Below are 54,858 nucleotides of genomic sequence, written 5' to 3' on the forward strand. Positions count from 1 at the left end.
ACCCGATGATCACCCACACCATGCCGCTCGACGAGATCAACAAGGGCTTCGAGCTGATGCATTCGGGCGAGAGCATCAGAAGCGTGGTCGTCTACTGAGCCAGACGATTGCCGGCGGCAATGAATTCGCCCGTTGCCGCTGGCAAGATAAGGTGGAGACCGCCACCATTTCCTCACACAAAAATCTGATGCTCAGCCGTCACCAGTTCCTGCAGGAATGAGACGACCGTGCGCACACGCACCAATTCGCGTGCGCTCTCGTGATAGGTCGTCCAGTAGGCGCGCCTGATCGTCGTCTCGGGCAGGACGCGCGTGAGTTCCGGATATTGCCGGGCGATATAGTTGTGCAGGATGCCGATGCCGGCGCTGGAGCGAACCGCCTCGGTCTGGCCGGTGGCGCTGGAAATTTCGAAGGAAGCGTCCCAGCTTCGCATGATCTCTGCGGAGAAATTCAGCGACGGCGTGAAGATCAGGTCCTCCACATAGCCGATCCGTCGGTGGTTCTTGAGGTCGTCGACCGTTGACGGAGTGCCGTGGCGGGCAAGATAGTCTGCCGATGCATAGAGGCCGAGTGTATAGTCGGTGAGCCTGGAGGAAACGAGCCGCCCCTGTTCGGGCCGTTCGATGGTGATGGCAATGTCGGCCTCGCGCTGCGACAGCGAGAAGGAGCGCGCCACCGGCACGAGCTGCAGCTTGAGTTCCGGATGGCGCGCCGTCAGCCGTCCGAGCCGCGGCGCCAGGAAGGAGACGCCGAAGCCGTCGGGGGCGCCGATGCGCACCGTGCCGGCGATTGCCGTGTCGATCCGGCCGATCTGCGACTGCGCCGCGAGCATTTCGGTTTCCATGCGCTCGGCGGCGGAAAGGAAGATCTCGCCCTCGGCGGTCAGTTCGCAGCCGTTCGGACGGCGGACGAGCAGCCGCGTCTTCAGCGTTTCTTCGAGCGCAGTGACGCGCCGGCTGAGCGTCGCGTGATTGATGCCGAGCCTCTTAGACGCGGCAAGGATCTGGCCCGTTCGCGCCACCGCGAGAAACACCCTGACGTCGTCCCAGTCCATGTAGCTGCTCCAGTGAACTTCAATTTTCGCACAACGGTTACTGAATTTCGGAAATTGATTTGTTGAAATCGTAGTGCGATCATGCGCCTAAGATCAAGACCAACCAGGATCAAGACAGGAGGAACACCGATGTATGAAGTAGGACATTTCATCGACGGCAAGCGCGTCGCCGGCAAGAGCGGCCGCGTCAGCAACATCTTCAACCCGGCAACGGGCGAAGTTCAGGGCACCGTGGCGCTGGCGAGCGACGCGGAGCTTGCAGCCGCCGTCGAGAGCGCCAAGGCCGCGCAGGTCAAGTGGGCCGCCACCAACCCGCAGCGCCGCGCCCGCGTCTTCATCAAGTTCGTTCAGCTCCTGAACGAGAACATGAACGAACTGGCCGAGATGCTCTCCCGCGAGCACGGCAAGACCATTGACGATGCCAAGGGCGATGTCGTCCGCGGTCTTGAAGTCTGCGAATTCGTCATCGGCATTCCGCACCTGCAGAAGAGCGAGTTCACCGAAGGTGCCGGCCCTGGCATCGACATGTACTCGATCCGCCAGCCGGTCGGCGTCGGCGCCGGCATCACGCCCTTCAACTTCCCGGCAATGATCCCGATGTGGATGTTCGCGCCGGCGATCGCCTGCGGCAACGCCTTCATCCTGAAGCCCTCCGAGCGCGATCCGTCCGTGCCGATTCGCCTTGCCGAACTGATGATCGAGGCCGGCCTGCCGGCCGGTGTCCTGAACGTCGTCAACGGCGACAAGGGCGCGGTCGACGCGATCCTGACTCATCCCGACATCGCCGCCGTCTCCTTCGTCGGCTCGACCCCGATCGCCCGTTACGTCTACGGAACCGCGGCGATGAACGGCAAGCGCGCCCAGTGCTTCGGCGGCGCCAAGAACCACATGATCATCATGCCCGATGCCGATCTCGACCAGGCCGCCAACGCGCTGATCGGCGCCGGTTACGGCTCTGCCGGCGAGCGCTGCATGGCGATCTCGGTCGCGGTTCCGGTCGGCGAGGAAACCGCCAACCGCCTGATCGACAAGCTGACGCCGATGGTCGAGAGCCTGCGCATCGGCCCCTATACGGACGAAAAGGCCGATATGGGCCCGGTCGTCACCAAGGAGGCCGAACAGCGCATCCGCAGCCTCATCGACAGCGGTATCGAACAGGGTGCGAAGCTCGTCGTCGACGGCCGCGATTTCAAGCTGCAGGGCTATGAGGACGGCCATTTCATCGGCGGCTGCCTGTTCGACCACGTCACGCCGGACATGGACATCTACAAGACGGAGATCTTCGGCCCGGTTCTCTCGGTCGTGCGCGCCAAGAACTACGAGGAAGCCCTGTCGCTCCCGATGAAGCATGAATACGGCAACGGCGTCGCGATCTACACCCGCGACGGCGACGCGGCCCGCGACTTCGCCTCCCGCATCAATATCGGCATGGTCGGCGTCAACGTGCCGATCCCGGTTCCGCTTGCCTACCACTCCTTCGGCGGCTGGAAATCCTCGTCCTTCGGCGATCTCAACCAGCACGGCCCGGACTCGATCAAATTCTGGACCCGGACCAAGACCATCACCGAGCGGTGGCCCTCGGGCATCAAGGATGGCGCGGAGTTCTCGATCCCGACGATGCGCTGACAAAGAAAATATCCTCCCCCATTGAGAGCCTCCTCCGGGAGGCTCTTTTTTGTTGCATTCCGCGCAGCGGCACAACTAACGTCGGGCTTGACGGTGCAGTCGACGGGTGATTCGCGCATGCGTTGCGTTAGATGCTTCCGGCTGCAATCGGAATGGCGGAGTCGGCGCAAGCGGCGTATGGTTTTGTCGAGGGGATGGATCATGGTTTTGGCTGAGCCGTTGGCGGCACAGAGTGTCGGGCAGGGCAGTTTCGGGCGCGCCGGTCACGGCGATTTTCAGCGCCTGTCATTTACCGGCAGCGGCAGCGAGTATTTCGGCATCTGGATCGTCAACATACTGCTGACGATCGTCACGCTCGGCATCTATTCCGCCTGGGCCAAGGTGCGCCGCAATCGCTATTTCTACGGCAACACAGTGCTCCTCGGGCGCGGGTTCGAATATCATGCCAGGGGTGGGCAGATCCTGATCGGCCGGATCATCGTCTTCGCCTATCTGGTGCTCTACAACGTGCTCCTGACCTTCGCACCGTTCGCCGGCATCGCGCTCGTTCTATTGTTTCTCTGTTTCGTCCCGTGGCTCGTCGCCCGGGGCTTGCGCTTCAGCGCGCGGGTGACGAGCTACCGCAATGTCCGCTTCGATTTCGTCGGCCGCGCCGGCGGCGCCTTTCTCGCCTTCATCGTCGGCCCGTTCCTTGCGGCGGTGACGCTCGGGATCCTTGCACCGCTCGCCAGCCGCTGGACCTATCGCTACATCGGCAGCAATCTGCGTTACGGGCAAAGAGCCTTTTCCACCGAACCCTCGGTCGGGGTAATTTATAAGTCCTGGGGTATTTCGGCGGCGATCATTGTTCTCGGGCTGTTGATCGTCGGCTTCATCGCCTTCCTCAACATTGCGCTTTTTGCGACGGCGATCGAGAGCCCCGACTTGCTTCCGGCCGAGATGCAGATGTCGCTCGTCACGCTGATGGTGCTCGGCTACATCCTGTTTTTTGCGATCTTCGGTGTGGCGGCGCTGGTCTACCGTGCCGGCGTGCGCAATGTCGCCTGGTCCGCCACCACCTTCGACGGCAAGCACCGGCTCTTGAGCGATCTCTCGCGCCTGCGCTACACTTGGATCGCCATCTCGAACGTCGTCGTGACGCTTCTAACGCTCGGCCTGATGCGGCCCTGGGCCGCCGTCCGGATGGCGCGCTACGTCAACGAACACACCGGCGTCCGATTCGAGGGCAATGTCGGCGAGATCTTCTCGGCGATCGCCCAGGAAGGTTCGGCGGTCGGTGCCGAATTCATGGATATCGAAGGCTTCGACTTTGGCTTCTGACAATTCGGCCTTTGCGCATGGCGAGTGGCATCCCCCGGGGTCGAGCCGCTCAGTGACCTCCGGCCTCGCTGAGGCCGGGGAGCGGCTGGTCGCCAGTGACGAAACCGGTGCGGAACTCGCTGGGGGCAGCCTTTCGGCCATCGAAATCTCCGCGCGGGTCGGCCGCATCCCGCGCCGGGTCACCTTCCCCGATGGTTCTCTTTTCGAGACCGACGACAACGACGCGATCGACCGCTTCCTGTCGCGCAAGGGCCGGAGCGGGGCAGGGCTTGTCCACTGGCTGGAGCGCTTCCACCCGCGGCTGATCGCCTTCGTCGCGGCGACCATCCTGCTCGGTGCGTTGATCTACCGCTACGCGCTGCCGGCCCTCGTCGAAGTCGCCATCGCCGTCACGCCGCCGATCGTGCCCCAGATCATGTCGGCGAGCACGCTCGAGACCATGGATCGGACGCTGCTTGGCGAAACGAAGCTGGATGGGGCGCGGCGCGGCAGGATCGTTGACGGGTTCCGGCGTATCGCGGCGCTCTCGGCCGCGGGTGAGGCGGCCTATACGCTGAACTTCCGCGAAGGTGGTCCGATGGGTCCCAACGCCTTCGCCCTGCCCGATGGTACTCTCATCGTGACGGATGAGCTCGTCGAACTTGCCGGTAATGACACGGAGATGATCGTCGGCGTGCTGGCGCACGAAATCGGCCATGTCGAGCACAAGCACAGCCTCAGGCAGATCTATCGCGCGGCCGGGGTTGCCGCACTCATCATGCTGATCGCTGGCGATATCGGATCGGGAGCCGAAGATGTTCTGGTGGAGGGAGGCGGCCTGCTCGCGCTCTCCTATTCGCGCGCCGCGGAAGCGGAAGCGGACCGGCATTCCGTCGAGCTGATGATGAAGGCTGGCCGCGATCCGACGGCGATCGCCCGCTTCTTCGAGCTGCTGGAGACGAAGCTCGACGATCATTCCGACACGAGCATCTTCTCGACCCATCCCGGGACGCCGGAGCGCCGCAAGGCGATCCTCGAGCTGATTGCCGAACTGCGGAAGGGCTAAACTCCGCCGGAAACGGCCGTGGAGCCGGCAGACCGGAACCGTTCCTCGAACTCCCGGCGCAGTTCCCGCCGGACCTCGGCGGCGCGGTAGCGGCGTTCCGTTATGCCGGGCTCGGGGCGGTAGGGCGGCACGCTCGTCGGCCGGCCTTCCGCGTCGACGGCCACCATGGTGAAATAGCAGGAGTTGGTGTGCCTCCGTTCGCCGGTGCGGATGTTCTCCGCTTCGACCCGGATTCCGACCTCCATCGAGGTTCGGCCGGCATAGTTGATGGAAGCCCGAAAGTGCACCAGTTCGCCGACATGGATCGGCTGGCGGAAAACCACCTGGTCGACGGAGAGTGTCACCGCATATTGCTTTGAGTAGCGCGAGGCGCAGGAGAAGGCGACCCGATCGAGGAGGTTGAGGAGCGCGCCGCCATGCACCTTGCCGCTGAAATTCGCCATGTCGGGGGTCATCAGCACGACCATTTCCAACTGGCTCTTGTCATTCGTCTCTTCCAATTTCCCCTCCGATAAGGCCGTTCCAGCCGAGCGCGACTTTCGAGGGGTCGAGAATCCTATGGTTGGATCGGTCCGTCAATGCGTCTGCGAAAGCGTCGGTCGGCGGAAATTTGCCTGTCGAGTGCCCCAAACGAAAACAGCGGGCCTTGTGCCCGCTGCTTCCTCTCAATGGCAATGACCGCCTTACAGTGCCGTGCGTCCTTAGGACGCACAAAGGACGCTGTAAGCCTTTGAATCTACGCATCGTGCTTTCCGAAAATCGGGTCCGATTTTCGGGCCGATGCGCTAGTCTTGCGGCCCATCGTTGTAGCCGACCTTGTCGACCAGTTCCGACGCCTTCTTCCGGTTTGCGGCAATCTCGGCAAGCGGCAGGGTGTCCGGCTTGATCGTCCCGAAGGACTTGACGACGTCAGACGGCTCGGCACCCGGAAGCACCGGGTATTCGAAGACCTGCTCGGCATAGATCTTCTGCGCTTCGCCGGCCGAAAGGAATTCCATCAGCTTGATGGCGTTGTCCTTGTTCGGGGCGTTCTTCGCGAGCGCCATGCCGGAGATGTTGACATGCGTGCCGCGGTCCTTCGCGTTCGGGAAGAGGACCTTGATGGCCGAAGCCCATTCCTTCTGCTCGGGCTCCTTCTCGTTGGTCAGCATGAGACCGACATAGTAGCTGTTGCCGAGCGCGATATCGCATTCGCCGGCAAAGATCGCCTTTGCCTGGTCACGGTCGCCGCCATCGGGCTTTTTCGACAGATTGTCCCTGAGCCCCGTCAGCCACTTTTCCGTCTCGGCCTCGCCGTGGTGGGCGATCATCGAGGCGAACAGGCCGACATTGTAGGAATGCTGGCCGTCGCGGGTGCAGAACTTGCCCTTCCATTTCGGGTCGGCGAGCTCCTCATAAGTGATGTCGTTCTGCGGCACGCGTTCCTTCGACGCATAGATGACGCGGCCGCGGGTCGTCAGGCCGAACCAGTTGCCGTCCGGGTCACGGAAATGCGCCGGAATGTCCTTGTTGATCGTCTCGTTGACGAGCGGCTGGGTCACGCCGGCGTCCCTCGCCTCGGTCAGGCGGCTGATGTCGACGGTCAGGATCACATCGGCCGGAGAGTTCGCGCCCTCCGCCTGGATGCGCTCGACGAGGCCCTTGTCGAGGAAGAGCACATTGGCGGTGATGCCGGTCTCCTTGGTGAAGGCGTCGAGCAGCGGCTTGATAAGATCGGGCTGGCGGTACGAATAGATGTTGACCTCGCCATCGGCGCGGGCAGGCGCCGTCAAGGCAAGGAACGCCGCCGCGACCGACAGGGTGCCGATCAGCGTTTTAGAGGCAAGCATGGTGTTCTCTCCGTTTGGTGGTGCTTATAAGTTAACCAGGCGGGTCATATTTCTACCGCGCGACAGCGACAGTCAACGGCGAAACGGCGAAGTAAAGCCTTCGTGAATTTTTCATGTTTTGGAATTGTTCCAAACTACGTTCCGTCCTATATGAGAGGGACGAATTTCTCGATCCCGGAGTGAATGATGCGTCTGACGAAGCAAACAAACTACGCAGTTCGCATGCTGATGTACTGTGCTGCGAATGGCGAGAAGCTCAGCCGCATTCCTGAAATCGCCAAAGCGTACGGTGTTTCCGAGCTGTTTCTGTTCAAGATCTTGCAGCCCTTGACCAAGGCGGGTCTGGTGGAAACCGTGCGCGGCCGCAATGGCGGCGTTCGGCTGCCGAAGCCGGCCTCGGAGATCAGCCTCTTTGACGTGGTCAAGGTGACGGAGGACAGCTTCGCCATGGCCGAATGCTTCGAGGCGGGGGAGGTCGACTGTCCTCTGGTCGACAGTTGCGGCCTCAATGCCGCGTTGCGCAAAGCGTTGAACGCCTTCTTCGAGGTACTCGAGGGCTATACGATCGACGATCTCGTTAAGGCGCGACCGCAGATCAACTTCCTTCTGGGTTTGGACACCGGTTCGCAGCCGCAGCCCTCTGCCGCCTGAAAAAAACCGGTTCGACATGTGAAGCGCGGAGCCCCTTCTCCGCGCTTTTCTGCGTCTTCTCCTCGCTTCTTCCGCCGCATCCCCGTCTTACTGCATGTGTCCTCGAGTCGTGCCGATTTGAGGACAAAACATGCAGCAATTCAAAGTGCTACAGGGTCCTTTGTGCGTCTGATAAGACGCGCGGGCCTGTAGGGGAGGGCTCATCGACACGCGACAGGCGCAGCCGGAAGACCGATTCGCTGACGGGGCCGAGCCTCTACCTGTGGAAGAATTTTTCGCATAGACAAATTTCTTAAGCGAGTTATTGCAATGCGACGCCAAATGTCGTTCCATCCGTTCTTGACCGGATGGAAAAACTCTCGCCGCGGTCGAAAACAATACGAGAACAAAAAACAAATCTGGGAAGCAAGCTCATGAAAAAGCTCACGACTCTCTTCGCAGCGACGGCGCTCGCCACGCTGATGGCCGGCACTGCCTGGTCGAAAACGTTCGTCTTTTGCTCGGAAGGCTCGCCGGAGGGTTTTGACCCCGGCCTCTACACGGCCGGTACAACGTTCGACGCTTCCGCGCATACCGTCTATAACCGCCTGCTCGAGTTCAAGAAGGGCACGACGGAAACCGAGCCGGGGCTCGCCGAGAGCTGGACGATCTCCGACGACGGCCTCGAATACACCTTCAAGCTTCGTCCCGGCGTCAAGTTCCAGACGACCGAGTTCTTCACCCCGACCCGCGAACTGAACGCCGACGACGTCGTCTTCTCGCTCGAGCGCCAGTGGAAGTCCGACAATCCGTGGCACGGCTATGTAACCGGCGGTTCCTGGGAATACTTCGCCGGCATGGGGCTGCCCGAGCTGCTCGAGTCGATCGAGAAGGTCGACGACATGACCGTCAAGATCAAGCTGAAGCGGAAAGAAGCTCCCTTCCTCGCCAACCTGGCCATGCCCTTCGCTTCGATCATGTCGAAGGAATATGCCGACAAGCTGCAGGCCGAAGGCAAGATGAACCAGCTGAACCAGATGCCGCTCGGCACCGGTCCCTTCTCCTTCGTCGCCTATCAGCAGGATGCCGTCATCCGTTACAAGGCTCACCCGGACTACTGGGGCGGAAAGCAGAAGATCGACGACCTGGTCTTTTCGATCACGACCGATGCGGCCGTCCGCTTCCAGAAGCTTCAGGCCGGCGAATGCCACCTGATGCCGTATCCGAACGCGGCTGACGTCGAGGCGATGAAGGCTGATCCGAACCTCAAGGTGATGGAACAGGCCGGCCTCAACGTCGCCTATCTCGCCTACAACACCACGCAGGCGCCTTTCGACAAGGTCGAAGTGCGCAAGGCGCTGAACAAGGCGATCAACAAGCAGGCGATCGTCGACGCCGTCTTCCAGGGGCAGGCTACGCCGGCGACGAACCCGATCCCGCCGACGATGTGGTCCTATAACGAACATCTCGAAGAGGACACCTACGAGCCGGAAGTGGCAAAGAAGATGCTTGAGGACGCCGGCGTCAAGGACCTGTCGATGAAGGTCTGGGCGATGCCCGTCGCGCGGCCCTACATGCTGAACGCGCGTCGCGCTGCCGAGATGATGCAGGCAGACTTCGCCAAGATCGGCGTCAAGGTCGAGATCGTCACCTACGAGTGGGCCGAATATCTCGAGAAGTCCAAGGCGAAGGACCGCGACGGTGCGGTGATCCTCGGCTGGACGGGTGACAACGGCGACCCGGACAACTTCCTTGACACGCTGCTCGGCTGCGACGCCGTCGGCGGCAACAACCGCGCTCAGTGGTGCAACAAGGAGTTCGACGATCTGGTCACCAAGGCCAAGGAAGCGTCCGACGTCGCAGAGCGCACCAAGCTCTACGAAGAGGCGCAAGTCGTCTTCAAGCGCGAAGCGCCGTGGGCGACGCTCGACCACTCGCTCTCCATCGTCCCGATGCGCAAGAACGTCGAAGGCTTCGTCCAGAGCCCGCTCGGCGACTTTGCTTTCGACGGCGTTGATATTGTAGAGTAATCTTACCGACTGACCCGAAGGGGGCGTTTGCCGTTGGCGAACGCCCCTCTTCCTTTTTGCCGGTGCCGCAGCAACGAGGCCGCGGTTACGATGGCATGAGGTTTGACTATGTTTCGATTCTTGCTGGGGCGCTTGGCAGTGCTGGTCCCGACCTTCATCGGGGTGTCGATCATTGCCTTCTCCTTCATCCGCCTGCTTCCGGGCGATCCCGTGGCGCTGCTTTCCGGCGAACGGGTGATGTCGCCGGAGCGGCACGCCGAGATTTCTCACCAGCTCGGCTTCGACCGCCCTATCGTCGTGCAGTACCTGGATTATCTCTGGGGTGTCGTCCGCGGCGACTTCGGCACCTCGATCGTCACCAAAAAGCCGGTGATCGACCAATTCATGGAGCTCTTTCCCGCAACCGTCGAGCTGTCGCTGTGCGCCATCATCTTTGCCGTCGTCGTCGGTATCCCGGCCGGCGTGATTGCGGCGATCAAGCGCGGTTCCATCCTCGACCAGCTGATCATGGGCACGGCGCTCGTCGGCTTCTCGATGCCGATCTTCTGGTGGGGGCTGCTGCTGATCATCGTCGTCTCCGGCATGCTGCAATGGACGCCGGTGTCCGGGCGCATCTCGCTGATGTTCTTCTTTCCGTCGGTCACGGGCTTCATGCTGATCGACTCGCTCCTGTCGGGGCAGGAGGGGGCGTTCCAATCGGCCTTCAGTCATCTGATCCTGCCGACGATCGTGCTCGGCACCATTCCGCTCGCCGTCATCGCGCGGCAGACCCGTTCGGCGATGCTCGAAGTGCTCTCGGAGGATTATGTCCGCACCGCGCGCGCCAAGGGGCTTCCGACCTTTCGAGTGGTAGGCATCCATGCCTTGCGCAATGCGATGATCCCGGTCGTGACCACGATCGGCCTGCAGATCGGCGTGATGCTGGCGGGCGCAATTCTGACCGAATCGATCTTCTCCTGGCCGGGCATCGGCAAGTGGATGGTAGATTCGGTGTTCCGGCGCGATTACGCCGTCATCCAGGGCGGGCTGCTGATCATCGCCGGCGTCATCATGCTGGTAAACCTCGCCGTCGATATGCTCTACGGGTTGATCAACCCGCGCATCCGGCATTGAGGAGGGCGATATGACCGAAGTTACCGCAACAACCGCCATATCGACCGACCCGTCCCGTCGGGCGCGGCTCGCCGAATTCTGGTACTATTTCTCGGAGAACCGCGGCGCCGTCATCGGCCTCTTCTTCTTTCTTTTCCTGGTAGTGCTGGCGATTTGCGCTCCGCTGGTGGCACCGCATGATCCGACCGTCCAGTTCCGCGACGCGGTACTGCTGCCGCCCTTCTGGCAGGAGGGGGGGCGCGTCGAGTTCCTTCTCGGAACCGACGCCGTTGGACGCGACATGCTTTCGCGCCTCATCTACGGCACGCGCTTCTCGCTGTTCGTCGGCGTCATCGTGACCACATTGTCGCTGAGCGGCGGCATTCTGGTCGGCGTCATCGCCGGCTATTTCCGTGGATGGGTCGACACCGTCATCATGCGGATCATGGACATCATCCTGGCCTTCCCGTCGCTGCTCCTGGCGCTCGTCCTGGTGGCGGTACTGGGGCCGGGTCTCACCAATGCGATGATCGCCATCGCCATCGTCTTCCAGCCCCATTTCGTCCGGCTGACGCGCGCCGCGGTGATGTCGGAGAAGACCCGCGACTACGTCGTCGCCGCAAAGGTCGCCGGGGCGGGGCACCTGAGGCTGATGTTCAGGACCATCCTGCCGAATTGCATGGCACCGCTGATCGTTCAGGCGACGCTCTCCTTTTCGAGCGCGATCCTCGACGCAGCGGCGCTCGGCTTCCTCGGCATGGGCGCGCAGCCGCCGACGCCGGAATGGGGAACGATGCTTGCAGAAGCCCGCGAATTCATTCTGCGGGCCTGGTGGGTCGTGACGCTTCCGGGTCTCGCGATCCTCCTGACCGTTCTGGCAATCAACCTGATGGGCGATGGACTGCGTGATGCTCTCGACCCCAAGCTGAAGAGGTCCTGACATGGCGCTTCTTGAAATCGAAAATCTCGTCGTCGAATTCCAGACGGCTACCGGGCCGTTCCGAGCCGTCGACGGCGTTTCGCTCAAGGTTCATGAGGGCGAGGTCCTGGCGATTGTCGGGGAGTCCGGTTCGGGCAAGTCCGTGTCGATGCTCGCGGCGATGGGGCTTCTGCCCTGGACCGCGAAGGTGACGGCCGACAAGCTCGCCTTCAACGGGCGGGATCTCCTGAAAATGCCGTCGGCCGAGCGCCGCAAGATCGTCGGCAAGGACATCGCGATGATCTTCCAGGAGCCGATTGCGAGCCTCAATCCCTGCTTCACCGTCGGTTTCCAGATCGAGGAAGTGCTGCGCATCCATATGGGCCTCGACCGGACGGCGCGGCGCAGGCGCGCCATCGAGCTCTTCGAGGCCGTCGGCATTCCCGATCCGGGCGAGCGCCTCGGGCATTTTCCGCATCAGATGTCGGGCGGCCAGTGCCAGCGCGTGATGATCGCGATTGCCCTTGCCTGCAATCCGAAGCTCCTGATCGCCGATGAGCCGACGACGGCGCTCGACGTGACGATCCAGAAGCAGATCCTCGACCTGCTGATGAAACTGCAGCAGGAATACCGCATGGGCCTGATCATGATCACCCACAACATGGGTGTCGTCGCCGAAACGGCCGATCGCGTCGTCGTCCAGTACAAGGGGCGTAAGATCGAGGAGGCGGATGTGCTGTCGCTGTTCGAATCGCCGAAGAGCAATTACACGCGGGCGCTTCTCGCCGCCCTTCCGGAAAACGCGACGGGGGACCGGTTGCCGACGATTTCCGAACTTTTCAATGAGCAGCAGACGCTCGAGGGAGCCGCTCGATGACCCACGTTCTCGAAGCCCGCAACCTGGTGCGCGACTATCACATCCCCGGCAGCCTGTTCCGCAAGGCGCGGACCGTCCATGCGCTGAAGGGCGTCAGCTTCACCGTCGACGAGGGCAAGACCCTCGCGATCGTCGGCGAAAGCGGCTGCGGCAAGTCGACGCTCGGCCGCATCATCACCCTGATCGACCCGGCGACGGCCGGAGAGCTGCTGATCGATGGCAATAAGGTGGACATCGCACGCGATGGCCTGACCACGGAAATGCGCCGCAAGGTGCAGATCGTCTTTCAAAATCCTTACGGATCGCTCAATCCGCGCCAGAAGATCGGCGACATCCTTGCGGAACCGCTGGTGATCAACACCAAAGTTCCCGCAGCCGAGCGGCGCGAGCGGGCGATGACGATGCTGAAGAAGGTCGGCCTGGAGGAGAAGCACTACAACCGCTATCCGCACATGTTCTCCGGCGGTCAGCGGCAGCGCATCGCCATCGCCCGCGCTCTGATGCTCAATCCCAAGTTCCTGGTGCTGGACGAGCCCGTTTCGGCGCTCGACCTATCCGTCCAGGCCCAGGTCCTGAACCTGCTTGCCGATCTGCAGGACGAGTTCAAGCTCACCTATGTCTTCATCAGCCACGACCTCTCGGTGGTGCGCTACATCGCCGACGACGTGATGGTGATGTATTACGGCGAGGCAGTCGAATACGGCAGCCGGGACGAGGTGTTTTCCAATCCGCAGCACAGCTATACCAAGACGCTGTTCGCGGCCACGCCGCGTGCCGATGTTGCGAGCATCAAGGCGCGGCTCGCCCGCAAGAGCGCCGCCTGAGCGGCTCCGAGCGAGCCGAGTAAAAAACCCAGAAAGCCGCGTCTCGCACGGAAGCGCGGCTTGTTGGCGTTCTCATTCCGATCGTGTAGAGCTTCGGCGCCGCCACTTGAATTCCGGCCCTGGCGGCGGGCAGCCGAATTGGCCGGCAATCCCTTGTTCGGCCCAACACCAGGATGACGAATATGGAAATCAAGCGCTTTGAAACCGGCCCGCGGATGAGTCAGGCCGTGGTCTACAACAACACGGTCTATCTGGCCGGCCAGGTTGGCAACGCTGGAGACGATGTCGTCACCCAGACCAAGCAGGCGCTCGCCGAAGTGGATCGTCTGCTAGCGCTCGCCGGCACCGACAAGACGCGCATCCTCTCGGCCACCGTCTGGCTCGCCGACATGGCGGATTTCGCCAAGATGAATTCCGTCTGGGATGCCTGGGTGCCGCAGGGCCACACGCCTGCCCGCGCCACCGGTGAAGCCAAGCTCGCAACGCCGGAATACCTCGTCGAGGTTATCGTGACGGCAGCGCTCTGAGGCGTCGCGTCACACCGCTTCATGTCTCTATTTTGAACGCCGCCGGCTGAACGGCCCGGCGGCGTTTTGCTGTGCGCTGCCGATACCCACAGCCGGAACGATTCTCCTCCTCGAAGCGTTTTTGTGGATCAAACCGCATGTGGAGGAATCGCCCATGGTCTACTGGCTGCCGCGGCTGTGTTTGCTGCTGATCGCCGGGGTGATTCTGGGCTTCGGCCTTTTCCCGCGGACGTCGGAGGAGGTCGCCTACACATTGCTGATAATCCTTGTGGGGCTGGGGCTGCTTTCCGTGACGCTCCACATCTTCCCTCCCGAAAAGCATTGACCGCGCGGCCGTCGAGATCGAGAGGCGGCGAACTGCCCATGATTTCCTCTTGCCGCACTCAGGAAAGAAGCGAGGCAGCGGCAGAGCAGGTTGAAGAGGCGTGTCGATGGACGCCAAAAGTGTAGCGGCTGTCCGGAACCGCAAGCGCAATGCCGACAAGGAAATCGCCTTGGCGGAGGCGACGAAGGCGGCTGCCCAGAAGCGCGACGGCATGGATCTCGTGGTTGCCGGGAGCATCGTCGGGTTGTTCGTCCTGGCTTGCTCTGCAGCCGTTTATACGATGGCGGCGATCCTGATGCCGATTGCCTTCGCCATCGTCGTCGGCATCGTGCTCGGCCGGGCAGCCGATGAGCTGGCGCGTTTCGGTCTTCCGCCGATGCTTGGCGGCCTCCTGCTGGCGCTGTTCTTCGTGCTCGGCTTATCCTCGCTCGTCAATGCGCTGCTGGGGCCGATCACCGAAGTCGCGCGCGAGGCGCCGAGATTGGCCGAAGGCGTAGTGGAACGGGTGCTGCCCTTCATCGAGCGCTTCGAGTGGGGACGGATTGCGCTTGAGCGAAGCATCGGCGCCGCCGCCTTCGCGGACGTCATCGTCAAGAATGCCGGCCCGATCCTCGGCGCCGCCGCGGCGAGCGTCACGCCGGCGCTGATCCAGACGCTGATCTTCCTGGCCGCCCTCGTGCTGTTCCTGCTCGGCCGCGTCCACTTGCGCAGCACCATCATCCTCGCATTTCCGAGTCGCGAGGGGCGCTTGAGCGCGATCCGCATCATGAATGCCATCGAAGACGGGCTGGCGCGCTATTTTTCCACGGCGAGCCTGATTTACCTGGCGCTGGGCGGCTTCACGATGATGATCGCGCTGATCGGCAGTTTGCCGATGCCGCCGCTCTGGGGACTTTTCGCCTTCGTTTCGAGCTTCATACCCTATCTCGGGGTCACGTTCATGACGCTGTCGCTGCTCGTGGGCGGCCTGATGATCCATGATGCCCTGGTCGCAGCGCTCGCGCCGGCCGCCGGCTTCTTCCTCATTCATCTCGCCATGGAGAATCTGGTCGTGCCGGCGATTCTGGGGCGACGCTTTGAAATTAATCCATTCCTGATCTTCGTCGCGATTCTGTTCTGGACCTGGATGTGGGGCGCGGTCGGGGCGATCCTCGCCATGCCGCTCTCGCTGATCGCCATGACCATTTTCGAGCAGCTGCGCGAGGCGACGCCCGAACCGCAACTGCCGGGCTGAAGGTCAGCGCGCGCGTGCGTGCGCTTGTTCGTCGAAGAACAGCGCCTGGCTGATCAGCGCCTTGACCATTTCCGGATTGAAGGGCTTCGTTACGAGGAAGGCAGGCTCCGGCTTGTTGCCCGTCAGCAACCGCTCGGGGAAGGCGGTAATGAAGATCACCGGAACGGCCGCCTGCGTCAGGATGTCGTTGACCGCGTCGATACCGGAGCTCCCGTCGGCCAGCTGTATATCCGCGAGAACCATCTTGGGCGACGTCTGGCGATAGATGTCGATCGCCTCGCGATGCGTGCGGGCGATGCCCGTCACCCGGTGCCCGAGGCTCGTCACCATGTCCTCGATGTCCATGGCGATAAGCGGCTCGTCTTCGATGATCATGATGTCGGTGGCCACCTGGCGGGAAATCTCTTCCGACGCACTGGCGAGGAGCTTGGCGAAGGCGCCCTGGTCGACGGACATGATTTCCGCCGCTTCGGCGCTCGAAAAGCCTTCGACGGAGACGAGCAGGAATGCCTGTCGCGGCGCGGGCGCGATCAGCGACAGATTGGCGGCGGCCTTCTGTTCCCAGGCAAAGGGAGAGGTCAAATTGGCCCGGTCGACCTCCAGCTTGTCGAACAGCGAGCAGAAGAGCTTGTAGAGGCTGATTCGGTCGTTGGACGCCGAAGGGAAAAGGCTGATGTCTTCGATCAATGCCTCCAATGTGGCTGCGACATAGGCATCGCCTGCCGCTTGCGAGCCGGTAGCGGCGCGCGCGTAGCGCCTGAGATAAGGAAGATGTGGCGCAATCCTGGTGGAAAGTGACATTTAGGCCTTCCTAAACTATTGTGCATAAAGTCGCACTAATGGGGTGGCATGACGCAGGATACGTCAATGTTGTGCGCGCGTCTTGCGAATTCAAGAAACGGATTGCAGACGACGAGATACGAATGGAAAACCGCCGGAGGATTTGAGTCTTCGGTATCCGGGACTGAAAAATGAACGATCAATCCAACCGTCGTCCGGGAGGCAAATCGGCCACCGGAGCCACGAAAAGCGATGTCAATGGCATCGTGGTGTCCCGCCTGAGAGCGCTCTATCAGGCTGTCGAGTCCGAGGCTGTGCCACAGCAATTTATCGATCTTCTCCGGCGCCTCGACGAGGCCGAGAGGGCGCAGTCGGACGATTGACGAAGGATCCGGCAGGCCCTCGCTTTCGAGAGGGCCTGTGCCTCGACGGAAATGGCGAAGCTGTCGACGCGAAATCGATCCGCTTCGCGGCGGCCGCATCAGCAACGCGCGGTATAGCGGCGGCCGTAGCGGTCGCGATAGACGCAATAGCCGGGCTCGCTCGCGCGCCCGATCAGCGCGCCAGCTACGCCGCCGACCGCCGCGCCGACCGCGGCGCCGCGGACATCGTTCGAAATGGCCCCGCCGATGATGCCGCCTGAAGCGGCGCCGATCGCTGCACCCCTTTCCGTTTGCGTGCACGAAGCAGCAAGGGGAAGAATTACGCTGGCGACAAGAAGGATCTTCTTCATGGTGCTTTCCTATCCGAGGTTGGTTGAACGAAAAATGGGCGCGGGGCGGTCGAAACGGCGCGGAATGAAGCTCTCAAGGAATAAATTCGAGATGGTCGGCAGCCACCATAAGGCGGGAGAATCGGCTTCTGCCGGAACCATCAGGACAGGCGCGGCGAAGGCTTGCAATTCGCGACTCCCTTGTACTGCCGCCGTTGCGGCGCGCGTTATCGTTGTCAGAACGCCGTCTGACGCCTTTTGTTCCGCGTGGCCGGGACGTGCTACGCTCGGTTGTTGCCGCCGTCCTGCCTGGGGCCGGAATCTGAGCTGCGTCACAACGTTTCTTGAGGAGAATGGTCGCGCCTAGCTGTGGCGCTTGCCCTCACACTGCTCCAGGTTTTCAAGCAGCGCCTGAAGCCGCTCGTTGCCCTTTTCTTCCGTGTGCATTTCGAGATCGCGCAAAGTCCTGCCGATGTGCAGATTATGAACACTCATATCCGTCTCGGGCCGGGTGATCTCTGTCACCGTCTTGAGTATATGTCGCGAAGGTATCTTCATATCTTGCCTGAGGAACTCTGTTTTCCGGAGAACGCCAAGTCCTGGCGAAGGTTCCGGTCGTAATGACCCGCGACGCAATTGCGGATTGTTTTTCCTGTCCCTGGCTAAACATATGGTTTCCGGCTGGTTAACGGGCGCTGGCGCGAAACCGGAACAAAGCCGAGCGGCAGAGCGTTTGGATTCCAATTCCAAGGCAAGGAGATAACAAATGCTCTACTATGCCCTCATCTTTCTTGTGGTCGCCATCATAGCCGGCGTTCTCGGCTTCGGCGGCATCGCCGGCACCTCGGCGGGAATCGCCCAGATCCTGTTCTTCCTGTTCCTGATCTTCCTGGTGGTCTCGCTTGTCATGGGACTCTTCCGACGAACCTGACGAGAGCCTTTACGGAGCGGATCGTTTGCGCTCCGCGCCAGATCCCAAGACATATCTTGCTTTAAAGGGTGAGGCTTCAAGCCTCACCCTTTTCCTTGGCAGCTTTGCCGTCCCTTGCCCCGCCTGGCGCGCTTGGCTATTCATGCGTGTATCATCGGGGGCGACGCTCATGAAATCACTTGAACTTTGTCGACGAGCCCGGGGCGCCCTCTGTCTCGGGTCCTGCTGCCAAGGTTTCCCGAGATAGGGAAAGCTAAATGCGTGACGCATGGATCGAACGGGGCGAAGGAACGGGCATCGTCTATGAAGACTGACATAGTGGTATTGGGCGCCGGGATCGTCGGCATTTCGACCGCCATTCACCTGGCGCGGCGCGGCAAATCGGTGGTGCTTCTCGATCGTCGCGGAGCGGGCGAGGAGACTTCCTACGGCAATGCCGGCCTGATCCAGCGGGAGGGGGTTTTTCCCTATGGCTTCCCGCATGATTTCGGTGCGCTTTTCCGCTACGCGCTGAACAACACCATCGATGCCAGCTATCACTTTCGCGCGCTGCCGAGCCTGGTGCCTTTCCTGGCGCGGTATTGGTGGCACTCGGGCTTCACCCAGCATCAGCGGATCGCCCATCTCTACGCTCCGCTGATCGAGAATTCGATCGCCGAGCACAGCGATCTGATCGACGCATCCGGCGCCGGCGACCTCATCCGCAAGGACGGCTGGATGAAGGTGTTCCGCACCGAGAAGGAGCGCGACGCCGCCTACAAGGATGCTGAACGGCTCTCGGCCGGGTTCGGCGTCAATCACCAGAAGCTCTCGACAAGCGAGCTGAAGACCATGGAGCCCTCGATCCAGGTGGAACTGGCCGGCGGGCTGCGCTGGACGGATCCCTGGTCGATCCGCGACCCGCACAGCCTGAACAAGGCCTATCTCGGTTATTTCCAGTCGCTCGGCGGCCGGCTCCTCTCGGGCGATGCCGCTACGCTTGAACATGTTCTCGAGGGGCCCGGCTGGCGCGTCGCGACGCCGGAAGGTCCGCTCGAAGCCCGCCAGGTGGTTGTTGCCCTCGGCCCCTGGGCCGACACGGTGACGCGCAAGCTCGGTTATCATTTCCCGCTTGCGGTCAAGCGCGGCTATCATATGCACTATGGCACCAAGGACGGTGCACAATTGAACAATTGGGTGCTGGACGAGGAAATGGGCTATTTCCTGGCGCCGATGCTCCGCGGCATCCGCCTGACGACAGGGGCGGAATTCGCGCTCCGCGACGCACCGAAGACGCCCGTGCAGCTGACCCGCGCGGAGCGCGTCGCCCGCGAATTCTTCCCGCTCGCCGAACGGCGCGACGAGGAGCCATGGATCGGCGCTCGACCCTGCACGCCCGACATGATGCCGATCATCGGCAAGGCCCCCAGGCACGAGGGGTTGTGGTTCGCTTTCGGGCATGCCCATCACGGAATGACCCTCGGCCCGGTCACCGGTCGCGCGCTTGCAGAAGCGATCACGGGCCAGAAGACGGTGATCGACCTTGCGCCCTACAGGCCAGACCGCTTCCTCGCGTAAATTTCTCGGCCTTCCGGAGCGATTTTTTTGCTCCAGTGGAACTTAAGCGGCGGAGGCGTGTTTCTCCCGCGGCTGAAAGGAAAGGTTCGGTGCGTCCGTTCTCTGCCTTGCAGCCAGCCGCCCCAGCCGGCGGGCGAGGGAGGGCCGCTTCAATGAAAAAGCAGACGATCGAATTCGCCGGCGAGGCCGTGGGCGCGCTGATCCCAGACAATGGGCAATTGCGTTTCGTCGCGGTTAAGTACAGCGTGTGGTCTCTCGATGGTCGGATCTTTGCGACCTCCGAGGAGGCGCTTCGAGCGGTCGCCTCGCTGCATGTCTTGCGGCAGAGGGAGCCGGTCGGGGCAGGGCCAGTGCCGACTGGGGGCAGTGAAACGATGGTCAGCGCCTGCTAGGTTTGACAGGCCGAAGCGCTCATCTCGCTCGGCCACGTAGGCCACAGACTATTCTCTCATCGACTTCGTTCGCCCGATCCCGAAGGTGCCCCGGCAGCGTCTTTCCGGCGAGGTTCCCTGGCGCCGTCCTCTTCACCTTCGGGCGCCTTCCATTGCAGCGCCACCTCCATGCGGCCGAGGATGAAAAGGACGATGAGGCTGGCCACCGCGGCGAAGGCAGCAATCAACCAGAAGCCGAAGCCGATCGACAGGCCGACGGCGCCGGCAAGCCACATGCCGGCGCCCGTCGTCAGGCCTTTGACCTCGCCCTTCGAGAACACGATCATGCCGGCAGCCAGGAAGGCGACGCCTGCGGTTACCGCTTCGACGACGCGGATCGGATCGATGCGGACCTCCGGGCCCGACAAGCTCGTCATGTGCACGCTTTCTACCGCGACTACAGCGAATATCGCCGAAGCGAGACTTACGAGGATATGCGTCCTGAGACCCGCGGGGCGCTGGCGTTTCTCCCGTTCGATGCCAATGAGGGCGCCAAGCAAGATTGCTCCGCCCAACCGTGCGAATATGACCGGATAGGGGGTGCGAGTCCCAACGAGGATGTCGGCAAGGATCTGGTCCATGAATGTGCGGATCGCGGTAGTGGATTGCAAAGCCAAGGCGACACTGCGCCGGAGCGGCGGAACTCAGATCAGGGGGGCGGAGAGCCTCCTCTCCGCCCGAAATCGTCGCGTTCCGGTCACTGGGCCGGAGGCGTCTGCGTCTGCGGCTGCGGTGCCGTTCCTTCAGGTGCCGTTCCTTCAGGTGCCGGTGCCGGCGCCGGGGTAGTCGGCTGAGGTTGCGTTTCAGCGGGTGTCGTTCCCCCTGGCGTTGCCGCGGGCGGTGTTGCCTCTCCGCTTGTGGCGGGTTGGTCGGTCGCGGGCTCCGTCGTGGTCGTCGTCGAGGAGGTGGGAGTATCCTCCGCATCCCTGGTCAGTTCGGCCGGCAACCAAGCAATCAGCGCAAGCACGAGACCGGCAAGCAGTATGACGAGCAACGGCCAGGTGCTTCGGGCGGCGCGCTCCTCATGCACTTCGGGACGCGGCGCTGGCTGTCCTGTAACCGGATCGACCGGAGGCCTATCCTTCAACTGGTCGTTTGGGTCCATGGCAGTATCATCCTTTCTGGCCATCGTCCCTTCGGCGCCAGCATCTGGCGGCTATGATTCCCCAAATCAGCGAGGACTTAAGGAGGGGCGTTCGACCATCGCAAGTATAATTTAGAGCCTCACCATCGTGGATGGAGAGGCGCTGCAATATTAAACGCGCGAAATATTGCAAGGTTCCGTTGCGGTCCTTTTGAAACACACACCTGTGCTGGTAGAAGGTCCTTTACAGAGCGCGCGTTCGACTGCAAGAACTGAAACGGGAATGCACCGGACGGGCAAGCACGGGAGGCATACGAATGACCACGAGCTATGAAAATGGAACCTTCGTCGGACGTGCGTGGCGCCCGGACGTCGAAGGGCCGAGCCTTGTGACCGTCCGAGCGGGAGAATTGATCGACATCACCTCGAAGGCGGTGCCAACGATGCGCGACCTCCTCGAGCTTTCCGATCCCGTCGCCCATGTCCGTTCGGCCTCCGGAGAGGCCATCGGCTCCGTCGACGCCGTCATGGCCAAGACGGAGCCGGGCCGGGACAAGGTCCATCTTCTTGCCCCTTGCGATCTTCAGGCGGTCAAGGCCTGCGGCGTCACCTTCGCCCGCTCGATGATCGAGCGTGTCATCGAGGAGCGCGCTGCAGGCGACGCCGCACGGGCCGAGACGATCCGCACGCGGATGACGGCGATCATCGGCAACAGCCTGAGAAACCTGAAGGCCGGCTCGCCGGAGGCAGCCGATGTCAAATCCGCGCTGATCGAGGAGGGCGTCTGGTCGCAATATCTTGAGGTCGGCATCGGCCCCGATGCCGAGGTCTTCACCAAGGCCCAGCCGCTCTCGGCGGTCGGCTTTGGCGCCGCGGTCGGCCTGCATCCGATTTCGCGCTGGAACAACCCGGAGCCGGAGATTGTCCTTGCTGTTTCCGGCGACGGGCGCGCCAAGGGTGCGACGCTTGGCAACGATGTCAATCTGCGCGACGTCGAGGGACGCTCGGCGCTGCTTCTCGGCAAGGCCAAGGACAACAACGCCTCCTGTTCGGTCGGCCCCTTCATCCGCCTCTTCGACGAGACCTATGCGATTGACGACGTGCGCAGCGCCGATCTCGATCTGCTGATCGAGGGCCCGGACGGCTTCCGCCTTAAGGGCGCCAGCACGATGCGCGAGATCAGCCGCGACCCGCTCGATCTCGTCACCCAGACGATCGGCCCGCACCACCAGTATCCGGATGGGCTTATGCTGTTCATGGGGACGCTCTTCGCTCCGGTCGAGGATCGCGGCGAGCCGGGCCAGGGTTTCACGCACAAAATCGGCGACGTCGTTACGATCTCGAGCCCCGCCCTCGGCAGCCTCGTCAACACGGTTCGCCTTTCCACCGATTGCCCGCCCTGGACCTTCGGAGCTGCATCGCTGATGCGCAATCTTGCGAAACGCGGCTTGCTTTAGCGCGAGGAGATGGGCGATTGCATCCGGGCGCCGTCCGTCGCAATCTCTGGCGGCTGGATTGATCGTTCATTCAGGGCTGGGGGTCGAAATGAAAGTCGCCTTCGGGTTGGCCGCGGTTAGCCTGTTCGTCGCAGTCGCGGCGCATCCGCTGCGCGCCGAACCGTTGCGGACCATCGAGGAGGTAAGCAATGCGCTCGGCAAATGCTGGACTCCTCCCGCCGGCATCAGGGATTCCTTCGTCACGCTCAAATTCGGCTTCCGCGGCAACGGCACGCTGATGGGCCCGCCCCAGCCGACGGCGATCCGCGTCACCGGAGACGCAGACCAGCGCAAGGCCTTCGTCGCCGCCGCGACGGCGGCGCTCGAGAACTGCATGCCGCTGGAGTTCTCCCGGGAACTCGCCGACGAAATCTCGGGCAACGTGTTTACGCTGCAGTTCTATTCGGCGGACTGACGGAGCGGACTTGCGGGCTGAGGCGGCTCCGCCAAGCCCAAGCACTGAACCGTCGCTGCCAAGTGCACTCCGCCATGGCCGACGCTGCTGCAGACTATCTCTACGGCCATTCCGGCAATGACAACATCAAGGGCGAGAGCGGCACCGATACCATCTCCGGCGGCTCCGGCCGGGATGTCATAGACGGCGGTTCGGAGGACGATTATCTCGCCGGCGACGGCGATGACGACACGGTTCTGGGTTGGCGCAGGCAACGATACGATCCGGCACAGCATGGAAAGCTGGGCAAGCGACGGCAAGGACATGCTCGACGGCGGCGTCGGCTACGACGAGGTCGAGCTGAGCGGTCTCTCCGGAACCTTCACCGCCAAGTCCTCCTCGATCAAGCAGACGCTTTCCAACGGCACCACCATAATCAATTTTGAAAGCCTACACGATTTACGGCTCGGACACGGCCGACAGGTTCACCGGCTGGACCGGCGCCGATACGCTTTCAGGGAAATCAGGCAACGACACGCTCGTCGGCCTCCGCGGCAATGATCATCTCGATGGCGGCCTCGGCAGCGACAGTCTCGATGGCGGCGAGGGAAACGACCTCCTGATCGTCGGCAGCGGCGGCAAGGACACGGTAAAGGCCGGCAGCGGCAACGATTCGGTCTGGATTGATCGTGCCGACATCCACAGCGGACTGACCTTCACCGTTTCCGGTACAACCGCAAAGCTTTCCGATGGAACGGTCGTCACCGACGGCGAGAGCTTCACCATCGACACCGGCAACGGCAGCGACGTCATATCGGCGGGCACCGCGGCATATCTCAACGTCGACGCCGGCAGCGGCAACAACAGGCTGACCGGCGGCAAGGGCGGCGACAGCTTCTACAGCACCAGCGGCAGCGACACCGTCTCGGGCGGAGACGGCGACGACCGCATCATCGACAACGGCGGCGGCACCAATAGGCTCGATGGCGGCAACGGCAACGACTACATTTCCGCAGAGGCGGAGACGGGGACGGCATTGACGATCATGCTCGGCGCCGCGGGCGGCGACCAACTGAGCGTCAACTACGCGGGCGGCTCGACGGCGGGTCGGTTCTCCGTCGACGGCGGATCGGGAACCGATACGCTGTGGATCAGCCGATATGAAAGCACGAAGAACCTGTTCTTCGTGCTTTCCGCAAACGCGACGCTGGTCAACGGCGACGTCACGGTAAAAAACGTCGAAGTGGTCAACTTCATTTCCGGTCAGGGTCACGACACGCTGACGGCCGGCAACCTTGACGACGATCTCAACGGCATGGGCGGCAACGACACGCTCAAAGGTCTTGGCGGCAATGATGAGCTGACCGGCTGGACCGGCGCCGACAAGCTCTATGGCGGCGATGGCAACGACGTGTTTTGGGGCAGCGGCGGCATCAAGGACAGCAATGCCGACAGCCTTTATGGCGAGAAGGGCAATGACATTCTCAACATGAATGCCGGCGACTATGCCTCCGGTGGCGATGGCTTCGACCGAGCTGTCATCGAGTTCGGCGAAGAGACGCTCGACGTGTCCTTCGTCTTCGGCAGCGGCCTCGTCAAGGTGAACGCCAACACCTCCTTCACCGGTATGGAGGCGCTCGAATATGTGGGCGGTTCGGGCAAGGACACTGTGACCGGCAGCACGCAAATCGACTATCTCGACGGTGGGCTCGGAAACGACGCGCTCAGGGGAGGCGGCGGCAATGACTATCTGATCGACGGGAAGGGCAATGACAGGCTCTATGGCGATGCGGGCAACGACACCTTCGACCGCTTCAGTGATGAGACCGGCACCGACTATTTCGATGGCGGCTCCGGTGTCGACACGCTGGAATTCGACATCGTGTCCGACCGCGCGGTCATCATTGACCTGGAGAATAATGCGAAGAACGGCGGCGTGGCGACGGGGCTGACGCTAGTGAGCATAGAAAACGTGGTCGGGCAGAATAAAGACGACACAATCCTCGGCAACGGCGTCGCCAATACACTGAAGGGTGGAATGGGTGACGACCGGCTCGACGGCCGCGCCGGTAACGACAAGCTCGAAGGCGGCGCCCACGGCGACCTGCTGACGGGCGGATCGGGCGCGGACCATTTCATCTATGTCACCGGGGATGCGATCGGCTCCGGCGACCAGATCACCGACTTCAAGCGCGGCGAGGACAAGATTGTCATCGACAAGGATGTGTTCGGCTTTACCGCGCTGGTGCTCTACTCCGGCAACGACCTCAAGGCGACCGGCACGGCCGCGCAGTTCTTCTTCGAGACGGACAATGGCCGGCTCTGGTACGACGCCGACGGCACCGGCAACGAGGCCGATGCCGTGCTCATGGCGACCTTGGACAAGGTTACCTCACTTGCCGCCACCGACTTCCTTCTGGTCTAGAGCGCCGCGCGTTATTTGAACGCGCAAAGGACGCTCTAGCACTTTGAATCTAGAGCATCCTTTCTGCTTTCAGTGGTTCCACTTGAACGCAGGATGCTCTCTAGACGACCCATGAATCGCTGCCGGGGCCGCCGAAATGCATGGCGGCCCCTCACTAGGCGCACTGTCTTCGTGAACCGCTGGCAGTCGCGGTCGAGAAGGTCGGCGCATCACGTCCGGCGGGCTGGTCTTCGCCGGCCGGAGATCAGTCTAAGCCAGGGCGCCGAATGGAAGGCGCTCATCAGCGCGTACATCGGGACCATGCCGGTTACGGCTGGCGCATCGCCGGCGGACGAGCAGAGCATGTCCGGCGGAGCGCCGAGAACGCCGGCAAGAAGCGCCATGACGGCGAAGGTCGGCGCCGCCGCCAAGGACAGAACGTCGGCCGTGCCGAGGGCGGTGGTGTTGCCGCCCGGGTCGCCGCCAGAGCCGCAATCGGAGGCCGGCGACAAGTTCAAACTGCTGGAGTGGCGCAACATTGGAGGTCAGCCCCGGCCGTACTCGTCGTTTCGGCGCCACCAGACACCGGTCTCGTTGCGCCCCAGAGGGGCACGGTCGAGCCACTGATACATGCCCCATATGCTGTCCAGTCCGCGCGCATAGCTGGAATAGCTATGGTAGACGTCGCCGTCGTCGAGCACGAAGGCACTTAGGCCCGGCCTGTCGCGCGTATAGGTGGCGACGTCCGTTCCGGTCATGGCGGCGATCTGGGCGACCGGCCCCTCGCTGCCACGCAACTGCCATTCCTGTACGGTCTTTCCTGCGAGCGGCTCGGGTGCGGGCGGCTCGCGGCGGAAGTTGTATTCGATGCGGCCTTCGCGCTGTTCGTCTGCTGTGAACCAGACGCTGAAATCGCGATTGAAGTCGCCATCGTTCGAGGATGCCCAGGGAAAGCTCCAGCCCATCCGTCGCTTGTAGGCCTCCAGTTTGGCGAGTGGCGCGCGAGATATCGCCGAAAAGGCGACGTCGTGGTTCTCGAGATGGACGACGATGCCGTCGAATCCGTCGGCGATCGCGGAGCAGGAGGGGCACCCGGCGGTGTAGTCCGGCCCAAACATGAAGTGGTAGACGAGCAACTGTGAGCGGCCCCGGAAGAGGTCCTTGAGCGAGGCGCTGCCTGCGTCGGTCTCGAAGCTGTAATCCTTGTCAATCTTGACCCAGGGCAAGGCTTGGCGCTGCCGCGCCAGCTCGTCGCTCCGGCGGGTCAGCTCCTTCTCGGCCTTCAGCAGTTCCAGCCGTGCCGCCAACCATTCTTCGCGGCTCCCGGTCCTGTGTTCCGTCATCGCTCGTCTCCTTCTTTCGGCTTGTTGGGTCTACGGCTAGACTAGCTGCGGATGTCCAGGCGGCGGGAGTTACAAGTGTGACGGGATTTCGATGGATTCGCTGATTACCGCTGCGGCGCGCGCGCTTGCCACGGGAGATCCGCTCGGCGCCTTGAAGCGGGTGGCGCTGCGCGACGACCCGCCCGCGCTGGCGCTGAGGGGTATCGCGATGGCGCAGCTCGGCGACCTCGCCCGGGCAAAGAGCCTCCTCAAGAATGCCGGGCGTGCCTTCGGTCCAAGGGAGGCCGTGGCCCGCGCCAGATGCGTCGTCGCCGAGGCCGAAATCGCCCTCGTCTCGCGCGATCTCTCCTGGCCCGAAAAGGCGCTCGACACGGCGCGCGCGACGCTCGAAAAGCATAGAGACTGGGTAAATGCCGCGCATGCGAGCAATCTCAAGGTGCGGCGCCTGCTCCTGGTCGGCCGGCTCGACGAGGCCGAGCGCGCGCTCGGTGAGATCGACCCCGCACCGCTTCCGCCCGCCGCGCGCGCCGCCTATGAGCTGGTCGTGGCCGGGATCGCAATCCGGCGCCTCAGGACGAAAGCAGCCCGGGCAGCACTTGCGCGCGCCGAGCACGCTGCGCACGAAGCCGATATCCCCGCACTGGCGGCGGAGGTCGAGAGCGCATCCCTCGTCCTTGGTTCTCCGGCGGCACGGCTGATCGCCCGGGACGCGGCGCACCCCTTGCTGCTCGAGGAAGTCGAAACATTGCTGGCGTCGGAAGCGCTTGTGGTGGACGCCTGTCGCCATGTCGTGCGGGGCGGAAGCGGGACGGTGTCGCTCGCGACGCGGCCGGTCCTCTTCACGCTGGCGCGCGCGCTCGGCGAAGCCTGGCCCGGCGATGTGCCGAGAGGCGTGCTCGTTGCACGTGCCTTCCGGGCCAAGCATGCCGATGAATCGCATCGCGCCCGGTTGCGCGTCGAGATCGGCCGGCTTCGGGCGGAGCTTGGGACGTTGGCGGAGGTGGTGGCGACGAAGCGCGGCTTTGCCCTGGCGCCGCGGACAGGCGAGGTCGTGGTGCTGGCGCCGCCCGTCGAAGGGCGGCACGCGGCGTTGCTCGCCCTTCTTTTCGACGGCGAGGCGTGGTCGAGCTCGGCGCTGGCGATCGCCCTTGGTAGCAGCCCGCGCACGGTGCAGCGCGCCCTGGAAGTGCTTGTGGCCGCCGGCAAGGTGCAGTGCTTCGGCCGCGGCCGGGCGCGCCGCTGGATGAGCCCGCCGGTGCCGGCATTCCCGACAGTCTTGTTACTCCCCGGCCCGCTGCCGGGTGACTAGGATCAGCGCATCAAGATAACCGCTGCAACCGATCGAATGGGATGAACAGATGAAACACGCTCAGGCCGAAATTCTCCGCGAATACGGACCCTTTGAGGGCGCCGACAACGTGCATGGCGTCACCTTCGACGGCGAGCATGTCTGGTTCGCGTCCGGTGACAAGCTCAATGCCTTCGATCCGGCAAGCGGCGATACGGTGCGCGCGATCGACGTCGCTGCCCACGCCGGCACGGCCTTCGACGGCCGGCATCTCTATCAGATCGCCGAGGACCGCATCCAGAAGATCGATCCCAGGACCGGCCGCGTGCTTTCGACGATCCCGGCGCCAGGCAACGGCGGCGATTCGGGGCTCGCCTGGGCGGAGGGAACGCTCTGGGTCGGACAGCACCGCGGCCGGAAGATCCATCAGATCGATCCCGAAACCGGCGCGGTCCTTCGCACCATCGAATCCAACCGCATCGTCACCGGCGTCACCTGGATCGACGGCGAGCTTTGGCACGGCACCTGGGAGGGCGACGAGAGCGAAGTGAGGCGGGTCGATCCTGAGACGGGCAAGGTGTTGGAAGCCCTCGACATGCCCGCCGGAATGGGCGTCTCGGGTCTCGAATCCGATGGCGGCGATCGGTTCTTCTGCGGTGGCGGAAAGAGCGGGAAGGTGAGGGCGGTGCGGCGGCCGCGGTGAGGCCCGCCGCGGATTACCGACAGCTCGATATTGGCGCTCCGCCGAAGTGCCACAATGGGGGGAGCGGCCTGCCCTGGCGGCATATTGGACCGGAAGTCCGCGTGAGCGTCAACCGCCTCACGCGGCCTCGATCGCGGCGACGTCGATTTTCTTCATGGTCATCATGGCATCGCTTCGAGGCTGACTGAATGAAACCTGAGAGCAGTTGCTATTCTCGAAATAAAGGCGCAGGGTCCAACCTTCAGTAGCAAATGTCACGGGCGCTATTGCTTGAGGGCTAGATACCCTGGCCCCAATCAAGGAGGGCGCCATGTCTTCCACCATACGCCATATATCGCCCTCCGATAGGGAAATGATCCGGTCAGTCTTAGACGAAGCTGGCTATCGCGCGGATGTCCTTGTCGATGATCCGAGGTTTTTTGAGACTGCCACATTGCTGGTCACTAAGCTGTTGCTTGCGGGTGTTGAATCCCGGTCGGGCCTAGCGGCGAAGCTCGAGTATCAATTGGGCAAGGCCGGCAAGCACAGGCAACCGCCTGGATCGCAGTTGGGCCGCTACGCCATCCAAGGTCTACCAGTCGAGCTGCAACGCCTCACGAGATGAGCGACTCATGAGATGAGCGAGGTTCCTCGCGCTCGTCATTTTGCGGCCCCTCCGGAAGACGCTTGTAGATGCCCGGGGAGGAGATCTGGAAAATCGATCAAGCCGAATTTCGATCTCGGTGGCCAACCGCCTTCGGGTGACCCCGGCATCGATCGGCACCGACAGTTCAGGACCTACCTCGAGATAACGGCCCACCGGCTCCTTCGGAGATAAAGTCATGCCCCAACCGTACTGCTCAATATCTGCCCTCCGGATGAGCGTCCTTCTATCAGCAACTCTGTTATTCAGCTCGAGCGCATTTGGCCAGGCGACACCGCGGGTGCCCGCCAATGCCGAGGCAAGCCGTTACGGATCCGGCTGGGAGTGCAATCGCGGGTTCAGAAAACAGGGCAATTCCTGCGTTGTAGTGATGGCTCCCGACCACGCGTTCCTAACGAATAAATCCTATGGCAAGGGCTGGGAATGCCACTACGGATTCGCTGAAGAGGGCAACCGGTGCCTTGCCGTCCGGGTGCCTGCAAATGCCTATCTTGACCCCTACTATGGCGATCGCTGGAAATGCATGCGGGGGCATCGCCGCAACGACACTGGATGTGAGCTTATCGAGGTGCCGGATAATGCGTTTTTGTCGGACACTGCCCTTAATCAGGGGTGGGAATGCGAGCGCGGTTACCAGAATGTCGGGCGCAAATGCGTAGCGTTGATCGTGCCTGAGCACGCTTATCTGACGACCAGCGGGAACGAGTGGATTTGCGATCGTGGTTTCGAACAGAAGGGCGAAACCTGCGTTGCCGTCCAAGTTCCGAAAAACGCATTCTTCGTCGATACGACCTATGGTCAGAAATGGAAGTGTGATCGCGGGTTTGAATCGAAAGGAACCACGTGTTCAGAGGTCAAGCTTCCTGAGAATGCGCATCTCGATTCTTCCGGTAACGCCTGGGAGTGCAACCGACCGTATCAGCTCCGCAGCGGCGTCTGCAGCATGGAATAGCGAGCTCCGAACAAAGGCGGCTTCAGCCGAGTGTATTCCGCACCGCGGCGCGCTCATTTGGAAAGCGCTATGGTGTTTCGGCTTAAAGCTCAGCAAATAAGGGTGGTTATGGTGCGTGAACGGCGGCATCGGCGGCGTCACGGAATGAAACGAGTTTTTGGTTTCTATCGTCCCAAAGGACAAGCCTAACACACCGAAAGCTTTCCCAAAGCGTGATGCGGCCGATACGCGCGAGTTGTGGGTGGTCACGCAGAACCTCCGGCAATCTGTAGCATGGGATCCTGCTCGATAGGTGATGCACGTGATGAATGCCGATATTGCCGGACAGCCATCGCAGTACCAGCGGCAGGTCATAGTGGGACGCACCGTGTAGGGCCGCCCGGGGAAAACACCAATCCTCGCCGGCCGACCAGTGCGTCTCTTCAAACTGATGCTGCACGTAGAAGAGCCAGATGCCGGCCGTGCCCGACAGGAGCACGATCGGCAGGTGGATCAACAGGAAGGGCAGGAATCCGATCGCCCAAGCCATCAAGGCGGCGCCTGTCACGATCGCAACGTTCGTCGCCATCGTCGAGATCCAGGGCAGCGCACCGCCCGTCATCATTCCGAACGGCAAGCGCTGCTTGAGGAGAAAGAGCCACGCGGGGCCGATGCCGAACATTACCAGCGGATGCCGATAAAGGCGGTAGCCCAAGCGCTTCATGGGAGAAAGTGAACGGTACTCTGAGATCGTGAGCGTGGTGATATCGCCGACACCCCGCTCGTCCAGATTGCCGGCCGAGGCGTGATGAGCGGCGTGCGCCCGGCGCCAGTAATCATATGGGGTCAGCGTAAGCACGCCGATGGCACGCCCTGTCCAATCGTCGAGGCCGCGGCGAGCGAAGAACGAGCCGTGGCCGCAATCGTGCTGGATCATGAAAAGCCGCAGAAGGAAGGCTGCGGCCGGAATGATTGCGATGAGCCCGAACCAGAACCCGCTGGCGAGGGAAAAATAGGCGACGGCCCAGAAGCCGGCGAGCGGGACGATGGTGACAAGAAGCTCGAAGGCGCTGCGTCCAATGCGGGGCTGACGGTATTTCGCAAGCGTCTTCAACCAAGCTGCGGCATCATTTTCGGCAAGCGAAGCCGGCGGGCAGACATGTGCATTCATCAAAACTGGTCCGTGTTCCTCGACTCGTAAATCATCTGCCAGGCTGTGGCCTTGCGCCTGAGCTTCAGTTGCAATGGCTGAAGGTGTCAGGCCTGACGAGCCTTGCGTGCCGCATAGCGGCGATCGCGCTCGGCTTTGCGGGCAGCCTCGGCCGCCACGGCACGTGAAGCGTGATCGGCAATTTCAGCCTGCCGCGCTTCGGTTTCTTTCCGCTCCATGGCTTCGGCCGCCGCCATCGCTGCTGCGGCTTCCGCCCGCTTCAGCGCTTCGCGTTCGGCGCGACGAGCCTCGCGTGCAACCGCCACTGTTTCGCGGGCGGCAAGCCGCTCCTGCATCTCCGGGTCGGTTGCCTTGGGGGCGGCGGCGAATTTTGCCAGAAGCTGACGCTTGGCTTCGGCCGCAGCAATACGGCGCTCGGCAAAGCCATTGTCGTTCGGGTGTCTCAATGGAAAATCCTTAATTCTCGCTGGTGACGAGCCGGTCACGCTCTCGGAAAGAAAAGGCGGATGTCGTGCCGGCAAATAGAGCCTCAGAACAGAAAAAGGCCAGACATCCGCCTGGCCTTTTCGAACTTCTTGCCGCCATGCCAGTACATCCGTGGTCATCGGCGGCTAAAAGCTTTAGGCAGCGCGGAGCTGGCCTGCGGACATTTTGCCCGACTTGTTGTCGCGCTCGAGCTCGAAGCCGAGCTTCTGGCCTTCGACGATCGAGTTCATCCCTGAGCGCTCGACGGCCGAAATGTGAACGAACACGTCGGCGCTGCCGTCGTCAGGCTGGATGAAGCCGAAGCCTTTGGTGGAATTGAACCATTTAACTGTGCCAGTGGTCATAACGAACCCTTTCTTAGCAATATTGATCACCGCTGGGCGACGCACAGCGGGCATTTTTCGACTTTTGAAAGGAGAAGTTCGTTAAGAAGCGCGAGGCGCAGCAAAAACAAATATCGGCAAACAAAGTATCGATGGTGTCCAGTACAGCTTTTTGACCGGCGCGTCAACTTCTTGTTTTGAGTTTCGCATATATACTACCTTTGCTAGAAATCGGGGGATGAGTCACCCTGCCGCCTTGCCACGCAAAGGGGGACGCCGGGAAGTGCGTGAAGATCGTGACTTCACATGCCCCGCCGCGGCAGAGGGTATGCATCGGCTTCGTAAAGCCTCCGCATCTGTTGACCATCGTAGCGGGCTTCGTCGACCTCCAGGACGGAGCCGCGAAGCATCGCGACCGGCATATCCTCGATCGCAAAGCGAATTGCTTCCGCGGCCGATTCAAACCTCTTGTATCGAAGGCGGCTCGTTCTTCTCACGGTCTTACATGGATAAAGTCCTGCGCCGGCACTGTAATCAAACGTCGCCATGGAGCCGCTCCTTGGGGGCGAACAAAGCGTCGGCTGTCCTCATACGCTTTTCAAGGCGCCTCTGCCTTTCAACTGGCCTGAGTTCCCGCATCCTGCGGACTTGTCTGGCGCGTATCTCCTGCAACTTGGCAGCATTTGAGCCTTCGGGCATTGCGCGCGAAAATAGGCTTTCCGCCACGTGGCGGGTCGTGTCTTTCATAAGGGGTATCCTAAGACTGGATGCGCGCCGGGATAACTTGTAGCGCGATTATCTCCTGCCATGGGCGGAGTTCGAAACGTTGCAAATCGGGAGTCGCCAAGCACCCGGACGAACCGGGGATCACGTAGCCGAAAGCTGAAACGCAGTGTTTAGGTGGTGACGCGTACTGTCCAATTCAAGACGGCTACTGCTGCCCGCCGAAAAGCGCAACGTCCTTGGCGTCACCGACGCGGCAGAAGCTATAGGCCCGGCGCCTCTACTTCCGTGAGAGTCACTTCTGCTTCTTTCCGAGACCTAACCCGCTGTTCGCAAACTTTGCGGTCGTGCCCTGTAGGCCCGCGCCCGGAGCCACGGTCTTGTCTTTTTTCGGCTTTCGCGTTTCGCGATTGCTTCTAGCTTGGCCCTTGGCCATCTGATGCTCCTGAATTTTCGGTTTATGATCGGTTGCGCTGCGGCGTCAGCGCACTCTTACTCAGCAAGGACGAAGCTTTGCGCCACGAAAGCAGGAAAGCCTGGCGGCTCGCGCTGCCAAGTTGAACCGTTTGATGCGCGGTGCTGCCGCTGGCTCGCCTTTACCATTATGCTGAAGCCGAACGTTTTCGCCGTAACCAAATTCGCTGACGCTGACGAGATTACGAGCGACGATGTGAAGGTGGAGGTCGGAAGACATGCTGTCCTCCTTTCTTTGGGGCCAGGACACCAAGGCCCCGAAGCAGCAGCGCCCTGACAATGGCTGCTGACGTTGAGAACATGCGCCCTTTAGCAGCCAAGCGCAAGGGCGCCGGCCGTTTTGCTACTTGTCGAACGATGTTCTCGTGATGACGCAACGGATCGCCTAGTTCTCCGGTAACAGGCGACACTTGCCCTTAGGGCCTTCATGCAGAGACTGTAGTGTGCCTGATCTGAACGTCGCAGATCGGGACTGCTGGCAGCTTACCGTCGCGGCGTGATACCGACCCTGGCCAACATCCGTGTCAACAGGGCCTCCGAAGCCGTCTACGTGAGGGACGGTCATTTCCCTGCTTTCTCCACATCATGCAACCGCTCAAGGAGAACTCTTATATTCTTTGGGAGTTTGGGGATGACCGTAAAAACGGGAAGTGATCGGAGAAAAGCGACGTGGGAGTCGGTTGCCATCACCTGCCGGATATGCGTCGCCACGTCCCTGTGGGGCTTCTTCATGTCGCCGTTCCTAAAGAGGAATAACACCACGACTGAGAGAATGTTCCCTAAAAGGGGTTTGTGGCGGACAGGCAAGAATTGGCTGGGGAACCTGGATTCGAACCAGGACTAACGGAGTCAGAGTCCGCTGGTCTACCGTTAACCTATTCCCCAAGGCCTGCAGGCGTGGTCGCCCGCGTCGGTGTGGCGGGCTTATAAACAAAAGAACCGCCGATGCAAATACCTTTTGGCAAAAAAATGCGGCCGGCCTGTGGTGAAGGCGCGATCCGTCGGTCACGACGATCCGGAGCGTCGGCCTTCGCCCGCAAGGCGGCGGAGAATTGGGGCGAATTCGAGCCTTAAAAAAAGTTTGGCGAAAAAGGGCGGCGCTGGTACAGTCGCGCCAACGCAAAATCGAGAGAGCGCCTTGAGCGGCCGGAAGGCTTCGCGCGGCGCGATGGTTGAGACAAGTGAAAGACCCCGAACACGGCGCAACGCCGTCTGAATCCGGGGCGTCGGCAGCAGGTCGTGGCGAGGCGCATAAGCTTGTGCCGCGCGGCGGCAAGGGGAAACGGAGGCGGCGCAAGCCGTCCGGTTCGCCGTCTGCAATTGCCAGCCCATCCGGGCTTTCCGGAGAGGCAGGGCGTCCCGCAGCACTGAACGAAGCGGAGCCGGCGCGCAAGCGCAAGCGGCGCCGCCGTTCGAAGGCCGCAAGGCCGCAGAGTCAGGCTGCCGCCGGCGTTTCCGGCGCCGCCACCCACGAGCCACCGATCACCGACAAGAAGGGCCAGAAGCGCGGCAAGAAGGCGCGTCAAAGGCGTGGCCTGCAGGGGCGGCCGCTCGCTTCCAGCGGCAAGCCGCTGACCTCCGACCGGCAAGCCTCGCGCGATGTTCCGGCCGCGCCGCAGCAGCCGCGCAAGGACGAGGTGCGCGCTCCCTATCTTGCGCCCAGCGAGCCACCGGCGCCGCTTTATGCGGCGCTCGATCTCGGCACCAACAATTGCCGCCTGCTGGTCGCCCAGCCGACCCGGCCGGGGCAGTTCCGCGTCGTCGACGCCTTTTCCCGCATCGTCCGGCTCGGCGAGGGCCTCGGCGCCAGCGGCAGGCTCTCCGACGATGCGATGGAACGCTCCGTCGAAGCGTTGAAGATCTGCGCCGGCAAGCTCAGTGCCCGGTCGATTCGCCGACGTCGGCTGATCGCCACCGAGGCGGCGCGCGCCGCCGAAAACGGCGAGGCCTTCCTCAAGCGCGTTGCCGAGGAAACCGGCCTCGATCTCGAAATCATCGACCGCGAAACCGAGGCGCGGCTTGCCGTTTCCGGCTGCTCCTCGCTCGTCGATCGCGAGACCAAGTCGGTCGTCCTCTTCGACATCGGCGGCGGCTCGTCGGAAATCGCGGTGATCCGCATCGGCGACAACCGCTCGAGCCGGCTTGCCAACCACATCACCCATTGGACCTCGCTGCCCGTCGGCGTCGTCACCCTGTCCGAACGCCACGGCGGCGAGCATGTCACACCTGATAGCTTCGAGACGATGGTGCGCGAGGTCGAAGGCATGCTCGACCGGTTCGACGGCCCCTCGGTCGAAGCGCTGGAAAGCGCCTCCGGCAGCGGCTTCCACCTGATCGGCACGTCGGGCACGGTGACAACGCTGGCCGGCGTCCATCTCGACCTGCCGCGCTACGACCGGCGTCGCGTCGACGGTCTCTGGCTCTCCGACGAGGAGGTCTCGGCGATGCAGGCACGGCTGCTCTCCTGGGATTTCGCCGCGCGGGCCGCCAATCCCTGCATCGGTCCGGACCGAGCCGATCTGGTACTTGCCGGCTGCGCCATCCTCGAGGCGATCCGCCGCCGCTGGCCGTCGAACCGTATGCGTGTCGCCGACCGTGGGCTCAGAGAGGGTCTGCTGACCGACATGATGGCCGATGACGGGGCCTGGCGGCGCGGGCGTCCGCGTCGCTACCAGCAGCGCGGCTCGGCCCTGGCGAGCGAAGAGCGGCAGAGGTCCCACGAAGGGAACAATGCATGACGAAATCCCCGATCGGCGGCAACCGCAGCGGCCGCAAGCTCGGCCAAAAGGTGAAGAAGGGCAAGCTCAAGGCATCCTCGCGCCGTTGGCTTGAACGGCACATCAACGACCCTTACGTGCAGCGCGCCCAGCTCGAGGGCTATCGCGCCCGGGCGGCTTTCAAGCTTTTGGAGATCGACGAGAAGCACAAGATTTTGGCCGGCGCCCGGCGCATCATCGATCTCGGCGCCGCACCCGGCAGCTGGTCGCAGATCGCTGCCAAGGTGACGAATTCGACCGATGCGGATCCGCGCGTCGCCGCAATCGACTTTCTCGAGATGGACCCGATCCCGGGGGTCCGCTTCCTGCAGATGGATTTCCTCGACCCCGAAGCGCCGGAAAAGCTCAAGGAGGCGGTCGGCGGCACGCCCGACCTCGTCATCTCCGACATGGCGGCGCCGACCACCGGCCATCGTCAGACCGACCATCTGCGCACCATGCATCTCTGTGAAGTGGCGGCGCATTTTGCGGTCGACGTGCTCGCCAAGGGAGGGCACTTCCTGGCAAAAACCTTCCAGGGCGGTACGGAGCGCGACCTTCTCAACATGCTGAAGCAGAATTTCCGCCAGGTCATCCATGTGAAGCCGGCCTCGTCGCGCGCTGAATCGGTCGAGATGTTCCTGCTGGCCAAGGATTTCAAGGGTCGGCAGAAGGCCGGCACGGAGACGGAAGCCGAAGAAGAGGCGGCGGAATAGGCATGTTGCTCTACGTGACGGTCGGCACCAACGACCTCGAACGCGCCGGCGCGTTCTATGACGGCGTGCTCCCAACCCTCGGCTACCGCCGCCAGCGGTGGGACGAAACCGAGATCGGCTACGGCGGCGATGGTGATATGCGCGTCCGCTTCTGGGTGGTCACCCCGTTTAATCGCGAGCCTGCCACCTATGGCAACGGCGTGAGCATCGCGCTCGTGGCCGAGACACGAGGCGCCGTCGATGCCTTTTATGCCGCGGCGCTTGCAAACGGCGGCACCGACGAGGGCGCGCCGGGGCTGCGGCCGTTCCACGCGCATTTTTATGGCGCCTGGGTCCGCGATCTCGATGGCAACAAGATTGCCGCCGTCTGCGAGCGGCCGGAATAGGGCAGGATACGTACGGCCCGTCTGAGAAGACAATCGAGGTGGACCCGCCCCCCTCTGCGATGTTCCCATAGAGCAGTCTGATTAGAGAGCTACTTACCGGCCGTCGCCTCGGCTTCCCGCAGCGCCTTTCGATGGCCGGAGACGGAAGCGCCGGCATTCTTCGCCATCGTCAAAAACGGGATCGCCGCCAGCAGATTGGCGACCGCGATGATCATGAAGGCGATGTGAAAGTCGTCGAGCGCCAGCGGTCCGCCGCCGATCGCGGTTCGGATTTCCAGGATCGCGCCCGCCACCGCCACGCCGAGCGCAAGGCTGATCTGCTGCAGCACGGCGCTCATCGACGTTGCCTTGCTGGCGTCGGCGTCGTCGATGTCGGCGAAGGAAAGTGCGTTGACGCTGGTGAAGAAGAAGGAGCGGGCAAAGCCGGCGATGAGCAGGATCGTGAGCATGACGAGGTAAGGCGTCGCCGGCGTGAAGAAGCCGTTCACGAAGGTGGTGCCGGCGGCGATGATGGCGGCAATGATCAGCGTCGTGCGGAAGCCGGCAAAGGCGAGAACGCGGCGGGCGAAGAATTTCGTGGTGATCGCGCCGACGGCGCCGATGAAGGTGATCAGCCCCGACTGGAACGGATTGAGGCCGAAGCCGATCTGCAGCATCAGCGGCATTAGGAACGGAACGGCGCCGACGGAGATGCGGAAGACCGTGCCGCCGATCGAGGCGGCACGGAAGGCGCTGTCGCGAAACAGCCCGAGGTCGAGCACCGGTGCCGGATGGCGGCGCGCGTGGAAGATGTAAAGGAAGGTCGCGGCAATGCCGGCCGCGACGGAAGCGATGCCGACCGCCGGCGGCAGGGCCGGCAGGCTGATGACCGAAAGTCCGAAGACGATGCCCGAGGCGGCGATGCCGCCGAGCAGAAAGCCGAGAATGTCGACCGGCGGCGGGTTCTGCCGCTCCATCTCCGGCAGGTAGATGCCGGAAAGCACATAGCCCGCAATGCCGACCGGCACATTGATCAGGAAGATCCAGTGCCAGGAGAAATAGGTGGTGATGAAGCCGCCGAGCGGTGGGCCCGCCAAGGGTCCGACGAGAGCCGGAATGGTGAGCAGCGCCATGGCGGAGACGAGCTCGCTGCGCGGCGTGCCGCGCACCAGCACGAGCCGCGCGACCGGCGTCATCATCGCGCCACCCATGCCCTGCAGGAAGCGCGCCAGCACGAAGGCGACCAAGCTGTCTGCGACGGCGCAGAACACCGATCCGGCGACGAACACGAGCATCGCCGTGCGGAAGATGCGCTTGGCGCCGAAGCGGTCCGCCATCCAGCCGCTCAAGGGAATGAAGATTGCGAGCGCAACCATATAGGAGGTGAGCGCCAGCTTGAGCGTGATCGGCCCGACGCCGATGTCATGCGCGATCGCCGGGAGCGACGTCGAAATGACGGTGGAATCCATCTGCTCCATGAAAAGAGCGACGGCGAGGATCATCGGGACGATGCGGTTCATGAGAGACCTTGGATGCGGGGTCGGCGTCCGGTAGACGGTCCCGATGGCTTTGTCGAGGCAAACCGGCGATTGCAGATCAAATGCCTGTGATCCGGCTGACCTTTTCCCTCAAGGCCGCTACTTCTTGCCTGCTGGCATGCAAGGGCAGCGCCAATCTACAGGAGCGATCATGATCACACAGAGTTTGAAGCGCCGAACCCTGTCGGAGCGGGAGCGGCTGCCTTGGCGGCGCCGGGCCTGTTGAGTGGAATTGCCAATGCTCAGGAAAGTGCAAAGGGTGCCATGACGGATGACGCGGCTTTCAAGGCCTTCAAGCTCGGCACCTTCAAGGTGACGGTGATCAGCGACGGCACGCGCGCCTCGCAAATCCGCACGAAACCTATGGTACCAATCAGCGGGCGGAGGCGGTATCCGCGCCACTCGAGCAGAATTTCCTGCCGACCTCCGGCTTCATCAACGGCTTCTCGCCGGTGCTGGTCGATACCGGATCGGAGATCGTGCTGTTCGATACGGGGCTCGGCGAAGGCGGCCGGGAGGCAGGGACCGGAAGGCTCGCCGACGGCATCCGGGCCGCAGGCTATACGCCGGAGCAGGTCTCGGTCGTCGTCATCACCCATATGCACGGCGATCACATCGGCGGTCTTGTGGAAGGCGGCAAACCGGCCTTTGCGAATGCCCGCTATGTGACCGGACAGGTGGAGTTCGACTTCTGGAAGGATCAGGCCCGTGTCGGCACGCCCGCCGAAAACGGTCATAAGGCGGTGCTTGCCAAGGTCGTGCCGCTGGCGGAAAGGACCACCTTCGTCGCCGACGGCGCCGAGGTCGTGCCGGGGATCAGCGCCATCGCCGCTTTCGGCCACTCTCCGGGGCACATGATCTACAGGCTCGAATCGGAGGGCAAGGCGCTGATCCTGACCGCGGACACCGCCAACCACTATGTCCTGTCGCTGCAGCGGCCCGATTGGGAAGTCCGCTTCGACATGGACAAGACGGCCGCCGGCGCCACCCGGCGCAAGGTGTTCGATATGATCGCGACCGATCGGCTGCCCTTCATCGGCTATCACATGCCTTTTCCCGCGGTCGGCTTCGTCGAGCGGCGGGACCAGGGCTACCGCTTCGTGCCGGTAACCTACCAGTTCGACATCTGAATCCGGCGCTTTGTTGCTCTGCAACAACAAATATGCGGGGCCCGGGAAATTTCCGGGCCCCGACTATTTCCATTCTGACATATCCGTGTTACGAGCCCTCGCCAACTTCCAAGACAAGCTTTGAAGTCACCCGGTGGACAAGTCGCTGATGGTCCCCGGGGATTTTCGTATATTCGAAGAGGAACTGGCCATGGCGCGCATCATCGAAACGGCAACCGGTCTGGAGGCTTTGACCTTCGACGACGTCCTGCTGCAGCCGGGACATTCCGAGGTGATGCCCGGTCAGACGAATATCGCGACCCGCATAGCCCAGGATATCGATCTCAATCTGCCGATTCTTTCGGCCGCCATGGACACGGTCACCGAGGCGCGACTCGCGATCGCCATGGCCCAGGCCGGCGGCATCGGCGTCATCCACCGCAATCTGACGCCCGCCGAACAGGCCGAAGAGGTCCGCCAGGTCAAGAAGTTCGAAAGCGGCATGGTCGTCAATCCGGTGACGATCGGACCGGACGCGACGCTGGCGGACGCGCTGGGCCTGATGAAGGCGCACGGCATTTCCGGCATTCCGGTCGTAGAGAACGGCGGCAGCGGCGGCCAGAAGCAGGGCCGCCTCGTCGGCATCCTGACCAACCGCGACGTCCGCTTCGCGTCCGATCCGGCGCAGAAGATCTATGAACTGATGACGCGGGAAAACCTCGTCACCGTCAAGGAAAGCGTCGATCAGCAGGAGGCCAAGCGCCTCTTGCACAAGCACCGGATCGAGAAGCTGCTGGTCGTCGATCCGGAAGGCCGCTGCGTCGGCCTGATCACGGTCAAGGACATCGAGAAGTCGCAGTTGAACCCGAACGCCTCCAAGGACTCCCAGGGACGGCTTCGCGCCGCCGCTGCGGTCAGCGTCGGCGACGACGGCTTCGAGCGCGCCGAGCGACTGATTGACGCCGGTGTCGACCTGATCGTCGTCGACACCGCGCACGGCCATTCGCAGCGCGTCCTCGACGCGGTCAGCCGGGTGAAGAACCTTTCGAACTCGGTCCGCATCATGGCCGGTAATGTTGCAACGGCGGACGGCACCAAGGCTCTGATTGACGCCGGCGCCGATGCCGTCAAGGTCGGCATCGGTCCGGGCTCCATCTGCACCACCCGTATCGTTGCCGGCGTCGGCGTGCCGCAGCTCGCCGCGATCATGGCGGCCGTCGAGGCGGCGCAGGCCTCGGGCATCCCGGTGATCGCCGACGGCGGCATCAAATATTCCGGCGACCTCGCCAAGGCGATCGCCGCCGGCGCGTCTGCCGTCATGGTCGGCTCGCTGCTCGCCGGCACCGAGGAAAGCCCCGGCGAGGTCTTCCTCTACCAGGGCCGTTCCTTCAAGGCCTACCGCGGCATGGGTTCGGTCGGCGCCATGGCGCGCGGTTCGGCCGACCGCTATTTCCAGGCGGAAGTCCGCGACACGCTGAAGCTCGTGCCGGAAGGCATCGAGGGCCAGGTGCCCTACAAGGGGCCGGTCGGCGGCGTGCTGCACCAGCTCGCCGGCGGTCTCAAGGCGTCGATGGGCTATGTCGGCGGCGCGACGATCAAGGACTACCAGGAGCGCGCCACCTTCGTGCGCATCTCCGGCGCCGGCCTTCGCGAGAGCCACGCCCATGATGTGACGATCACCCGCGAGAGCCCGAACTATCCGGGCGCCGCTTGATATCTTCCCTGGGACGCCGTCCGTCCGGCGTCCCACTTTCTTTCCTCAAGCGTTCCATTCGAGACTTTGAAGCGGAGCACCGATGACGGGGTTCGAGATATTCTGGCCCGTGGTCGCCCATGTCGCGCTGGTCTTCGCGCTCTATGCGCTCCTCTCGACGCGCCGATCTGCGGTTGTGCGCGCCGGCAAGGCGGAGCCATCTGAGTTTCGCGAGAACCGGGGAGAGCCGAGCGAGAGCCTGGTCGTGCGTAACAGCATCGCCAACCAGTTCGAACTGCCGGTGCTCTTCCATGCCTGCTGCGTGCTTCTCTACATCACCGCAGCTGACAATCTTCTGGCGGTGGGCCTTGCCTGGGTGTTCGTCGGATCCCGCTACGCGCACGCGTTCGTTCATGTGACCAGCAACCGGCTCCGCCATCGCGGCCCTCTCTTCCTGGCCGGCTTTGTCATGCTTGCAGCCATGTGGGCCTGGCTCGCCCTCTGGATGGCGATGAACTGACGATCGCCGTCAGTCGGTCCGACTGTCTCAGCTCGGAGACAATCTCCTGCTCGAAACGTCCGGCGCTTGATGAGCGTCAAGGGACCCCGGCCGGCCCTGCCGCTAAGCCTGCATCCGTCAACGCGCTGCTTTGGCGGAGGGTAATGCGGCGCTGGCACAATTGCCAACATTGAACATCGGAGGAGATCGATATGGCCGGAATGATGAAAGCCGCCGTGGTGTGCGAATTCGGCAATCCGCTTGTGATCGAGGAATTGCCCATACCGCAGCCTGGACCGGGGCAGGTCCTGATCAAATACGAGGCCACGGGCGTGTGCCACACCGACCTGCACGCCGCCAAGGGCGATTGGCCGGTTCGCCCCAATCCGCCCTTTATCCCCGGCCATGAGGGTGTCGGCTACGTCGCCAAGTCGGCGCCGGCGTCACGCGGCTGAAGGAGGGCGACCGCGTCGGCGTCCCATGGCTGCACACGGCCTGCGGCTGCTGCACGCCATGCCGAACCGGCTGGGAAACGCTGTGCGGCAGCCAGCAGAACCAGCGGCTATACGGTCGACGGTACTTTTGCCCAGTACGGCCTGGCGGATCCGGATTTCGTCGGCAAGCTGCCCGGCAAACTGGAGTTCGGTCCGGCCGCACCGGTGCTTTGCGCCGGTGTGACGGTCTACAAGGGCCTGAAGGAGACGGAGGTGAAACCCGGCGAATGGGTTCTCGTCCGGGCATCGGCGGCCTCGGCCACATGGCCGTGCAATATGCAAAGGCCATTGGCATGCATGTCGCTGCGGCCGACATCTTCCCGGACAAGATCGCGCTTGCCGAAAAGCTCGGCGCCGACCTCGTCGTCGATGCACGGGCGGGTGACGCTGTCGAGGAGGTGCAGAAGCGGACCGGCGGTGTCCACGGGGCGCTGGTCACAGCGGTCTCGCCAAAGGCGATGGAGCAGGCCTACCGGATGCTGCGTTCAAAGGGCACCATGGCCCTCGTCGGTCTGCCACCGAGCCAGATCTGCCTGCCGGTCTTCGACACGGTGCTGAAGCGCATCACGGTGCGCAAACTCGATCGTCGGCACCCGCCAGGATCTTGAGGAAGCCTTGGAATTTGCCGGCGAGGGCAAGGTCGGGGCCCTCTTCTCCTGGGACAAGATCGAAAACATCAACGCCATCTTCGAGCGCATGGAAGAAGGCAAGATCGACGGCCGCATCGTTCTCGACCTGAGTTGAGGCATCGATCACAGCAAGTAACGCAGTTTTGACGTGTACCTGCCGCCCGCTGACCTATCCTGTCGGCGGGCGGCGCGGCTATCGCTGCGCGGCCTTCGGAAAAACGCCGGAGGAGAGCGTCATGAACAAGCCTGAGATCACCCAGGCAATGATCGATGCCTATGACGAATACACCCATCTGACCCTGGATCGCCGTCGCTTCATGGAGAGGCTGACGGCTCTTGCCGGTTCGGCGGCGGCCGCCGCGGCAATCGCCCCGATGCTGGCCGCCAACAGCGCCAAGGCCGAGGTGGTCGCCGCGACGGACGAGCGGATCAAAGGCGAGGACATCACCTATCTCGGTGCCGATGGCGAGATGAAGGGCTATCTGGTCAAGCCGGCCAGCGCATCCGGAAAACTCCCGGCGGTCATCGTCATCCATGAGAATCGCGGCCTCAACCCACATATCAAGGATGTCGCCCGTCGCGTCGCCCTCGAAGGCTTCGTCGCGCTCGCTCCGGATTTCCTGTCGCCCGACGGCGGCACGCCGAGCGACGAGGACAAGGCGCGCGAAATGATCAGCGCGCTCGACGCCGGTGAGACCAACTCCAACGCGGTGGCGACCGTCGCCTTCCTCAAGGGACATGCGGAAAGCACCGGCAATGTCGGCGCGATCGGCTTCTGCTGGGGCGGCGGCATGGTCAATCGCCTGGCGGTGAACTCGCCTGACCTCAAGGCCGGCGTCGCCTATTACGGCTCCCAGCCGAAGGCCGAGGATGTGGCGAAGATCAAGGCCGCCATGCTTCTCCACTATGCGGGGCTCGACGAGCGCATCAATGCCGGCATCGAGGCTTACCGCAAGGCCCTGACCGAAAACGGCAAGGACGCCACGATCCATGTCTATGAGGGCGTCAACCATGCCTTCAACAACGACACCTCGGCCGCCCGCTACGACAAGGCGGCGGCCGATCTCGCCTGGGGGCGGACGATCGAGTTCCTGAAGACGAAGCTCGCTTGATCGCGCCGAGTTCCGGGGTGGGCTGATCGCTGGCCGTTCTCCCTACCCCTCGGTCCCGCTGGATATCCAGCGGGCACAGTCGACGATCGCTTCTGCCAGCGCGTCCATGTCGCGCCGGCGCGGATTGCTGCGGCGCCAGATAAGGCCGATCTCGCGCGCCGGGCCGGGATCGGCGAAGGGTACGATGCGGATCGCGTTGCGTGCCGCCTCGCTCGGTATAGCAATCTCCGGAATGAGCGTCATGCCCATGCCGTTCGCCACCATCTGCAGAAGCGTCGCCATGGAGGTGGCGCCGAAGCTCATCAACTGCCGTTTTCCGGCGGTGTTGCAGACGGCCAATGCCTGGTCGCGCAGGCAATGGCCTTCCTCGAGCAGCAGCAGTTGCGAGATATCGACCTGCTCCTCCGTCATCGGCGACATCAGCACGTTGCGGTCGTTGTCCGCCACGGCCATGAAAAACCGGTCCGAAAACAGCGGGCGCGTGGCGATGCCGTCGGCATCGATCGGCAGCGCGGCGACGACAGCGTCGAGGCGGCCGTCACCAAGGTCGGCGACCAGCCTGTCGGTCAGCGACTCCTTGAGCTCGATTTCGATATCCGCATATCGCGCCCGCAGATAGGGAATGAGCTGCGGCACCAGATAGGGCGCCAGCGTCGGGATGACGCCAAGGCGGATGCGCCCTTCGAGCGTTCCCGAATTCGCCCGGGCGCTCTCCTCCAGCCGGTCGACTTCGGCTAGAATCGCCCGGACCCGCACCAGCACGTCCTCGCCCTTGACGGTCAGAAACACGCCGCCGCGGCTTCTCTCCACGAGCTTGACCCCGAGATGCTCTTCCATCTCCATGATCTGCGCCGAAAGGGCCGGCTGGCTGACATGGGCGAGCTCGGCCGCGCGGCCGAAATGGCGGGCCGTGGCGAGCGCATCGAAATAGCGCATCTGGCGAAGCGTCAGCATGATAGGACATGCTTATTGAAAAGCAGCTAGCAGCACAATTGCAGATTATGCAGTTCGTGAGCCCGCTTACCAGCCGGGCAGCATATGGCTCTGCCTCAGGCGCGGATAGCGCGGATAGCCCTTGATGTCGTTGTCGAGGTCGTCATTGACCGCGATCGGCGTGATGTTGTCGAGGCAGGCGGTGATGTGATTGGTGATGGCGTTCGACAGCGAGGGCGAAAGTCCGGGCCGCTTCATGATGCCGATCTGCACCGGCGCGAGAGCCGGGAATCCGTCGGCGAGCGTCAAGACCTTCATGCCGGGACGAAGCGCCTACTCCGGCAGCACCGAGACCGCCATCCCGGCAAGCACCGCGGCAGCGACGACCGTCGACGACCAGCTTGTGAACAGGATCTGATACTCGCGGCCGGTCGCATCGAGCGCGGCACAGGCGGCCTGGCGCCAAACGCAGTCGCGCCGTCCGACAGCAAGCGGGATCGGCGCATTTTCCGGAAGCGGATGGTTGATTGAACTCACCCAGCAGAGCGGCTCGGTTCTCACCACGTCGGAGGGCCGAACCCGCGGATTGTGGGTGACGAGCGCGATGTCGAGGTCGCCCTTTGCCATCTTCTCGGCGAGATCGGCCGAGGGCTCGCAGACTATGTAGAGTTCGACATTCGGGTGGGTCTTCGCAAAGCGGCCGATGATTTCGGGCATGTAGCGGTCGGCATAGTCGTCGGGCGTGCCGATCCTCAGCGTGCCTTCAAGCCTGTTGTCGTCGAAGGAGGCGATCGCCTCGTTGTTGAGGCGGATCATCCGCCGGGCAAAATTCAAGAGCCTGTCGCCTTCGACGGTCAAGCGGTTGCCGCGCCCGTCCTTCATGAACAGCGGCTTGCCGATGCGTTCCTCCAGCCGGCGCATCTGCATCGACACCGCCGATTGGGTCTTGAAGACGCGATCGGCCGCCTTGGTGAAGCTGCCCGTGTCGGCGATGGCGACGAAGGTTTGCAACTGATCGATGTCGAGCGGTGCGGACATGGCCGGTTACCCATAAAATTGTTTGATGAATATCATTAGAAACATTCGTTGGACTGATCAATAAGGATTTGCGATTCATAGCGTGCAAATCACGTCGATCCTCCCGGCGACTTCACCGCCGATCAACCACATCGTTCCCGCCTGCCCCTGCGCGTGACCTCCGCGCAGTGGCATAGGCCTCTTCGTGCCCGAAAAAGGAGTTTTGTCATGCGCACGACCCAACACGCCCTCGATCTCGACCTCGCTGCTGGCAAGCCGTCGCTTGCGTCCCGTTCGGCAACGGTCATCGGCGTGCTGACGGGTGTCTGGCGCCTGTACCAAGACCGCCGCCAGATTGCGCGTCTGCATGATCTCGACGATCGGCAACTGCTCGACATGGGGCTGAAACGCGAAGATCTGCACGAGGCCATGACCTCGTCCTTCTTCGACAGTCCTGGCTGCTTCCTGACGCGCGCGTCGAGAAATCGGGCGAACCTCTTCTACCGGGGTGTCCGCCACGATTGACATTCCCCGTGGCGCGTCCGCCCCGCGTCGCGCGTCTGCACAGGCGCGCAACTCTGCAGGATGCGTCATTTGCGGCATGATCCGGCGAAAGCCTGCCGCCATCGCGCGTATCATGCCGCGAAATTCCAGCTACGGTGATGCTGATCATCGATGCGTTCCCCGCAGGGTATGAGCCAATAGACCCTGCCGCTTGCCCGGTACATGCCAAGACATGTACCGGGCTTTTTTTCTGGGGAAAAAGCAAGTTCGGGAAGGCGTTTGCCCCTCATCCGGCCTGCCGGCCACCTTCTCCCCGCGAGCGGGGCGAAGGAGCCTCGCGGCGACGCCAGAGTCCCCTCTCCCCGTCAGAACGGGGAGAGGGTGAGGGGCAAAATCATGCCTCGCCGCCTGAGCGCTTCTGATAGCTCTCGAACAGCGCGTCGATATTCTTTTGATATTCCTTCTGCATCTCAAGTCCGCTGTCGAACATGCTGTTCATCATCTGCGAGAACTGAGCAAAAGCAGGGTTTTCCTGGGGTGGCTTTTCGGCCGCCGCGCTGCTGCCGCGCAACATGTCCTGATAGGCCTTGAAGAAGGGATTGTCGGCGAAAAAATCGGGTGTTTTTGGCTTCTCTTGCGTCTTGCCGACGCCAAAGAACCCTTGCATCGCCTGAGTGAAGGGATTGTCGAACGGGTTTGGCTGAGGCTCGGGCTTCCTGGCGAGGCCGGTCGCCTCCATCCATTGCCGCATCAGCGTCATCATCGGATTGTTGGCGAGCGCTTCGTTCACCTGGCTAGTGGTCTCCTTGAAAAGGCCGCCCATCAGTGTGCTCGCCATCACCGGCAGCATCTGCTTGTAGACTTCCTGGCCGATGCCGGTGATTTGCGCCGCCTGAGCGGCGATCGCCCTCGACATCTCCTTCGAGCCGAACAGCTGGCCGAGGATGTCGTTGCCGGCCGCCACTCCTTCCGGCGTGAAGGCCTGCCGCATGTCCTCGAAATACTTGACATAATTGCCGGTCGAAAGGGCCGTCAGCAGCGCTCCGAAATCATAGGGATTGGCGGTGTTGCGCTTGAAGCCCGTGGAGAAGGCCGGCAACAGTGCCGCCGTCGCCTTGGTCATCTGCTCCTGGGCCAGACCAAACTGCTTTGCCATCAGCTCGATCGCCTGGCCGTTCTGCGCCTGTGCGAACATGTCAAAAAGCGGTGCCATGGCGGTTCCTTCCCGGGCGAGCGACGCATGTCATTGCACTATAACGGGAATCCAGGGTCTGGAAACCGCTTTTTGTCTAGGGACGGGGACGCGCTTCGCCCCTCAGTACTGGTATTCCGTGAAGACGGGATCCACGGAACGGTTCCAGCGGCCGTTATAGAGGGCCAGCAGGTCCTCGGCGAGCGTCGCCTTCTTCGCCAGGACCTCGTCGAGCGGCTCCAGGAAATGGCTCTCGTCGATGCCGTCGCCGTTCAGACGGTTGCGCCGCTTCAGCCCCGCGCGCGAAATCGTCAGCACCTCGCGGGCGATGTCGAAGAGCGACGCCGTTCTGAACCTCGCGGCCAGCCCCTCGGCGGGAACCGCATCCCTCAGCGCCTGAACCTCGTCGTAAGTCCAGTCGCTCGTAAGTGCCTCGGCGTCCGCCAATGCCTGGTCGTCATAGAGCAGGCCGACCCAGAAGGCGGGGAGCGCGCAAATCCGTCGCCAAGGTCCGCCGTCGGCGCCGCGCATCTCGAGGAATCGCTTCAGCCGGACGTCGGGGAAAAGGGTCGAAAGATGGTTGGTCCAGTCGCCCATATTCGGCTGCCACTCGGCGATCTCATCCTTCAGCGCCCCGTTCATGAACTGGCGGAAGGTGACATGCGTACAGTCATGATAATGGCCGTCGCGCACGACGAAATACATCGGCACGTCGAGCGCCCATTCGACGTAATCGACAAAGCCGAAGTCCGCCTTGAAGGCGGATGGCAGCAGGCCGGCCCGCCGGTTGTCGGTGTCGCGCCAGATGTCGCCGCGCCACGAAAGCAGCCCGTTCGGCTTGCCGTCGGTGAAAGGCGAGCTGGCAAAGAGCGCCGTGGCGAGCGATTGCAGCTTCATCGATACGTGCATCTTGCGCCGCATGTCCTCCTCGGAGGAGAAGTCGAGATTCACCTGGATCGTGCAGGTGCGGTACATCATGTCGAGGCCCTTGGTGCCGACCTTCGGCATGTAGCGCGTCATGATCGCGTAGCGCGATTTCGGCATTCGCGGCGTCTCTTCGAAGGTCCATTTCGGGCTGCCGCCGATGCCGAGGAAGCGGATGCCGAGCGGTTCGGCGATTTCGCGAAGCACGGCGAGGTGCTGGTTCGATTCCTTGCAGGTCTGATGCAGGTTCTCGAGCGGCGCACCGGAAAGCTCGAACTGGCCGCCCGGCTCCAGCGAGATTGCGCCGTTGCCGCCGTGGTCGGCAAGTCCGATGATGTTGCCTTCGTCGAGGATCGGCTCCCAGCCGTTCCTTTGAGCCATGCCCTTCAGAAGCGCCTCGATGCTCGCCTCGCCGAAATAGGGCACGGGGCTGTTGTCTGCCTTGAAGAAGGCGAATTTCTCGTGCTCCGTTCCGATCCGGAACTTCTCCTTCGGCTTCGATCCGGACGCGAGGTAGGCGGTCAGGTCGGCGACGGAGGTGACCGGCGTCTGGTCGGTGGTGTCTCGGGCCATATTCGTCTTCTTCGTATGTGCGGGATCCCGCCGGCAGCAGGACTGGATGGAGGGTGCTTGAACCGTAATCAAGTGCGGTGCAAGTCAATTTCTTTCAAGATGCCGTCAAAAAAACTCCGTGCCGGTGCCGGTGCCGATCGAGGGCTTCATTGCCAGTCGCCGAGCGTTGCCTGAATGATCGCAAGCGCGGCCACGGCTGCCGTATCGGCGCGCAGGATGCGCGGGCCAAGCGGGATGGCGGTGACGTAGTCGAGGCTGCGCAGCAGCACCCGCTCGGCTTCCGAGAAGCCGCCTTCCGGACCGATCAGCAGGGCGAGGCGGCGCTCGCTGATCTTATCGAGGACCGGCAGCGGGTTCTGGCTCTCATTGCCCTCGTCGCAAAAGATGATGCGCCGCTCGCGCGGCCAGTCCGCCAAAAGCTCTTCGAGCCTTCGCGGCGGCTCCACCGAAGGAATGCCGAGAACGCCGCATTGCTCCGCGGCTTCGATTACATTGGCGCGCAGGCGGTCGAGATTGCCGAGCTTGCCTTGCACATGCTGGGTCATCACCGGCTGCAGCACGCCGGCGCCCATCTCGACGGCCTTCTGGACCAGATAGTCGAGCCGCCCCACTTTGAGCGGCGCAAACAGATAGACGAGGTCTGCGGGCGCAGGCTGCGGACGTGTCTGCTCGCTTGCCGTCAGAACGAGGTGTTTGCGGGACGGCAGGGACAATTCCGCACGCCATTCGCCGTCCCGTCCGTTGAACACCAGGACCGACGAGCCCTCGCCGAACCGCAGCACGTTGACGAGATAGTTGAACTGCTCCTTCGTGGCCTCGTGTCTGGCCCCCGTGTGGAGCGGGCTTTCGACGAACAGTCGCTGCATGCGGAAATTGGCGCGCATTCTGTTGCCCTTACAAAAACAGGCCGGCGAGGAGGCGGTAGACGAGTGCCGAAAGGAGCGCCGAGGCCGGAAGGGTGATTACCCAGGCGGCCACAATCGTCAGGAAGTAGGAACGGCGCACCAGCCGGCGGCGGCGCACCTCGGCGAAATTCGTTTCGATCGCCTCGCCCATGAAGTCGGATTGGCCGGTCCTCCGCCGGATATATTCCAGCCGGCGCTGCGAATGGCGTATGTACCATTCGCGGAAGAAGCCGACGCCGAAAACGGCGCCGACCGCCGTGTGCGTGGAACTGATCGGCAGACCCAGCGCCGATGCCAGGAGGACGGTGACCGCCGTCGCCAGCGCCACGCAGAAGGCGCGCATCGGATTGAGGCGGGTGATTTCCTCGCCGACGACGCGGATCAGGATCGGGCCGTAGAGCAGCAGGCCCAGAGCGATGCCGAAGGCGCCTATCAGCAGCACCCAAAAGGGCGCCTCCGACCGGGCGGCCGATATCGTGCCGTTGACGGCCGAGACGATCGCCGACAGCGGTCCGATGGCGTTCGACACGTCATTGGCGCCGTGGGCGAAGGAGAGCAGCGCGGCGGAGAAAACGAGCGGCAGGCGGAACAGCTTGCGAAGCGATTGGTTGCGGTTGTCGAGCCCCACGGACTGGCGATGAATCCACGGCCTGCACAGGCCGAAACAGGTCATGCCGGCGAGGGTGCCGATGAGGAGGGCGGTCCAGAGAGAAATCACCTGCAGATGGACGAACCCGAAGATCGCCACATAGGCCGTGAAAGAACCTGCCGTGACGCCGAGCACGATCGGCATCCAGTACCGCGCCGCCTCGATCTTGTCGTCGCGGTAGATGACGAATTCCTTGAGGAACGCCAGGAAGAGGGCGGCGATCGCGCCGCCGAGCAGGGGAGAGATCGACCAGCTCGCGGTGATCCCGGCGATCGCCCACCATTTGACGCTCGCCAGGCCCTCTGCCGCGAGGCCCGCGCCGATGATGCCGCCGGCGATCGAGTGAGTGGTCGAGACCGGGGCGCGCGCATAGGTGGCGATGTTGATCCAGACGGCCGAAGACAGCAGCGCCGCCATCATCACCCAGACGAGCGTGTCAGGGCTGACCAGCCTGGCGCCGTCGATAATGCCGGCTTCAATGGTCAGCGTCACTTTCCGCCCGGCGATCACGGCTCCGGCAATTTCGAAGACGGCGGCGATGGCAAGTGCCGTCGCCATCGTCATCGCCTTTGCGCCGACCGCGGCTCCGACATTGTTGGTGACGTCGTTGGCGCCGATGTTCATGGCCATGTAGGCGGCGATCGCGGCTCCCGCCACGACGATGGCCAGACCCGACGCACCGGTGAAATAGCTGGCTGCGAACACCATGCTGAGGATCAGGAAGAGCAGGCCGAGGCCGGGGGCGGCAAGCCTGCGCATCACATGTTGCGATGCCTCCTCGGCACGGCTGACCTTGTCGAGATCCTTGTCGATCGTCAGCTTCTCGAGGTGCAGGCGCGGCTTGGCCACAAATGTTTCTCCCTTGTCACATTCGCCAGTAGCGGTGCGCGGTGGCATATTCAAGCGATGTTTGGAAGGGCGGCGACGAGAAGGGCGCGCCACGCGGCGCCGGGGCTGCCGCCAAATACATGTTGCCCAAAAGAGTCCGGATCTTGGATGACGACTGCAAAGATCAGCGACCTAAAGTGCGTCGCTCGAACACGTTTGAAGACGCGCTTTAGACCTCGGATGCCGCAGGCTCCGGGGGGTGGGCGGCGGCCATCCGCTTGCCGAAGCCAAGGATCAGTTCCTTCAGCGAAGGTTCGGCGACGCGCCTGGCCGCCTCCTCGCAATCGACCCATTCGAGCTTCCGCTCGCCCTTCTCGGGAAAATTCTTGCAGAGACTGTCGACTTCGAGGGCGTGGACCTGGACCTTGCAAGGAATCTTCAAGCCATGATCCATGCGCTTCTTGTAGACATAGGAGCCGATGGCGGCCTTCTGCACCTTCCCTTTCACGCCAGCCTCTTCATAGGCCTCGCGTTCGGCGACTTCGTGCGCCCACTTTCCCTGCATCGGCCATCCCTTGGGAATGACCCAACGGCCCGTGTCGCGGCTGGTGAGCAGGAGAATTTCCGGGGACTTCGTTTTTTTGCGAATGCGGTAGCACAGCGCGGCATATTGCATGCGCGCCGGTCGACGCAGCATCAAGTGCACATCAGATGCCAGCCGGTGCAAGAGGGTCAAGGGGCTCAATACTCCTGTCGAATCACGTTCAAATAGCCATTCAAATTATGGCGCCCCAGCATTGCGTGTAAATGACGTCAGCGGATCAATAACTGATAAGAAGCGTTGCGGTTCCGTGAGCGGGGCAGCGTTGTGGATACATATAGTCATTGGGTGCGTCGCCTGCCAGAAGGCGACAGTCTCGGTCGCATTCAATTTAAAATCGGTTCAGGAACTTCGCGACGCGTGCCTAGCGATAAGCAATACCTGCCCGGTGACGTTCCCGCTTTAGGAACCGGTGCGGTCGCGCTGCTTGAGGCGCAGTCGCGCGATGCGGGCCCACTCGCCGCTGCGCTCCGCATCGCGGGCGGCGGCGGCGACGAAGTCGATATGGCTTTGCGCGGCCACCTTGGCCGCCTCGGGGTCGTGCGCCATGATGGCGGCATAGATCGCCTCGTGCTGGGCAAGCAGCCGGTCGCGCGCGCCCGGTGCGTTAAAGACCGAGCTGCGATGGAAGAAGATGCCCTGGGTCAGGAGCCGGTAGCAGGCCCTCAGCGTGTGTAGCAGGATGATGTTGTGGGCGCTTTCGCCGATGGCGTTGTGCAGCTCGACATCGGCTTCGAGCTCGTCGTCGAAATTGCCGCTCGCATGCGCCGCGCGCATCCGCTCGATGATGCGGGTGAGAAGGTCCCGGTCGAAATCCGTGGCGCGCGTCGCGGCGAGTTCCGCCGTCAGGCCCTCGAGCTCGCGCCGGTATTCGAGGTAATCCTGCGTCGCCTTGTGGTGACGGCCGATGAGCTCGATCAGCGGTTTCGAGAAGATCTGGCCGACGACATCGGCGACGAAGGTTCCGCCTCCGTGGCGGCTCTCGAGCAATCCGCGGCCTTCCAGCTCCTTGAGCGCCTCGCGCAGGATCGGCCGAGACACGTCGAGCCTTTTTGCGAGCTCCCGCTCGCCCGGCAGCCGGTCCCCGTCGCGCAGCACGCCTTCCAGGATCAGAAGCTCGATCTGCTGGACGACCTCGTCCGCGGTTCGGCTGTGGCTGATACGCGCATAGAGCTCGCTCTGGTCTTCGGTCACCGCAAATCTCCCGGAGACGGAATGCTCTCCCGCCTGGCGCGGCAATCTAGCAGGACCCATCGAGTGGTCAAATCGATTGTCAACTCGCTCGGCCGCGGCTGATAAAAGTCAAACTGCGTCAATGCGTCCTGTTCTTTTTGCTCCCCCGGTTGATAAGTAAAAGGTGATGAACGCGTGAGGGGGATGAAGCGCTTCATGGCGAAGGCAAGTTTTGGATTTCCAGCGGCGGCCTTGCGCGCCCAGGTGCTCGGCGAAGTTCATTCTCGACCCTATGCGCTGGTGACGACGCCACGCGTCATCTTTCAGCTGGCCTTCATCACCGAAGGCGGCTCCGTCGTCGATCACGCCGTGCTCTCGGAACTGTCGCGCTCTCGCGGCATCGCGCCGCCCGGCCGCGATGCAAACCACCACGCCATGCCCTGGGGGCAGGGGACATTGCGCTGGGAGCGCCACACCGAGTTCTCGACTTATTTCTGGGACGCGCCGGCGCCGGAGCGCTTCGGCGGCGAGGTGGCGATCCATCCTTTCGGCGACGGCTTCTCTCCGCCGGGCCTGCTGATTTCCGGCATCCGGCTGGAGATCCGACCGGATACGCCGGAAGCCCGCGAGGCGATCCAGGCCTTCGACCCGACGAGCCTCTGTTACAGCGAGACAAAGAACGGTCAGGCGGTGCTGCTCACCGACTTCCGGCAGAACGGCGACGGGCTCACCCAGATCCTCATCCTCGACCGGGGTTTGACGGAGGCGGGCACGGGGGCCCTCATCCAGCGCCTGCTCGACATTGAGACCTACCGCACGCTGGCCATGCTCGGGCTGCCGCTGGCGCAATCGCTGTCGCCGGAAATCCGCCGGACCGAGGATGGCCTGACCGCCGTCACCCAACGGATGAAGGAGAATGTCCGTGAGGAAGCGGACGAAATGCTGGCGGAAATCACCCGGCTTGCCGCCGACCTCGAAGCCGGCGCAGCGCTCAGCCTCTATCGCTTTGGCGCGAGCCGCGCCTATTACGGCATTGTTCAGGAACGCATCCGGACGCTCTCCGAAATGCCGGTGCCCGGCTACGAGACGATAGGCACCTTCCTCGAGCGCCGGCTGGCGCCAGCGATGCGCACCTGCCAGTCGGTCGAGGAGCGTCAGGCGAACCTGTCGCGCAAGCTCGCCCGTGCGACGGCGTTGCTCAGAAGCTGGATCGATGTCGAACTCGAACGGCAGAACAGCGCGCTGCTCAATTCGATGGACCGGCGGGCGAAATTGCAGCTGCGCCTCCAGCAGACCGTCGAAGGCCTCTCCGTCGCTGCGATCTCCTATTACGTCGTCGGGCTGTTCGGCTACCTCGCCAAGGCCGTTAGCCACGCGATCCCGGTCGATCCGGGCGTGCTGACGGGCCTTGCGGTGCCCTTCGCGGTTCTCGGCGTCTGGTT

Annotated in this window: 56 protein-coding genes, 1 tRNA gene and 3 pseudogenes (1 of these 60 only partly in view); 34 read left to right on the forward strand and 26 right to left on the reverse strand. The window is 62.9% G+C overall.

Features of this window, described 5'->3' with window-relative positions:
* Positions 1 to 172 precede the first annotated feature (172 nt).
* A complete protein-coding gene (locus CO664_RS14635; RefSeq protein ID WP_097539217.1) occupies positions 173 to 1,054 on the reverse strand; it encodes a LysR family transcriptional regulator in 882 nt (293 codons plus the stop codon).
* A 129-nt stretch (positions 1,055 to 1,183) separates the two neighbouring features.
* Here CO664_RS14635 and CO664_RS14640 point away from each other — a divergent pair, with 129 nt between their 5' ends.
* From CO664_RS14640 to CO664_RS14650, 3 genes are all read left to right on the forward strand, one after another.
* Positions 1,184 to 2,680, forward strand: coding sequence for a CoA-acylating methylmalonate-semialdehyde dehydrogenase (locus CO664_RS14640; RefSeq protein ID WP_037413113.1), 1,497 nt, complete (start codon positions 1,184 to 1,186; stop codon positions 2,678 to 2,680).
* A gap of 201 nt (positions 2,681 to 2,881) precedes the next feature.
* Positions 2,882 to 4,000, forward strand: coding sequence for a YjgN family protein (locus CO664_RS14645; protein ID WP_097526375.1), 1,119 nt, complete (start codon positions 2,882 to 2,884; stop codon positions 3,998 to 4,000).
* A complete protein-coding gene (locus tag CO664_RS14650) occupies positions 3,990 to 5,045 on the forward strand; it encodes a M48 family metallopeptidase (RefSeq protein WP_097539218.1) in 1,056 nt (351 codons plus the stop codon). Before CO664_RS14645 ends, CO664_RS14650 begins: the two co-directional genes overlap by 11 nt.
* Here the strand turns inward: CO664_RS14650 and CO664_RS14655 are convergent.
* Both CO664_RS14655 and CO664_RS14660 read right to left on the reverse strand, forming a co-directional pair.
* Positions 5,042 to 5,512 (reverse strand): acyl-CoA thioesterase, encoded by a 471-nt coding sequence (locus tag CO664_RS14655; protein ID WP_037413207.1) that lies wholly within the window; start codon positions 5,510 to 5,512, stop codon positions 5,042 to 5,044. The two genes, CO664_RS14650 and CO664_RS14655, sit on opposite strands and share 4 nt — an antisense overlap.
* A 318-nt stretch (positions 5,513 to 5,830) precedes the next feature.
* Positions 5,831 to 6,874 carry a Fe(3+) ABC transporter substrate-binding protein gene (locus CO664_RS14660; protein WP_097539219.1) on the reverse strand — a complete coding sequence of 348 codons (1,044 nt, stop codon included), beginning with the start codon at positions 6,872 to 6,874 and terminating at the stop codon, positions 5,831 to 5,833.
* A 186-nt stretch (positions 6,875 to 7,060) separates the two neighbouring features.
* Between CO664_RS14660 and rirA the strand changes: the two genes are divergently transcribed.
* The 9 genes from rirA to CO664_RS14705 all read left to right on the forward strand — a co-directional run bounded on the left by rirA (position 7,061) and on the right by CO664_RS14705 (position 15,332).
* Positions 7,061 to 7,525, forward strand: coding sequence for an iron-responsive transcriptional regulator RirA (gene rirA, locus CO664_RS14665; RefSeq protein WP_037413208.1), 465 nt, complete (start codon positions 7,061 to 7,063; stop codon positions 7,523 to 7,525).
* Between the two features lie 413 nt (positions 7,526 to 7,938).
* The gene (locus tag CO664_RS14670) at positions 7,939 to 9,534 is read left to right on the forward strand and encodes an ABC transporter substrate-binding protein (RefSeq protein WP_097526372.1); all 1,596 of its coding nucleotides are present in this window, start codon (positions 7,939 to 7,941) and stop codon (positions 9,532 to 9,534) included.
* Positions 9,535 to 9,642: 108 nt separating this feature from the next.
* A complete protein-coding gene (locus tag CO664_RS14675) occupies positions 9,643 to 10,647 on the forward strand; it encodes an ABC transporter permease subunit (protein WP_037413126.1) in 1,005 nt (334 codons plus the stop codon).
* A 10-nt stretch (positions 10,648 to 10,657) separates the two neighbouring features.
* Entirely contained in the window at positions 10,658 to 11,566 is a 909-nt protein-coding gene (locus CO664_RS14680) for an ABC transporter permease subunit (RefSeq protein WP_037413129.1), read from the forward strand.
* Position 11,567: 1 nt separating this feature from the next.
* A complete protein-coding gene (locus CO664_RS14685; protein WP_097526371.1) occupies positions 11,568 to 12,422 on the forward strand; it encodes an ABC transporter ATP-binding protein in 855 nt (284 codons plus the stop codon).
* Positions 12,419 to 13,246 (forward strand): dipeptide ABC transporter ATP-binding protein, encoded by an 828-nt coding sequence (locus CO664_RS14690; protein WP_097539220.1) that lies wholly within the window; start codon positions 12,419 to 12,421, stop codon positions 13,244 to 13,246. Before CO664_RS14685 ends, CO664_RS14690 begins: the two co-directional genes overlap by 4 nt.
* A 182-nt stretch (positions 13,247 to 13,428) precedes the next feature.
* A complete protein-coding gene (locus tag CO664_RS14695) occupies positions 13,429 to 13,773 on the forward strand; it encodes a RidA family protein (protein WP_037413132.1) in 345 nt (114 codons plus the stop codon).
* A gap of 154 nt (positions 13,774 to 13,927) precedes the next feature.
* Entirely contained in the window at positions 13,928 to 14,098 is a 171-nt protein-coding gene (locus CO664_RS14700) for a hypothetical protein (protein ID WP_080605498.1), read from the forward strand.
* 106 nt (positions 14,099 to 14,204) lie between these two features.
* Positions 14,205 to 15,332, forward strand: coding sequence for an AI-2E family transporter (locus CO664_RS14705; RefSeq protein ID WP_037413134.1), 1,128 nt, complete (start codon positions 14,205 to 14,207; stop codon positions 15,330 to 15,332).
* 3 nt (positions 15,333 to 15,335) lie between these two features.
* On the opposite strand, the gene CO664_RS14710 is transcribed toward CO664_RS14705, so the two are convergent.
* Positions 15,336 to 16,133, reverse strand: a complete 798-nt coding sequence (locus CO664_RS14710; protein WP_037413136.1) for a response regulator — start codon at positions 16,131 to 16,133, stop codon at positions 15,336 to 15,338.
* 170 nt (positions 16,134 to 16,303) lie between these two features.
* On the opposite strand from CO664_RS14710, the gene CO664_RS14715 reads away from it, so the two are divergent.
* The gene (locus CO664_RS14715) at positions 16,304 to 16,495 is read left to right on the forward strand and encodes a NepR family anti-sigma factor (RefSeq protein ID WP_037413138.1); all 192 of its coding nucleotides are present in this window, start codon (positions 16,304 to 16,306) and stop codon (positions 16,493 to 16,495) included.
* Positions 16,496 to 16,593: 98 nt separating this feature from the next.
* Here CO664_RS14715 and CO664_RS14720 read toward each other — a convergent pair whose 3' ends face one another.
* Entirely contained in the window at positions 16,594 to 16,845 is a 252-nt protein-coding gene (locus CO664_RS14720; protein ID WP_037378934.1) for a YMGG-like glycine zipper-containing protein, read from the reverse strand.
* Positions 16,846 to 17,187: 342 nt separating this feature from the next.
* On the reverse strand, positions 17,188 to 17,319 hold the full coding sequence (locus CO664_RS31585; RefSeq protein WP_272939094.1) for a hypothetical protein: 132 nt from the start codon (positions 17,317 to 17,319) through the stop codon (positions 17,188 to 17,190).
* A gap of 271 nt (positions 17,320 to 17,590) precedes the next feature.
* Between CO664_RS31585 and CO664_RS14730 the strand changes: the two genes are divergently transcribed.
* The 3 genes from CO664_RS14730 to CO664_RS14740 all read left to right on the forward strand — a co-directional run bounded on the left by CO664_RS14730 (position 17,591) and on the right by CO664_RS14740 (position 19,704).
* Positions 17,591 to 17,755 carry a DUF1328 domain-containing protein gene (locus CO664_RS14730; protein WP_012706940.1) on the forward strand — a complete coding sequence of 55 codons (165 nt, stop codon included), beginning with the start codon at positions 17,591 to 17,593 and terminating at the stop codon, positions 17,753 to 17,755.
* 303 nt (positions 17,756 to 18,058) lie between these two features.
* The gene (locus CO664_RS14735) at positions 18,059 to 19,312 is read left to right on the forward strand and encodes an FAD-binding oxidoreductase (protein ID WP_037413146.1); all 1,254 of its coding nucleotides are present in this window, start codon (positions 18,059 to 18,061) and stop codon (positions 19,310 to 19,312) included.
* A gap of 152 nt (positions 19,313 to 19,464) precedes the next feature.
* Positions 19,465 to 19,704 carry a hypothetical protein gene (locus CO664_RS14740; RefSeq protein ID WP_097539221.1) on the forward strand — a complete coding sequence of 80 codons (240 nt, stop codon included), beginning with the start codon at positions 19,465 to 19,467 and terminating at the stop codon, positions 19,702 to 19,704.
* Between the two features lie 56 nt (positions 19,705 to 19,760).
* Here CO664_RS14740 and CO664_RS14745 read toward each other — a convergent pair whose 3' ends face one another.
* Both CO664_RS14745 and CO664_RS14750 read right to left on the reverse strand, forming a co-directional pair.
* The gene (locus CO664_RS14745; protein WP_037413149.1) at positions 19,761 to 20,324 is read right to left on the reverse strand and encodes an MgtC/SapB family protein; all 564 of its coding nucleotides are present in this window, start codon (positions 20,322 to 20,324) and stop codon (positions 19,761 to 19,763) included.
* Between the two features lie 116 nt (positions 20,325 to 20,440).
* Positions 20,441 to 20,848 (reverse strand): hypothetical protein, encoded by a 408-nt coding sequence (locus CO664_RS14750; RefSeq protein WP_097526392.1) that lies wholly within the window; start codon positions 20,846 to 20,848, stop codon positions 20,441 to 20,443.
* A gap of 296 nt (positions 20,849 to 21,144) precedes the next feature.
* Between CO664_RS14750 and CO664_RS14755 the strand changes: the two genes are divergently transcribed.
* From CO664_RS14755 to CO664_RS14765, 4 genes are all read left to right on the forward strand, one after another.
* Positions 21,145 to 22,284: a fumarylacetoacetate hydrolase family protein gene (locus CO664_RS14755; protein WP_176536594.1), complete on the forward strand. Its 1,140-nt coding sequence runs from the start codon at positions 21,145 to 21,147 to the stop codon at positions 22,282 to 22,284.
* Positions 22,285 to 22,372: 88 nt separating this feature from the next.
* The gene (locus CO664_RS14760; RefSeq protein WP_176536595.1) at positions 22,373 to 22,738 is read left to right on the forward strand and encodes a hypothetical protein; all 366 of its coding nucleotides are present in this window, start codon (positions 22,373 to 22,375) and stop codon (positions 22,736 to 22,738) included.
* Positions 22,739 to 22,812: 74 nt separating this feature from the next.
* Positions 22,813 to 23,163 carry a hypothetical protein gene (locus tag CO664_RS31230; RefSeq protein WP_234820271.1) on the forward strand — a complete coding sequence of 117 codons (351 nt, stop codon included), beginning with the start codon at positions 22,813 to 22,815 and terminating at the stop codon, positions 23,161 to 23,163.
* Positions 23,160 to 25,142 (forward strand): calcium-binding protein, encoded by a 1,983-nt coding sequence (locus tag CO664_RS14765; RefSeq protein ID WP_234820272.1) that lies wholly within the window; start codon positions 23,160 to 23,162, stop codon positions 25,140 to 25,142. Before CO664_RS31230 ends, CO664_RS14765 begins: the two co-directional genes overlap by 4 nt.
* A 209-nt stretch (positions 25,143 to 25,351) precedes the next feature.
* Here CO664_RS14765 and CO664_RS14770 read toward each other — a convergent pair whose 3' ends face one another.
* Both CO664_RS14770 and CO664_RS14775 read right to left on the reverse strand, forming a co-directional pair.
* Positions 25,352 to 25,660: a hypothetical protein gene (locus tag CO664_RS14770; RefSeq protein WP_097539223.1), complete on the reverse strand. Its 309-nt coding sequence runs from the start codon at positions 25,658 to 25,660 to the stop codon at positions 25,352 to 25,354.
* A gap of 6 nt (positions 25,661 to 25,666) precedes the next feature.
* Positions 25,667 to 26,464 (reverse strand): thioredoxin family protein, encoded by a 798-nt coding sequence (locus CO664_RS14775; RefSeq protein WP_037413161.1) that lies wholly within the window; start codon positions 26,462 to 26,464, stop codon positions 25,667 to 25,669.
* Between the two features lie 91 nt (positions 26,465 to 26,555).
* On the opposite strand from CO664_RS14775, the gene CO664_RS14780 reads away from it, so the two are divergent.
* From CO664_RS14780 to CO664_RS30170, 4 genes are all read left to right on the forward strand, one after another.
* A complete protein-coding gene (locus CO664_RS14780) occupies positions 26,556 to 27,773 on the forward strand; it encodes a helix-turn-helix domain-containing protein (RefSeq protein ID WP_097539224.1) in 1,218 nt (405 codons plus the stop codon).
* Positions 27,774 to 27,822: 49 nt separating this feature from the next.
* Positions 27,823 to 28,455, forward strand: a complete 633-nt coding sequence (locus CO664_RS14785) for a PQQ-binding-like beta-propeller repeat protein (RefSeq protein WP_037413166.1) — start codon at positions 27,823 to 27,825, stop codon at positions 28,453 to 28,455.
* 310 nt (positions 28,456 to 28,765) lie between these two features.
* The gene (locus CO664_RS14795; protein ID WP_097526364.1) at positions 28,766 to 29,059 is read left to right on the forward strand and encodes a hypothetical protein; all 294 of its coding nucleotides are present in this window, start codon (positions 28,766 to 28,768) and stop codon (positions 29,057 to 29,059) included.
* A 319-nt stretch (positions 29,060 to 29,378) separates the two neighbouring features.
* Positions 29,379 to 30,050 (forward strand): hypothetical protein, encoded by a 672-nt coding sequence (locus CO664_RS30170; RefSeq protein ID WP_141471720.1) that lies wholly within the window; start codon positions 29,379 to 29,381, stop codon positions 30,048 to 30,050.
* A gap of 106 nt (positions 30,051 to 30,156) precedes the next feature.
* On the opposite strand, the gene CO664_RS14805 is transcribed toward CO664_RS30170, so the two are convergent.
* The 7 genes from CO664_RS14805 to CO664_RS14830 form a co-directional block, all read right to left on the reverse strand.
* Positions 30,157 to 31,200 (reverse strand): fatty acid desaturase, encoded by a 1,044-nt coding sequence (locus tag CO664_RS14805; protein WP_097539227.1) that lies wholly within the window; start codon positions 31,198 to 31,200, stop codon positions 30,157 to 30,159.
* An 86-nt stretch (positions 31,201 to 31,286) separates the two neighbouring features.
* Positions 31,287 to 31,646 (reverse strand): DUF6481 family protein, encoded by a 360-nt coding sequence (locus CO664_RS14810; RefSeq protein WP_097539228.1) that lies wholly within the window; start codon positions 31,644 to 31,646, stop codon positions 31,287 to 31,289.
* A gap of 174 nt (positions 31,647 to 31,820) precedes the next feature.
* Positions 31,821 to 32,030, reverse strand: a complete 210-nt coding sequence (locus tag CO664_RS14815) for a cold-shock protein (RefSeq protein ID WP_037413176.1) — start codon at positions 32,028 to 32,030, stop codon at positions 31,821 to 31,823.
* 281 nt (positions 32,031 to 32,311) lie between these two features.
* Positions 32,312 to 32,557 (reverse strand): hypothetical protein, encoded by a 246-nt coding sequence (locus CO664_RS14820; protein WP_037413178.1) that lies wholly within the window; start codon positions 32,555 to 32,557, stop codon positions 32,312 to 32,314.
* A 671-nt stretch (positions 32,558 to 33,228) separates the two neighbouring features.
* Positions 33,229 to 33,426: a hypothetical protein gene (locus tag CO664_RS30175; RefSeq protein ID WP_141471723.1), complete on the reverse strand. Its 198-nt coding sequence runs from the start codon at positions 33,424 to 33,426 to the stop codon at positions 33,229 to 33,231.
* A 341-nt stretch (positions 33,427 to 33,767) separates the two neighbouring features.
* Positions 33,768 to 33,938 carry a hypothetical protein gene (locus CO664_RS30705; protein WP_176536596.1) on the reverse strand — a complete coding sequence of 57 codons (171 nt, stop codon included), beginning with the start codon at positions 33,936 to 33,938 and terminating at the stop codon, positions 33,768 to 33,770.
* Between the two features lie 79 nt (positions 33,939 to 34,017).
* A tRNA-Gln gene (locus CO664_RS14830) sits at positions 34,018 to 34,091 on the reverse strand.
* Positions 34,092 to 34,387: 296 nt separating this feature from the next.
* Here CO664_RS14830 and CO664_RS14835 point away from each other — a divergent pair.
* From CO664_RS14835 to CO664_RS14845, 3 genes are read left to right on the forward strand one after another with little or no spacing between them, the layout of a single operon-like run.
* A complete protein-coding gene (locus CO664_RS14835) occupies positions 34,388 to 35,944 on the forward strand; it encodes a Ppx/GppA phosphatase family protein (protein ID WP_176536597.1) in 1,557 nt (518 codons plus the stop codon).
* A complete protein-coding gene (locus CO664_RS14840; protein WP_097526360.1) occupies positions 35,941 to 36,678 on the forward strand; it encodes an RlmE family RNA methyltransferase in 738 nt (245 codons plus the stop codon). Before CO664_RS14835 ends, CO664_RS14840 begins: the two co-directional genes overlap by 4 nt.
* Positions 36,679 to 36,680: 2 nt before the next feature.
* The gene (locus tag CO664_RS14845; protein WP_097539230.1) at positions 36,681 to 37,064 is read left to right on the forward strand and encodes a VOC family protein; all 384 of its coding nucleotides are present in this window, start codon (positions 36,681 to 36,683) and stop codon (positions 37,062 to 37,064) included.
* An 89-nt stretch (positions 37,065 to 37,153) separates the two neighbouring features.
* On the opposite strand, the gene CO664_RS14850 is transcribed toward CO664_RS14845, so the two are convergent.
* Positions 37,154 to 38,563 (reverse strand): DHA2 family efflux MFS transporter permease subunit, encoded by a 1,410-nt coding sequence (locus CO664_RS14850; RefSeq protein ID WP_097526358.1) that lies wholly within the window; start codon positions 38,561 to 38,563, stop codon positions 37,154 to 37,156.
* A gap of 172 nt (positions 38,564 to 38,735) precedes the next feature.
* Here CO664_RS14850 and CO664_RS14855 point away from each other — a divergent pair.
* The 5 genes and pseudogenes from CO664_RS14855 (at position 38,736) to CO664_RS14875 (ending at position 44,117) form a co-directional block, all read left to right on the forward strand.
* Positions 38,736 to 39,711, forward strand: a pseudogene (locus CO664_RS14855) (MBL fold metallo-hydrolase).
* Between the two features lie 190 nt (positions 39,712 to 39,901).
* Positions 39,902 to 41,404, forward strand: coding sequence for an IMP dehydrogenase (gene guaB / locus CO664_RS14860; RefSeq protein ID WP_037413216.1), 1,503 nt, complete (start codon positions 39,902 to 39,904; stop codon positions 41,402 to 41,404).
* Positions 41,405 to 41,486: 82 nt separating this feature from the next.
* Entirely contained in the window at positions 41,487 to 41,903 is a 417-nt protein-coding gene (locus tag CO664_RS14865) for an MAPEG family protein (RefSeq protein ID WP_097539231.1), read from the forward strand.
* A 191-nt stretch (positions 41,904 to 42,094) separates the two neighbouring features.
* Positions 42,095 to 43,120: pseudogene (gene adhP, locus CO664_RS14870) on the forward strand (alcohol dehydrogenase AdhP).
* A gap of 121 nt (positions 43,121 to 43,241) precedes the next feature.
* The gene (locus CO664_RS14875; RefSeq protein ID WP_097539474.1) at positions 43,242 to 44,117 is read left to right on the forward strand and encodes a dienelactone hydrolase family protein; all 876 of its coding nucleotides are present in this window, start codon (positions 43,242 to 43,244) and stop codon (positions 44,115 to 44,117) included.
* Between the two features lie 42 nt (positions 44,118 to 44,159).
* Here the strand turns inward: CO664_RS14875 and oxyR are convergent, their stop codons facing one another.
* Together oxyR and CO664_RS14885 are read right to left on the reverse strand one after the other, a co-directional pair.
* Positions 44,160 to 45,071, reverse strand: coding sequence for a hydrogen peroxide-inducible genes activator OxyR (oxyR, locus tag CO664_RS14880; protein ID WP_097539232.1), 912 nt, complete (start codon positions 45,069 to 45,071; stop codon positions 44,160 to 44,162).
* A gap of 66 nt (positions 45,072 to 45,137) precedes the next feature.
* Positions 45,138 to 46,088, reverse strand: a pseudogene (locus CO664_RS14885) (LysR substrate-binding domain-containing protein).
* 207 nt (positions 46,089 to 46,295) lie between these two features.
* Between CO664_RS14885 and CO664_RS14890 the strand changes: the two are divergent.
* Positions 46,296 to 46,592 carry a DUF1127 domain-containing protein gene (locus tag CO664_RS14890; RefSeq protein ID WP_097526355.1) on the forward strand — a complete coding sequence of 99 codons (297 nt, stop codon included), beginning with the start codon at positions 46,296 to 46,298 and terminating at the stop codon, positions 46,590 to 46,592.
* Positions 46,593 to 46,965: 373 nt separating this feature from the next.
* On the opposite strand, the gene CO664_RS14895 is transcribed toward CO664_RS14890, so the two are convergent.
* The 6 genes from CO664_RS14895 to CO664_RS14920 form a co-directional block, all read right to left on the reverse strand.
* Positions 46,966 to 47,784 (reverse strand): DUF937 domain-containing protein, encoded by an 819-nt coding sequence (locus CO664_RS14895; protein WP_037413225.1) that lies wholly within the window; start codon positions 47,782 to 47,784, stop codon positions 46,966 to 46,968.
* 102 nt (positions 47,785 to 47,886) lie between these two features.
* On the reverse strand, positions 47,887 to 49,260 hold the full coding sequence (locus CO664_RS14900) for a glutamate--cysteine ligase (RefSeq protein ID WP_037413227.1): 1,374 nt from the start codon (positions 49,258 to 49,260) through the stop codon (positions 47,887 to 47,889).
* 146 nt (positions 49,261 to 49,406) lie between these two features.
* Positions 49,407 to 50,144, reverse strand: a complete 738-nt coding sequence (locus tag CO664_RS14905; protein WP_097539233.1) for a 16S rRNA (uracil(1498)-N(3))-methyltransferase — start codon at positions 50,142 to 50,144, stop codon at positions 49,407 to 49,409.
* Between the two features lie 10 nt (positions 50,145 to 50,154).
* Positions 50,155 to 51,663, reverse strand: a complete 1,509-nt coding sequence (locus CO664_RS14910) for an inorganic phosphate transporter (RefSeq protein ID WP_097539234.1) — start codon at positions 51,661 to 51,663, stop codon at positions 50,155 to 50,157.
* A 208-nt stretch (positions 51,664 to 51,871) separates the two neighbouring features.
* On the reverse strand, positions 51,872 to 52,378 hold the full coding sequence (locus CO664_RS14915) for an NUDIX hydrolase (protein ID WP_037378995.1): 507 nt from the start codon (positions 52,376 to 52,378) through the stop codon (positions 51,872 to 51,874).
* 267 nt (positions 52,379 to 52,645) lie between these two features.
* Complete coding sequence (locus tag CO664_RS14920) at positions 52,646 to 53,437, reverse strand: FadR/GntR family transcriptional regulator (RefSeq protein ID WP_097539235.1); 792 nt, start codon at positions 53,435 to 53,437, stop codon at positions 52,646 to 52,648.
* Positions 53,438 to 53,632: 195 nt separating this feature from the next.
* Here CO664_RS14920 and CO664_RS14925 point away from each other — a divergent pair, with 195 nt between their 5' ends.
* On the forward strand, positions 53,633 to 54,858 hold the 5' portion of the coding sequence (locus CO664_RS14925) for a DUF3422 family protein (protein ID WP_037413235.1). It continues 49 nt past the right edge of the window; only the first 1,226 of its 1,275 coding nucleotides appear in the window; the start codon lies at positions 53,633 to 53,635; its stop codon lies beyond the right edge, outside the window.

It is taken from the genome of Sinorhizobium sp. NG07B, assembly GCF_002532005.1.
GTDB classification, from domain to species: domain Bacteria; phylum Pseudomonadota; class Alphaproteobacteria; order Rhizobiales; family Rhizobiaceae; genus Sinorhizobium; species Sinorhizobium fredii_C.

Bases quoted from the DNA above. Each gene is read 5' to 3' on its own strand.
- CO664_RS14740 (WP_097539221.1), top strand. From the start codon at position 19,465: ATGAAAAAGCAGACGATCGAATTCGCCGGCGAGGCCGTGGGCGCGCTG.
- CO664_RS31230 (WP_234820271.1), top strand. From the start codon at position 22,813: ATGGCCGACGCTGCTGCAGACTATCTCTACGGCCATTCCGGCAATGAC.
- CO664_RS14755 (WP_176536594.1), top strand. From the start codon at position 21,145: ATGACCACGAGCTATGAAAATGGAACCTTCGTCGGACGTGCGTGGCGC.
- rirA (WP_037413208.1), top strand. From the start codon at position 7,061: ATGCGTCTGACGAAGCAAACAAACTACGCAGTTCGCATGCTGATGTAC.
- CO664_RS14815 (WP_037413176.1), bottom strand. From the start codon at position 32,030: ATGACCACTGGCACAGTTAAATGGTTCAATTCCACCAAAGGCTTCGGC.
- oxyR (WP_097539232.1), bottom strand. From the start codon at position 45,071: ATGCTGACGCTTCGCCAGATGCGCTATTTCGATGCGCTCGCCACGGCC.
- CO664_RS14820 (WP_037413178.1), bottom strand. From the start codon at position 32,557: ATGGCGACGTTTGATTACAGTGCCGGCGCAGGACTTTATCCATGTAAG.
- CO664_RS14780 (WP_097539224.1), top strand. From the start codon at position 26,556: ATGGATTCGCTGATTACCGCTGCGGCGCGCGCGCTTGCCACGGGAGAT.
- CO664_RS14670 (WP_097526372.1), top strand. From the start codon at position 7,939: ATGAAAAAGCTCACGACTCTCTTCGCAGCGACGGCGCTCGCCACGCTG.
- CO664_RS14710 (WP_037413136.1), bottom strand. From the start codon at position 16,133: ATGTCACTTTCCACCAGGATTGCGCCACATCTTCCTTATCTCAGGCGC.
- CO664_RS14695 (WP_037413132.1), top strand. From the start codon at position 13,429: ATGGAAATCAAGCGCTTTGAAACCGGCCCGCGGATGAGTCAGGCCGTG.
- CO664_RS14685 (WP_097526371.1), top strand. From the start codon at position 11,568: ATGGCGCTTCTTGAAATCGAAAATCTCGTCGTCGAATTCCAGACGGCT.
- CO664_RS14635 (WP_097539217.1), bottom strand. From the start codon at position 1,054: ATGGACTGGGACGACGTCAGGGTGTTTCTCGCGGTGGCGCGAACGGGC.
- CO664_RS14715 (WP_037413138.1), top strand. From the start codon at position 16,304: ATGAACGATCAATCCAACCGTCGTCCGGGAGGCAAATCGGCCACCGGA.
- CO664_RS14750 (WP_097526392.1), bottom strand. From the start codon at position 20,848: ATGGACCCAAACGACCAGTTGAAGGATAGGCCTCCGGTCGATCCGGTT.
- CO664_RS14735 (WP_037413146.1), top strand. From the start codon at position 18,059: ATGAAGACTGACATAGTGGTATTGGGCGCCGGGATCGTCGGCATTTCG.
- guaB (WP_037413216.1), top strand. From the start codon at position 39,902: ATGGCGCGCATCATCGAAACGGCAACCGGTCTGGAGGCTTTGACCTTC.
- CO664_RS14865 (WP_097539231.1), top strand. From the start codon at position 41,487: ATGACGGGGTTCGAGATATTCTGGCCCGTGGTCGCCCATGTCGCGCTG.
- CO664_RS14890 (WP_097526355.1), top strand. From the start codon at position 46,296: ATGCGCACGACCCAACACGCCCTCGATCTCGACCTCGCTGCTGGCAAG.
- CO664_RS14805 (WP_097539227.1), bottom strand. From the start codon at position 31,200: ATGAATGCACATGTCTGCCCGCCGGCTTCGCTTGCCGAAAATGATGCC.
- CO664_RS14705 (WP_037413134.1), top strand. From the start codon at position 14,205: ATGGACGCCAAAAGTGTAGCGGCTGTCCGGAACCGCAAGCGCAATGCC.
- CO664_RS30175 (WP_141471723.1), bottom strand. From the start codon at position 33,426: ATGTCTTCCGACCTCCACCTTCACATCGTCGCTCGTAATCTCGTCAGC.
- CO664_RS14785 (WP_037413166.1), top strand. From the start codon at position 27,823: ATGAAACACGCTCAGGCCGAAATTCTCCGCGAATACGGACCCTTTGAG.
- CO664_RS14645 (WP_097526375.1), top strand. From the start codon at position 2,882: ATGGTTTTGGCTGAGCCGTTGGCGGCACAGAGTGTCGGGCAGGGCAGT.
- CO664_RS14900 (WP_037413227.1), bottom strand. From the start codon at position 49,260: ATGGCCCGAGACACCACCGACCAGACGCCGGTCACCTCCGTCGCCGAC.
- CO664_RS14680 (WP_037413129.1), top strand. From the start codon at position 10,658: ATGACCGAAGTTACCGCAACAACCGCCATATCGACCGACCCGTCCCGT.
- CO664_RS14770 (WP_097539223.1), bottom strand. From the start codon at position 25,660: ATGTTGCGCCACTCCAGCAGTTTGAACTTGTCGCCGGCCTCCGATTGC.
- CO664_RS31585 (WP_272939094.1), bottom strand. From the start codon at position 17,319: ATGAGTGTTCATAATCTGCACATCGGCAGGACTTTGCGCGATCTCGAA.
- CO664_RS14745 (WP_037413149.1), bottom strand. From the start codon at position 20,324: ATGGACCAGATCCTTGCCGACATCCTCGTTGGGACTCGCACCCCCTAT.
- CO664_RS14640 (WP_037413113.1), top strand. From the start codon at position 1,184: ATGTATGAAGTAGGACATTTCATCGACGGCAAGCGCGTCGCCGGCAAG.
- CO664_RS14850 (WP_097526358.1), bottom strand. From the start codon at position 38,563: ATGAACCGCATCGTCCCGATGATCCTCGCCGTCGCTCTTTTCATGGAG.
- CO664_RS14795 (WP_097526364.1), top strand. From the start codon at position 28,766: ATGTCTTCCACCATACGCCATATATCGCCCTCCGATAGGGAAATGATC.
- CO664_RS14720 (WP_037378934.1), bottom strand. From the start codon at position 16,845: ATGAAGAAGATCCTTCTTGTCGCCAGCGTAATTCTTCCCCTTGCTGCT.
- CO664_RS14730 (WP_012706940.1), top strand. From the start codon at position 17,591: ATGCTCTACTATGCCCTCATCTTTCTTGTGGTCGCCATCATAGCCGGC.
- CO664_RS14895 (WP_037413225.1), bottom strand. From the start codon at position 47,784: ATGGCACCGCTTTTTGACATGTTCGCACAGGCGCAGAACGGCCAGGCG.
- CO664_RS14875 (WP_097539474.1), top strand. From the start codon at position 43,242: ATGAACAAGCCTGAGATCACCCAGGCAATGATCGATGCCTATGACGAA.
- CO664_RS14840 (WP_097526360.1), top strand. From the start codon at position 35,941: ATGACGAAATCCCCGATCGGCGGCAACCGCAGCGGCCGCAAGCTCGGC.
- CO664_RS14905 (WP_097539233.1), bottom strand. From the start codon at position 50,144: ATGCGCGCCAATTTCCGCATGCAGCGACTGTTCGTCGAAAGCCCGCTC.
- CO664_RS14690 (WP_097539220.1), top strand. From the start codon at position 12,419: ATGACCCACGTTCTCGAAGCCCGCAACCTGGTGCGCGACTATCACATC.
- CO664_RS14675 (WP_037413126.1), top strand. From the start codon at position 9,643: ATGTTTCGATTCTTGCTGGGGCGCTTGGCAGTGCTGGTCCCGACCTTC.
- CO664_RS14655 (WP_037413207.1), bottom strand. From the start codon at position 5,512: ATGGTCGTGCTGATGACCCCCGACATGGCGAATTTCAGCGGCAAGGTG.
- CO664_RS14845 (WP_097539230.1), top strand. From the start codon at position 36,681: ATGTTGCTCTACGTGACGGTCGGCACCAACGACCTCGAACGCGCCGGC.
- CO664_RS30705 (WP_176536596.1), bottom strand. From the start codon at position 33,938: ATGAAGAAGCCCCACAGGGACGTGGCGACGCATATCCGGCAGGTGATG.
- CO664_RS14700 (WP_080605498.1), top strand. From the start codon at position 13,928: ATGGTCTACTGGCTGCCGCGGCTGTGTTTGCTGCTGATCGCCGGGGTG.
- CO664_RS14775 (WP_037413161.1), bottom strand. From the start codon at position 26,464: ATGACGGAACACAGGACCGGGAGCCGCGAAGAATGGTTGGCGGCACGG.
- CO664_RS14660 (WP_097539219.1), bottom strand. From the start codon at position 6,874: ATGCTTGCCTCTAAAACGCTGATCGGCACCCTGTCGGTCGCGGCGGCG.
- CO664_RS14760 (WP_176536595.1), top strand. From the start codon at position 22,373: ATGAAAGTCGCCTTCGGGTTGGCCGCGGTTAGCCTGTTCGTCGCAGTC.